The organism is Bradyrhizobium sp. CB3481 (assembly GCF_029714305.1).
GTDB lineage: Bacteria > Pseudomonadota > Alphaproteobacteria > Rhizobiales > Xanthobacteraceae > Bradyrhizobium.
Window position 1 is genome coordinate 5,254,591 of the sequence record NZ_CP121647.1, and the last position, 57,671, is coordinate 5,312,261.

37 protein-coding genes and 12 pseudogenes (1 of these 49 running past the window's edge) are annotated in these 57,671 nt (G+C 57.9%); 17 read left to right on the top strand and 32 right to left on the bottom strand.

What is annotated here, in order from left to right:
- Nucleotides 1–252: 252 nt before the first annotated feature.
- Complete coding sequence (locus tag QA643_RS38745; protein WP_349253225.1) at nt 253–381, bottom strand: hypothetical protein; 129 nt, start codon at nt 379–381, stop codon at nt 253–255.
- Nucleotides 382–422: 41 nt separating this feature from the next.
- Nucleotides 423–1,362, bottom strand: a protein-coding gene (locus tag QA643_RS25665; RefSeq protein WP_283028607.1) for an IS630 family transposase whose coding sequence is annotated in 2 segments (ribosomal slippage) — nt 423–1,017 and nt 1,016–1,362 — 942 coding nt in all. Because the reading frame shifts where the segments join, the coding sequence is not laid out codon by codon here.
- Nucleotides 1,363–1,629: 267 nt separating this feature from the next.
- Here QA643_RS25665 and QA643_RS38750 point away from each other — a divergent pair.
- Nucleotides 1,630–1,938, top strand: a complete 309-nt coding sequence (locus QA643_RS38750) for a hypothetical protein (protein ID WP_349253226.1) — start codon at nt 1,630–1,632, stop codon at nt 1,936–1,938.
- A gap of 806 nt (nt 1,939–2,744) precedes the next feature.
- On the opposite strand, the pseudogene QA643_RS25675 reads toward QA643_RS38750, so the two are convergent.
- From QA643_RS25675 to QA643_RS25690, 4 genes and pseudogenes are all read right to left on the bottom strand, one after another.
- A pseudogene (locus QA643_RS25675) lies at nt 2,745–3,482 on the bottom strand (IS256 family transposase); the annotation flags it as partial.
- 214 nt (nt 3,483–3,696) lie between these two features.
- On the bottom strand, nt 3,697–3,873 hold the full coding sequence (locus QA643_RS25680; protein ID WP_283035101.1) for a hypothetical protein: 177 nt from the start codon (nt 3,871–3,873) through the stop codon (nt 3,697–3,699).
- Between the two features lie 18 nt (nt 3,874–3,891).
- Nucleotides 3,892–4,079 (bottom strand): annotated as a pseudogene (locus QA643_RS25685) (transposase); the annotation flags it as partial.
- A gap of 323 nt (nt 4,080–4,402) precedes the next feature.
- The gene (locus tag QA643_RS25690; RefSeq protein WP_283028622.1) at nt 4,403–5,299 is read right to left on the bottom strand and encodes a 3-keto-5-aminohexanoate cleavage protein; all 897 of its coding nucleotides are present in this window, start codon (nt 5,297–5,299) and stop codon (nt 4,403–4,405) included.
- Between the two features lie 635 nt (nt 5,300–5,934).
- On the opposite strand from QA643_RS25690, the pseudogene QA643_RS25695 reads away from it, so the two are divergent.
- Nucleotides 5,935–6,292, top strand: a pseudogene (locus tag QA643_RS25695) (transposase); the annotation flags it as partial.
- Between the two features lie 1,132 nt (nt 6,293–7,424).
- Here the strand turns inward: QA643_RS25695 and QA643_RS25700 are convergent.
- Entirely contained in the window at nt 7,425–8,354 is a 930-nt protein-coding gene (locus QA643_RS25700; protein WP_283028623.1) for a TauD/TfdA family dioxygenase, read from the bottom strand.
- Nucleotides 8,355–10,044: 1,690 nt separating this feature from the next.
- Here QA643_RS25700 and QA643_RS25705 point away from each other — a divergent pair.
- A complete protein-coding gene (locus QA643_RS25705) occupies nt 10,045–10,926 on the top strand; it encodes a nitronate monooxygenase (RefSeq protein ID WP_283034930.1) in 882 nt (293 codons plus the stop codon).
- Between the two features lie 1,502 nt (nt 10,927–12,428).
- On the opposite strand, the gene QA643_RS38755 is transcribed toward QA643_RS25705, so the two are convergent.
- A complete protein-coding gene (locus tag QA643_RS38755) occupies nt 12,429–12,899 on the bottom strand; it encodes a hypothetical protein (protein WP_349253227.1) in 471 nt (156 codons plus the stop codon).
- A 283-nt stretch (nt 12,900–13,182) separates the two neighbouring features.
- Here QA643_RS38755 and istA point away from each other — a divergent pair.
- A pseudogene (gene istA / locus QA643_RS25715) lies at nt 13,183–13,940 on the top strand (IS21 family transposase); the annotation flags it as partial.
- A gap of 88 nt (nt 13,941–14,028) precedes the next feature.
- Here istA and QA643_RS25720 read toward each other — a convergent pair.
- The 5 genes and pseudogenes from QA643_RS25720 to QA643_RS25740 all read right to left on the bottom strand — a co-directional run.
- Nucleotides 14,029–14,169 (bottom strand): annotated as a pseudogene (locus QA643_RS25720) (IS21 family transposase); the annotation flags it as partial.
- A gap of 1,031 nt (nt 14,170–15,200) precedes the next feature.
- On the bottom strand, nt 15,201–15,941 hold the full coding sequence (locus QA643_RS25725) for a hypothetical protein (RefSeq protein ID WP_283028624.1): 741 nt from the start codon (nt 15,939–15,941) through the stop codon (nt 15,201–15,203).
- Between the two features lie 509 nt (nt 15,942–16,450).
- A complete protein-coding gene (locus tag QA643_RS25730) occupies nt 16,451–17,341 on the bottom strand; it encodes a crotonase/enoyl-CoA hydratase family protein (RefSeq protein WP_283028625.1) in 891 nt (296 codons plus the stop codon).
- A 20-nt stretch (nt 17,342–17,361) separates the two neighbouring features.
- Complete coding sequence (gene ectB, locus QA643_RS25735) at nt 17,362–18,645, bottom strand: diaminobutyrate--2-oxoglutarate transaminase (protein WP_283034932.1); 1,284 nt, start codon at nt 18,643–18,645, stop codon at nt 17,362–17,364.
- A 793-nt stretch (nt 18,646–19,438) separates the two neighbouring features.
- Nucleotides 19,439–19,570 carry a hypothetical protein gene (locus tag QA643_RS25740; protein WP_283028626.1) on the bottom strand — a complete coding sequence of 44 codons (132 nt, stop codon included), beginning with the start codon at nt 19,568–19,570 and terminating at the stop codon, nt 19,439–19,441.
- Nucleotides 19,571–19,718: 148 nt separating this feature from the next.
- Here QA643_RS25740 and QA643_RS25745 point away from each other — a divergent pair, with 148 nt between their 5' ends.
- On the top strand, nt 19,719–20,189 hold the full coding sequence (locus tag QA643_RS25745; RefSeq protein ID WP_283028627.1) for a DDE-type integrase/transposase/recombinase: 471 nt from the start codon (nt 19,719–19,721) through the stop codon (nt 20,187–20,189).
- Here QA643_RS25745 and QA643_RS25750 read toward each other — a convergent pair.
- The 4 genes from QA643_RS25750 to QA643_RS25765 all read right to left on the bottom strand — a co-directional run bounded on the left by QA643_RS25750 (nt 20,104) and on the right by QA643_RS25765 (nt 22,760).
- Nucleotides 20,104–20,958 carry a hypothetical protein gene (locus QA643_RS25750; RefSeq protein WP_283028628.1) on the bottom strand — a complete coding sequence of 285 codons (855 nt, stop codon included), beginning with the start codon at nt 20,956–20,958 and terminating at the stop codon, nt 20,104–20,106. The two genes, QA643_RS25745 and QA643_RS25750, sit on opposite strands and share 86 nt — an antisense overlap.
- A 94-nt stretch (nt 20,959–21,052) precedes the next feature.
- Nucleotides 21,053–22,153, bottom strand: a complete 1,101-nt coding sequence (locus QA643_RS25755; RefSeq protein ID WP_283028629.1) for a recombinase family protein — start codon at nt 22,151–22,153, stop codon at nt 21,053–21,055.
- Nucleotides 22,143–22,313 carry a hypothetical protein gene (locus QA643_RS25760; protein WP_283028630.1) on the bottom strand — a complete coding sequence of 57 codons (171 nt, stop codon included), beginning with the start codon at nt 22,311–22,313 and terminating at the stop codon, nt 22,143–22,145. The genes QA643_RS25755 and QA643_RS25760 overlap by 11 nt, the downstream gene beginning before the upstream one ends.
- Nucleotides 22,314–22,523: 210 nt before the next feature.
- Nucleotides 22,524–22,760 carry a hypothetical protein gene (locus QA643_RS25765; protein ID WP_283028631.1) on the bottom strand — a complete coding sequence of 79 codons (237 nt, stop codon included), beginning with the start codon at nt 22,758–22,760 and terminating at the stop codon, nt 22,524–22,526.
- Nucleotides 22,761–23,349: 589 nt separating this feature from the next.
- Between QA643_RS25765 and QA643_RS25770 the strand changes: the two are divergent.
- A pseudogene (locus QA643_RS25770) lies at nt 23,350–24,698 on the top strand (IS701 family transposase).
- A gap of 462 nt (nt 24,699–25,160) precedes the next feature.
- Here the strand turns inward: QA643_RS25770 and QA643_RS25775 are convergent.
- The 3 genes from QA643_RS25775 to QA643_RS25785 all read right to left on the bottom strand — a co-directional run bounded on the left by QA643_RS25775 (nt 25,161) and on the right by QA643_RS25785 (nt 31,098).
- On the bottom strand, nt 25,161–27,599 hold the full coding sequence (locus QA643_RS25775) for a CoA transferase (protein ID WP_283028632.1): 2,439 nt from the start codon (nt 27,597–27,599) through the stop codon (nt 25,161–25,163).
- Nucleotides 27,600–28,010: 411 nt separating this feature from the next.
- Nucleotides 28,011–28,508, bottom strand: coding sequence for a hypothetical protein (locus tag QA643_RS25780; RefSeq protein ID WP_283028633.1), 498 nt, complete (start codon nt 28,506–28,508; stop codon nt 28,011–28,013).
- Nucleotides 28,509–29,865: 1,357 nt separating this feature from the next.
- Nucleotides 29,866–31,098, bottom strand: coding sequence for an acyl-CoA dehydrogenase family protein (locus QA643_RS25785; protein ID WP_283028634.1), 1,233 nt, complete (start codon nt 31,096–31,098; stop codon nt 29,866–29,868).
- A 1,047-nt stretch (nt 31,099–32,145) separates the two neighbouring features.
- Between QA643_RS25785 and QA643_RS25790 the strand changes: the two genes are divergently transcribed.
- Both QA643_RS25790 and QA643_RS25795 read left to right on the top strand, forming a co-directional pair.
- Nucleotides 32,146–33,237: an IS5 family transposase gene (locus QA643_RS25790; RefSeq protein WP_283028635.1), complete on the top strand. Its 1,092-nt coding sequence runs from the start codon at nt 32,146–32,148 to the stop codon at nt 33,235–33,237.
- Nucleotides 33,237–33,581, top strand: a complete 345-nt coding sequence (locus tag QA643_RS25795; protein WP_283028636.1) for a hypothetical protein — start codon at nt 33,237–33,239, stop codon at nt 33,579–33,581. Before QA643_RS25790 ends, QA643_RS25795 begins: the two co-directional genes overlap by 1 nt.
- A gap of 148 nt (nt 33,582–33,729) precedes the next feature.
- Here the strand turns inward: QA643_RS25795 and QA643_RS25800 are convergent, their stop codons facing one another.
- Nucleotides 33,730–34,899: a Xaa-Pro peptidase family protein gene (locus tag QA643_RS25800; protein ID WP_283028637.1), complete on the bottom strand. Its 1,170-nt coding sequence runs from the start codon at nt 34,897–34,899 to the stop codon at nt 33,730–33,732.
- Nucleotides 34,900–35,576: 677 nt separating this feature from the next.
- Between QA643_RS25800 and QA643_RS25805 the strand changes: the two are divergent.
- The 4 genes and pseudogenes from QA643_RS25805 to QA643_RS25820 all read left to right on the top strand — a co-directional run bounded on the left by QA643_RS25805 (nt 35,577) and on the right by QA643_RS25820 (nt 40,351).
- Nucleotides 35,577–36,044: pseudogene (locus tag QA643_RS25805) on the top strand (Lrp/AsnC family transcriptional regulator).
- A 454-nt stretch (nt 36,045–36,498) separates the two neighbouring features.
- Nucleotides 36,499–38,163, top strand: coding sequence for an MFS transporter (locus tag QA643_RS25810; RefSeq protein ID WP_283028638.1), 1,665 nt, complete (start codon nt 36,499–36,501; stop codon nt 38,161–38,163).
- Between the two features lie 348 nt (nt 38,164–38,511).
- Nucleotides 38,512–38,718: a hypothetical protein gene (locus QA643_RS25815; RefSeq protein WP_283034933.1), complete on the top strand. Its 207-nt coding sequence runs from the start codon at nt 38,512–38,514 to the stop codon at nt 38,716–38,718.
- Between the two features lie 118 nt (nt 38,719–38,836).
- Nucleotides 38,837–40,351, top strand: a pseudogene (locus QA643_RS25820) (ISNCY family transposase).
- Between the two features lie 448 nt (nt 40,352–40,799).
- Here the strand turns inward: QA643_RS25820 and QA643_RS25830 are convergent.
- Nucleotides 40,800–41,022 (bottom strand): annotated as a pseudogene (locus QA643_RS25830) (transposase); the annotation flags it as partial.
- Between QA643_RS25830 and QA643_RS25835 the strand changes: the two are divergent.
- Nucleotides 40,991–41,231, top strand: a pseudogene (locus QA643_RS25835) (transposase); the annotation flags it as partial. The pseudogenes QA643_RS25830 and QA643_RS25835 sit on opposite strands and share 32 nt — an antisense overlap.
- 904 nt (nt 41,232–42,135) lie before the next feature.
- On the opposite strand, the gene QA643_RS25840 reads toward QA643_RS25835, so the two are convergent.
- The 8 genes and pseudogenes from QA643_RS25840 to QA643_RS25875 form a co-directional block, all read right to left on the bottom strand.
- Nucleotides 42,136–43,314 carry an ABC transporter ATP-binding protein gene (locus tag QA643_RS25840; protein WP_283028639.1) on the bottom strand — a complete coding sequence of 393 codons (1,179 nt, stop codon included), beginning with the start codon at nt 43,312–43,314 and terminating at the stop codon, nt 42,136–42,138.
- A gap of 88 nt (nt 43,315–43,402) precedes the next feature.
- Nucleotides 43,403–44,215: an ABC transporter permease gene (locus QA643_RS25845; RefSeq protein WP_283028640.1), complete on the bottom strand. Its 813-nt coding sequence runs from the start codon at nt 44,213–44,215 to the stop codon at nt 43,403–43,405.
- An 8-nt stretch (nt 44,216–44,223) separates the two neighbouring features.
- Nucleotides 44,224–45,039, bottom strand: a complete 816-nt coding sequence (locus tag QA643_RS25850; protein WP_283028641.1) for an ABC transporter permease — start codon at nt 45,037–45,039, stop codon at nt 44,224–44,226.
- Between the two features lie 231 nt (nt 45,040–45,270).
- Nucleotides 45,271–45,459, bottom strand: coding sequence for a hypothetical protein (locus QA643_RS25855; RefSeq protein ID WP_283028642.1), 189 nt, complete (start codon nt 45,457–45,459; stop codon nt 45,271–45,273).
- A gap of 222 nt (nt 45,460–45,681) precedes the next feature.
- Nucleotides 45,682–46,743, bottom strand: coding sequence for an ABC transporter substrate-binding protein (locus tag QA643_RS25860; RefSeq protein WP_283028643.1), 1,062 nt, complete (start codon nt 46,741–46,743; stop codon nt 45,682–45,684).
- A 584-nt stretch (nt 46,744–47,327) separates the two neighbouring features.
- The gene (locus QA643_RS25865) at nt 47,328–47,450 is read right to left on the bottom strand and encodes a hypothetical protein (RefSeq protein WP_283028644.1); all 123 of its coding nucleotides are present in this window, start codon (nt 47,448–47,450) and stop codon (nt 47,328–47,330) included.
- 2,113 nt (nt 47,451–49,563) lie between these two features.
- On the bottom strand, nt 49,564–50,418 hold the full coding sequence (locus QA643_RS25870) for a CmcJ/NvfI family oxidoreductase (RefSeq protein ID WP_283028645.1): 855 nt from the start codon (nt 50,416–50,418) through the stop codon (nt 49,564–49,566).
- A gap of 1,356 nt (nt 50,419–51,774) precedes the next feature.
- Nucleotides 51,775–51,956, bottom strand: a pseudogene (locus QA643_RS25875) (IS3 family transposase); the annotation flags it as partial.
- A 536-nt stretch (nt 51,957–52,492) separates the two neighbouring features.
- Between QA643_RS25875 and QA643_RS25880 the strand changes: the two are divergent.
- Together QA643_RS25880 and QA643_RS25885 are read left to right on the top strand one after the other, a co-directional pair.
- Entirely contained in the window at nt 52,493–52,762 is a 270-nt protein-coding gene (locus tag QA643_RS25880; RefSeq protein ID WP_283028646.1) for a hypothetical protein, read from the top strand.
- Between the two features lie 146 nt (nt 52,763–52,908).
- A complete protein-coding gene (locus QA643_RS25885) occupies nt 52,909–53,247 on the top strand; it encodes a hypothetical protein (protein WP_283028647.1) in 339 nt (112 codons plus the stop codon).
- 167 nt (nt 53,248–53,414) lie between these two features.
- On the opposite strand, the pseudogene QA643_RS25890 reads toward QA643_RS25885, so the two are convergent.
- Nucleotides 53,415–53,594, bottom strand: a pseudogene (locus tag QA643_RS25890) (transposase); the annotation flags it as partial.
- A gap of 395 nt (nt 53,595–53,989) precedes the next feature.
- Nucleotides 53,990–55,153: a M20 aminoacylase family protein gene (locus QA643_RS25895; RefSeq protein ID WP_283028648.1), complete on the bottom strand. Its 1,164-nt coding sequence runs from the start codon at nt 55,151–55,153 to the stop codon at nt 53,990–53,992.
- Nucleotides 55,154–56,352: 1,199 nt separating this feature from the next.
- Here QA643_RS25895 and eutB point away from each other — a divergent pair.
- Nucleotides 56,353–57,336: a hydroxyectoine utilization dehydratase EutB gene (gene eutB / locus QA643_RS25900; protein ID WP_283028649.1), complete on the top strand. Its 984-nt coding sequence runs from the start codon at nt 56,353–56,355 to the stop codon at nt 57,334–57,336.
- Nucleotides 57,336–57,671: the beginning of an ectoine utilization protein EutC gene (gene eutC, locus QA643_RS25905; RefSeq protein ID WP_283028650.1), read on the top strand. 657 nt of this gene lie beyond the right edge of the window; only the first 336 of its 993 coding nucleotides appear in the window; the start codon lies at nt 57,336–57,338; its stop codon lies beyond the right edge, outside the window. The genes eutB and eutC overlap by 1 nt, the downstream gene beginning before the upstream one ends.

Below are 57,671 nucleotides of genomic sequence, written 5' to 3' on the forward strand. Positions count from 1 at the left end.
CTCCGCGCCCAGGTCTGCTCGAGCAGCAACCGGCGTGTCGATTGCCCTCTCTTTCGGCTACTGATATCCAAGGAGGCTTCACGGAGCCAGCTCGTCGCTGTAGTTGAGCGGGTCGCGGACTCGACGGTACCGCCTTTACTTCTTGACTGGTGACAGCGGTTTCGGGGATTTCAACAGAGCGCCTCCTGGAACGCAAGCTCTTCGTGGAGCTGCCGGTGTCGCGCTTGAGGACAGCTGTTTTCCAAAGTTAGCTCATTCGTTGGCGAGCTGCATCCCCTCGCCGATATCGACGAGTTCTCCGGCCGGCCGCGCACCGTGAAAGATACCGTCGCAGACGACGTGGCCCTCGTGGCGCGGATCGAACCGCTGATCGCCGGCCATGGAATGGACGAAGCACTCCTACGTGCTAGAGCGTGATGGCATTAGGTTCGATAGCCTGAATTTTTGAGGTAGTTGGCACATTCTTCTGAAGTGAAGGCGTCGAGTGCGTGGCCGACTGCGGTACAGACGGCCTCGACGGTTCGCGCGGCAGCTTTACGAACCAAGTGCTTTAGCTTGGCAAAGACCTGCTCGATCGGGTTCAGGTCGGGCGAGTATTTTGGCAGGAAGAAGAGTTTGGCGCCGACCGAACGGATGAGCTGGCGAACCGCCTTGCTCCTGTGGCTGCCGAGGTTATCCAGGACGACGATGTCGCCGGGCTGAAGGGTCGGCAGGAGAACCTTCTCGATATAGGTGCGGAAGCTCACGCCATCGATCGGCCCCTCGATGAACCATGGCGCATCGATCCGGTCATGGCGCAGGGCCGCCAGGAAGGTCATGGTCTTCCAGCGGCCGTGAGGAACTTTGGCGTGAAGTCGGTGTCCGCGCGGCGCCCATCCCCGCAAGGGGGCCATATCGGTCCTGGTCCAGGTCTCGTCGATGAAGACCAGCCGCTCAGCTTCGACGCGACCTTGATACTTTGCCCACTGGGCTCGCCGCCGCGCCACCTCGGGACGATCGCGTTCGCCAGCCGCCACGCTTTTTTTTGAAGCTGAGCTTCGCGGCATGCACGAAGTCCCACACCGAGTGGTAGTCGACCTTCAGGCCACGACCGGCCAGCTCGGCAACGAGCCCCCGTATAGTGAAATCGCCGTCCTTGATCCGTTGTGACAGCCAGACCGCGTGCTCGCCCGAAATTGCCTTCGGCTTGTAGCCGCCGATCTGGCCAGGCTCAACGCTGCCGGTCTCATCGACCCGCTTCATCCAACCGATGGCTGTGCTGATCGCCACCCCAAACTGCTTGGCGGCCTGATTGCGGGACATCCCGCTCTCAATGGCCGCCACCACGCGCTTGCGAAGATCCAGAGAGTACGGCTTGCCCATCCATGCTGGCCTCCAATCCAGTCAGCATGGTGAATCAGAAACACACTGATTTGGGAATCCCAAATCGATTCAGACTAACCCCATCCCGCTTTTAGCGCTTATGCCGGTACGGGAGCTGACGCGATCCTCATTCACCCGCGTAAGATCACCGCCGACGAGATCCTCTCGTTCGCGAGTTCCTTGCAGAACTGACGGCCCGTCGTAATCATTTCAACGAAATACTATCGAACACCAGGTCTCAACGTACCCTGTGACGGAATCTTCACAGTGATCTGGGCCAACCACTCGATGCGAGCTGCAATGGCGGCAATGCAGCATGTCTGCGGCCGTATTATCGCTGAGGAACGCGTTGCTGGAATTGAGCCACACATCGCGACGCTCGACGATGACTTCGATTTGTTGAGGGGTACGTCGAACTCGCCCGACCGGAAGCGCGATCTCTCCATTCCCCTGATCTACGGCAATAGCTTTCTTATCCACACAGCAACATATTCGTTCTCCACTGGCTTCTGTCATGCACCGTCTTCCCTGCCCTCTCACAGCACATTTATTTGGCGACGAACAGCCACGAGCTGATTCATCTTTTGCTGACCGACCGATGAGGACCATAATTTGGCTCTTTTGATCCGTGGGGTCGCAATTATGAACTCGGTGGCATCACGCGGCCGCAACAACCATCGTCGATTCCGTCCTGCGCGATCTCGCGGTCAGACGGGCGACCATGGATGCAGGCTACGCCTATGCTAAGGTTTTCCGGGCATTGGAGGACCGCCAGATCGATGCCGTTGTACCGGCCAAGGCCTACCGGCAACCTGGCAAGGTCATACCGACGCGGCGCTTTATGCTCGATGCCAAGCACAACCTGGTGCGCTGTCCAACTGGCAAGATCCTGCGGCCCAAGGAAAAGGGTGCAACGGGGCTCTTTGCAACACTTCCATGCGAGCCGCAAAGATTGTTGGGCCTGTTCCCTGCGACCGCATTGCGTGAGCCCCTGCCGCCATGCGCGTGTGGTCATGTTCAACATGGACCACCCGTCGTTACTGAGAGTACGGCGCAAGACGCTCAGATGGAGGAGCATGAACACCATCTCTATCGGCATCATCGTTGGCGAGTCGAGGGCGTACATGGCGAAGCCAAGACTTGGCACGGTCTCGGTCGCACCCTACGCCGTGGCAGAGACAACATGCGTATCCAGGCTTTCCTGACTGCCGCTACTGTCAATCTGAAGAGGTTGGCCGCAGCCGGCTTAACCATCCTGCTCGTGTTCGCTTCCCACCTTAACGATCGGATTCAAGGATCGCCCCAACCTGATGCCCGCCAGCGGCGCGTCCGGAATTTGGAAGGAAGCGAGTCAATCGAAAATACGGGCTTCTTCAACAACCCACGATGCCGGTCTGCACCACAGTCTGCGGATAGACGAGGCGATCGCCTCGGGAAAGCCCTTTAGCCCATCGACCACCGCGATCAGGATATCGTTGACGCCACGCGTCTTCAAATCGTTGATGACCTTGAGCCAGAATTTGGCGCCTTCGGTTTGCTCGATCCACAGGCCGAGAACCTCCTTCTCGCCGTCAGGATTGAGCGCCAGCGCGACATAGACCGCCTTGTTCTTGACCATGCCTTCATCGCGAATCTTGACCCGTAGCGCGTCGAAAAACACCACCGGATAGACCGGGTCGAGCGGACGGCTTTGCCATTCGCGGACCTCATCGAGAACTGCGTCAGTCACCCGGCTGATCAAATCCGGCGAGACTTCGGCCCCATAAAGTTCCGATAAATGCCCCTGGATCTCGCGTACCGTCATGCCGCGCGCGTAGAGGCTCAGGATTTTGTCGTCGAAGCCGTCGAAACGGGTCTGGCCCTTGGCGATCAAGAACGGCTCAAAGCTGCCGGCCCGGTCGCGTGGCACCGCGATCTCGATCTCGCGTCCTCGGTCAGGATCGTCTCCGCGCTCGTCCCGTTGCGGCTATTGCCGCTGCCGCGGCCGGCCGGGTGTTCTCGTACCTGAGATGATTGCTCAGCTCCGCACCAAGCGCCCGCTCAATCAGGGCCTTCTTCAGCTGTTTCAAAAATCAGTCCTCTCTTGTCAGGTGTTCAGGCTTCTCATACTTAGCAAGCAGTTGATCCAGCAGTTCAGGTGTAATCGTCGTGTCGGCGTCATGTGAATCCTTGGTAAGGTAAAACTCACACAAACCTGCCTACACATTCTTCTGACACCCTCCGCCCCATATCAAAAGGAGCCCGTCTCAACCTAACAGCCCTAAAGCAGCCGAGAGACGCGTCATTCCCGTACCGAAACCGCGTGCATGAATCGAACTAGCGAGATGAGGTTTATCAAGGCCGCGACCGAAAGACATGGAAAGACTTCGCCTCGTAACCCGTGAGATAACAGATATTTGATGGTTCGCTCATCGGCAGCGTATCCATCTCGCGCCATTCCATCTCCTGGATCAAGACAATGCGACGGGCGATTCCTAGATCGGACGGCATTCCGTCTCCGGTCAGGTTCATAACATCATTCCCTTTTTTCGGCGAACCGTTGCTGCCAAACGGCTGTCGTCCCCCCGCGTAAGCCCATAGCCACGCCGTTTGCATCTTGCCGAATCAAAGGTCCTCTCATCGGCGAAGATCCGCTCACCCTGTTTGATCTTATCCAGCACGTAGTCGGCGAGCCGCTGCAACTCGAAGCCGACATTTCCCGTCCGTTGCGCCATCAACGATCGCGAGCGCAAATCACATCCTGCTGGTAGAAGGGTTATCGGTAGGTTCCAAGCGCTCGGGCAACGCCGGGCTCCTGGATTACCGGCATTTCACCGCATCCAGGCCCCCCTCCAACACCGCCAGCGCTCATCACCAGCAGCATGACCATCGTCACTCGCGGTGCGCGCTAGCCAGCATCTTCCGCACGCGCTCGGCCGCACCAAGCGACTATATACAGCCCCACTCCGTTGAGGCGAAATCACCCGCCTACCCGCCGCTGATCACGGGTCCCACCCGCACCCCGACCACTGCGCCCGCTCAGGCATAAATTTTCACGCTTTTAGCCCTGGATTTTCAACGCGAGTTTCTGGCGCACCTCATCTGGGCTCATTACCCGCACGCCCATCCGCTCGAGAATCTCTACCGACCTCTGCACGAGCTCGGCGTTGGTCGCGAGCCGCCCGCGAGAGAGGTAGAGATTGTCCTCCAAGCCTACCCGTACGTTCGCGCCGACCAACGGGGCCAGCGCCGCATACGGAAGCTGCATCCGCCCAATTGAAAAAACAGAGTAGACGGCCCGCGGCGGAAGCTGGTGCACCAGCGTCATCAGCGTGATCGGATCATCCGGTGCGCCGTAGCGAATCCCCATGCACAGCTGGATCAACACCGGATCCTCGATCAACTCCTCCTCGATTAAATCGCGCACCAGCACCATGTGACCGGTATCGAACACCTCAAGCTCAGGACGCACACCTAGCTCCTTGACGCGTGCGGCCATCGCGCGCAGCGTCCCGGCGGTGTTGACCATGATGTACTGGCCGCGGGCGCCCCAGTTCATTGTCCCGCAATCCAGAGTGCAAATCTCGGGGCGCAACTCTTCCACATGGACGAGCCGCTCAAGCGCGCCCGCCATGTCCGTCCCCACTGGGTTCGGCGGCAGAGGAGAGTGCGCTTCACCTAGCACGAGGTCGCCGCCCATGCCGGTGGTCAGGTTGATCACCGGATTCACATTCGACTTCCGAATCCTCTGCACCACTGCCCGATACAGCGCCGGATCCCGCGCGCCCCGCCGGGTTTCGGGATCACGCACGTGGATGTGAACCACTGCCGCCCCTGCGCGCGCGGCCTCAATGGCCGAATCCGCGATCTGCTCCGGGGTCACCGGCACATGCGGGCTGTGTTCCACCGAGCTCCCGGACCCTGTGACCGCACAGGTGACAAACACCTCAGAGATCATTCTCACTTCTCCTTTACTGAAAGGACCATCACCAAGCCAGAGCACACTCAGGATAAGCTTCACCTCGTGATGTTCACCCGTTTTAGATACGGAACGTAAGTAGCCTTACCACATAATAACGTTAGCCGCGGGTCTCATCGGGCACTCGTGGCGACGGCGCCGCTGCGAACTCCGTCACAGCCGCGCTCATCATCCAAGCAATCGACGTGCCGTTCGCGGAATTTCGTGCGCTGCTTGCCTGACCAGAGAAAACACGTGTGGCAAGCACCCTGATCTTGCAAGGAGCGGCGGATCGTCGCATTCCTGACATCGGCGCTGGCTACCTAACACAGCTGGCAGAACGAAATGTAGGCTAACGTGATCCCTGTCGCCCTCTCGCGCCGAGGCCGAGCAAGTAAGTGATTGTGACGCGTCGTAGGACCTCAGGGGCGAGGCCCTCTACATCAGTGCATCGGCCGGACATCATGTGTTTTTCCGCCGGTGGTGCGGTGATGCACGCGCTCGAAGCTGTCGAAGCCGTGCTGCTGTGTCCGAGCGCGCGGCGATCGGCAAAAATTGCTAGCAGGCTGGCCGGTCGTTTTGTGGAGCTATGCATTGCAATTCGGAGCGCCGCCTCGTGCGGCAGCAGAAACGTGCGGCCGCTCGCCGATGCTTTCGAGACCTGGCTGTGCGCCAAGCAGACTCTGATCAGCCAAAACATCAAGCTCGCCGAAGCCATGCGCTACGCCCCGTCGCGCTGGCAGGGCTGACGCGCTTCATCGATGACGGCCGCATCGAACTCGACAACAACACGTCGGACGATCAATCCGTGGCATCAAGATCAAGCGGAAGAACGCGCTGTTTGCCGGATCCGACGGCGGTGGCGAGCACTGAGCTGTCGTCGCGTCCTTGAGACCTGCAGCGCAACGACGTCGACCCGATTGCCTATCTCACCCACGTCCTTACGAGAATCGTCAGGGACGTCCAAATCGCGGCGTCGACCAGCTGCTACCTGGGCCTACCGCACTCAATCCCTCAAAGCGGTGGGTTGAAAACGCTTACAGTTCTCCGCAGAACGCAAAACCTAAGATCTCGTCGTCGCTGCTTGTTGCGTTGATGACCTAATAGCCGTTTGTGTGTGCTGCGCCGCAGGCGCGGACTGGGAGCTTACCAGTGGACAACGCATGAATCCGACGCACTTTTGCGTCAGAGAGCTTCTTCAGACATGGCGCGAAGCTCAGTGCCCGTAATGATTGCAGCCGCTATCGAGTTTTACGCTGATGTTATTGATAGACGCCACCTTTGCTGTCTGTCGCTCACGACGCCGGGATGAACTGGACAATCTCAATGGCTCTCCTCAGAATTGGGCAAGCGCCTTTCAAGCGTGCTTTATCGGAATCAGGCGGAGGTTGTTCGTGCCAGTCGTAATGCCAAAGATCTCGCCGGGCTCCGGATGACGCCCAATCGAACGCGCTCCTGCATGGTCAGTTGCGCTTCTTTGACTCAAGCACAACCCGCGTCGCGCCTTGGCAACAGGGGGCATGGAAGACGCTGCTGGGCAGCCTTAGATGACCCGAGTTTCGAGTAAAATACCGGCCCGGCCGGCGCTCTGCAGGTTGCGTTCTGAGATGAGGACCCGTCATGCGGAGCGACTGCGAGATCCACGCTTTCCACCCACAGGTCCGACGGCCTCGCCTGCGACAGTGCCTTAGAACGGCTGGAACGCGCTGCGCGATTGCCGGGCTGGTACTCGTCCAACCCGCTTTCCTGCACGGCGATCTGAATGAGCTCTTCGTCCAGGCGAGCCAGGCGCGAAAGGTCGTTCCGTCCCTCGTGCACTGCTGGCGCCTGAGGTCTTGCAGGAGTAGGCCGTGGGTTTGGCGCTGCCCCTCGACGGCATCCGCGCTTGGAGCGGCTCCTGGGTCTCGCTGAGGCGCCGAGGTGTGGGGAAGCTGTCGGGCATCGGCCGCGTCCCAGATGGTCGGGTGAGTTCGAAGAGGCCAAGCTATAGCTCGATGCACGAGAGTGGCCGCAAGACGAAGCTCTATGCTCGGCCGTGCTGGCCTCTCTGACCTGCAGATGCTGCAACAGCCAACGAGGTTAAGAGCAGAGTCCATTGTTCGAACCTTCGTAAGCTCGTGAATTCCTAGACCACATTCGCTGGCGGCTGCTCTGTGATTTTGCTACGCACTACACTGCGCCGACCGTCCACGCTGACGGGTACCTCACCATCGATGGCAGCGCGACGAACGATCCGACGATGATCGCCGTAATCCCTGGCCGCATAATGCATCGTGGCGCGATTGTCCCAGATAGCGACGTCGCCCTGCTTCCAATTCCAGCGCACAGTGTTTTCGGGCGCGATGATATGGGACTGGAATAGATCGAGCAATCGTTGGCCGTCGTATTTTGGGATATCAACAAAACGTGTCACATAAGAGCCGAGCACCAGCGTGCGCTCACCGGTCTCGGGGTGGACCCGTACTACGGGATGGTCAGTCTCGAATCTTGTTCTGGTGAGGAATTTGTCATAAAGCTTCTTATCGGCTTCGCTGGGCCGGACAGTTACAGCGAAGTCGAACGCGCTGCTGTGAACCGCCCAGAGCTCGTCGGCGAGCCGTTGCAGCGGCGGCGGCAGGTCGAGATAAGCAGCCGCGGTGTTTGACCACACCGTGTCGCCGCCGAGTAGTGGGATCACAACGCCCCGCAGTACCAAAATCTTGGGATACGCTTCCACGCAGGACACATCAATGTGCCAATTATCAGCCCGGACACCTCCGCGTGTGGAATCAATTTCGAGGATCGACATCGTTCCCTCTGCAGCACCTAGCGGCGGCGGCACGAGTTTTCCCAGACGACGGGCAAAGCGCTCCTGCTCGGTGTCGTCGAGGTGACCCTGGTCGCGGAGGAAGATGACTTTGTGCTCAAGTAACAAGCCGTTGATCACAGCGATTGTCTGGTCCGGCAAGTCACCCGACAGCTTGATATTCCTGATTTCAGCGCCGATGCGAGCCGCGCGTTTGACGACTTCGATACGCGGAACGATGTTATCATCAATAAAGGCCGCTTCACTCATGTTACATTCTCCAGGTTTTAGATTGCTTTCCCAGACAAGCCATTCAGCCGCGATGTAAGTAAGAGCTGGATTTCATGGGAAATCGGCGGTGATCGGCGCGTTGGTGCGATGGAGATCGACCAAGCGCCCGTGGTTGATTAGCACCATTTCCTGATTCGGTGAGCTTCTCACGATCGCGAATACTGTCTCGTTCGGTCGAAGTGAGTGTTAAGCGCCTAGGTGCGGGTGAATGGTAGCTGGCGTTCATTGGTAGACCTCGCGTCGCTGGACTATCTCAGCAAGGGCCATGCCACTCGGAAGACCGCGCCTTGAGCCAGCCGTTTACAGGAAAATGGCTCATAAGGCCAATGATAGCGCGGACTCGCGCTTTAACGCATCATACTGTATTGTCGGGTACGTTGTGAGGTACACGACAAGTGCAGGTCGACGTCGGGTACACGACAAGTACAGGTCGAGCACAATGCAGAGGGCTGGGCTTTCTGCATAGGAGCGCGCAACGCTCATAATCTACGCATCCCTATCAGGTCCTGGCTTCAATGGGCTGGTTATGACTCTGGCAACGTGCTCATATCCGGAACACTATGACTACTGCGTCCACAACACCGTCCGAAATCTCGCAGCAGTTCAACGGAAGCGGATTCGGAAGACTCCGCGGCGCCTGCCCTCCAATAAAGGCCTAATATTTCAAGCATCGTCCGAGAACGCTCAAGCCATTCGCGCATCCCGCCTAGGTGTTAGGCCATCAATTGTAGGTGCTTCTCGACATCTCTGCCAATTTGACTGACATCGATGGTATCGATCTCATGGTTGAGTCGCGCATGCAGCCAAGCCGCTCGAACTTTCTCCATCAATCGCGGCAGCGTGCTTTCGGACAATGAGATGCCGAGCACGATTAACGCCTGTGCTGTGGTATAACTTAACTTGAAGATGGAGCGCTCGCCCAGGCCGAGCCGCGATGGGCAGGCGGCTTCTTTAATACGTAGCTGCCTTTATTTGCCTTTAAGTTGTCCTCGGACCATGGCACTCAACGCGATTTCGGTGAGGCCTGACGGCCCGCCTCACATAAGCGTGTTGCCGGCCGGCTTATCGCTGCCGGGACTAGATAAGTCCCGAGCCCGCGATCTTGTTCAGATATTGCGGGACGTTTTCTGTCCTGCCTTTTTGCCGTTGACAGGAGAACAGTTGCGCTCCGGTCAACTGCCAAACATTAGCAATTGATCTAAACCACCGAAGCATGTCACTCATTGGCTGTGAACGTCGGAGACTGGTCAAAGGTCAATCAGGTGGTCGGGATGCAACATCTACACTCTCTTCTCGCCAACCATCTCAATCCACGCGCTGCCTCGTCGTCTGCATAAATGCCGCGCTCTCAGGCCTGCTCCAACCGCGATCTCTGCTTGGTCAAGGAGACGCAAGATAGACCCGACGGCTATCGCCATCTAGTTTTCAAACCTATGTGGGGCGAACCCGCCAACGGCCTACTCTCTCGGCCTACCCCGGTGCTAATGATGCTTTGCCGCAGATCCCATCGCGCATTGAAGTCGGAAGACCGGCACGACGCCTGTGGCATTTTGCCGGAAAGGCGGGAGCCATCCTGTAAGGACAGATAATTGTGGACGTATTGATACGCAAAAGCAGGTTGCCAACTGCTATCGCATCTCGCCTGACCATACCTCTGATCGTCGCACCTATGTCCCATGTCTCCGGCATAGGTCTTGTGACTACTGTCTGCCGGTCGGGGGCCATCGGCTCGTTTCCTACAACCAACGCCCGATCGGTTGAGGAGCTTGACCGTTGGCTAATTCGTATTAAGCATGATCTCGCTCGGCTGGACCGGCCGGCCGCACCGCACTGCCCAAACCTCATCGTCCGGCAGGAGCGGTTCAAAGATGATCTTGCCTGTCTCGTTCGCCACAAAGTCGAGATTGTGATCACCAGCGTAGGATCGCCGGCCGCGGCGATCGAACCGCTGCACGAAATTGGTTGTCTCGTGTTCGCCGATATTGCTTCATTGCGCCATGCGGAAAAGGCCATAGACGCCGGTGCGGATGGCTTGATTCTTCTTACTGCGGGGGCTGGAGGCCATACCGGCTGGGCCAATCCGTTTGCTTTTGTTCGCGCGGTTCGCGCCATGTTCGATGGTCCAATCGTACTTGCGGGAGGTATCACCGATGGCGTTTCACTCGCGGCGGCACGTTTGCTCGGGTGCGACCTCGCCTGCATGGGTACCCGTTTCATTGCCACGAGGGAGAGCATGGCAAGCAATGCCTATCGTCAAATGTTGGTCGATAGCACGCTTGACGACGTAGTTATGACCAAGGCTTTCTCTGGACTCGATGCCAACATGCTACGCCCCTCTATCGTAGCCGCCGGTTTTGATCCATCAAAACTCGACGAAGCCGTGTCCGTGGCACGCGCCAAGCAAAAATTTGGAGGCAAGAATCCCGAAGGGCCGCGGCGCTGGACGCAAATTTGGAGTGCTGGTCACTCCGTTTCAGGCGTATGCTCGATCACGGGTGCCGCCGAGTTGGTGAATGAACTCGCCCGAGAATACGAATCGGTCTTCAAATAATCGCCGTGTAAGAAACGATTTTGTTTGACAGACCCTGCTCTGGGCCGACTCTGCGCTAAGTGCAGATAGCTCCCATCGGCGGTAATTCGCGCAAGCATGCCAGCCTTTTCGAGCGCATCCTGCTCGGCCTGGTGGAACGTCGACTCGTGGTTGCAATCCGATACTGCCATGATGGCGATGAACTCAGGTTGGCAGCTCAGCAGCGTGGTCGAGCTGAAGAAACGACTTCGCGAGCCGCGGGGCACCGGGATAGACCGCTGAAAGCTCGGCATTCTATCCCCTCGAGACCCAGGTCGCCATCATAGCGGTTCAAGGCCTACCAACTCCGATCCCGAATCTGCCACGAGCTCGCCGGTTCGAGGAAGGCAAGTCCGCCATGCGCAAGCAGACTCTTCGATTGTCCGAGTTTCGAAGTGAATAGGCTTCTGGCGCGCTTCCAGCTGGGCTAACTCCGAGCTATGGCTCCGTCACACTTACCTCATCTCCCTCGGTGCGACCACCTCGGGGGCGGAGTCAGGATCCTCGGGAACTGCGCTGCGATGATTACTATCTGCGGCCAGGCCGAGCTAGTTCAAGTGGAAAAAAGAGATATCGCGTATTGGTCCCATGGAGCGCGGCGTTGCGCGCTTGCTTTTATAGAGAGTCTCCGGCGTGGGATCTTTTGCTCGAGGCTCCTATCCAGAGACGCTGCCATGGCCAGCGAGGTTCACATTTGATCTGCTCGGAGTTGTGGAACTAAGCAAACCCATTTCCCGGAAGACCTTCCTCTCTGGGGGCTTCGGTGGTTGTATCGGTCGCTTTCGCGAGAATGTCGCAGCCATTCGTTCGTGAGCTGCCGTGCTCAATGCCTGGAGAGGACGTCAGCTGCGGTTTCCTAGCCAAATGTCAGCAGCTTAGCCCATGGCTGAGCTGGGCAATGCGATTACTTAGTCCGAGGTGACAGACCTTTCAGCATGAAAGATATGGCATCATCCGTCCGTTGTACCATGCAACGGCCGACAGAGAGTCAAATCGAGAATCCCCGAGCAAATACGTAAATTGAGAGCGATCTTGCGATTTCCTCCAGAGTTGGTAGGAGTGCCTTCTTCCCATTTACTGTATTCTTCATCATCGCTGACGGACCACAGGCTGGCGACCAAACCGCTACATTCATTTAATAGTGGACCGTGCAAGAAATGCCGGCCGTGACAACTAGAAACTGGAGGCTAGCACCTAAACGAGAGCTGCATATTCTATGCATTGCATCGATGTCGGGGTTATACATACATGGCACGTGGGGGTAAACAATTCACGCCTCCCGGCAGCATTCCTAGATGCCGCGATTGCACGCCGGATATTGGGGTGAGAAGAAAGTGCCAACGTAGCAATGGGATCGCTGACGATGACGTCAAGTTCAAGATGCGGCCCTATGCTGCTTTTTGAGATCGGCATGCCCTTTGCTTGCCATATTCGATCGACTGGAATTCTGGCACGGTAAGTCGCACTTGTCAGGCTAACGCCTTTCAAGCAGCTGCAGCATGGATTTGAGAAGGGTTGGCTGAGGGAGCATACTCTCCGAAAGTCATGGAAGAATCGTGATTATGAAGGTTAGATCTCCTTCGTGTAGCACCACATCGTCGACCGTCTTTCTCGGCAGGAATCGTTGCGGCAACTGGGTTGCCCGCGAACAGAATGGCATTTTTGGCGGCATATTTGTTAACCGCGCTCAAGCGTTCAAATACGCGCTGATCAAGAATGGCTTTCATCCGGACGCTATCATCGAAGTGTCGCGCGAGATCGAAATCGATATTCGGACCGATCGGGAGATTGGCAGCACGAAGTGTGTGTCGTAATGCATCGGCGCAAAGGCTGATCGATCGGTCGAGCTTTGCTGCGCAATCACCAGTTTGGATTCTGATCGCCAGGGCCCCGATAATATCGACGTTGATCTCTCGCGAAGATGCGGATTGGCTGAGGCGCTGCGCTCGTGACATGCCCGAGCCGAGCGAAGCTCGTACCGCCGAGTGCTAAATATGAAAGAGTGGCAGTGACCATTCAAAAGACGACATGCAAAAATCCTCGCCCGGTATTTGTCGGGTCCATGGCCGAAGAAAACAACCAGCCAGCCGCACTCGTTATTGATGCCTCGTTGCACACGCGTTCACGGCCTTCGGTGAGACTCAACAGCTCTGTCATAGAAGCGGGACGGAGGGTGCAGAATTTCTCATTCAGCTCGTATCGGGTGACATTTCCCAGCTGTCCGGCCGGCTGTCGAGTGACCGCGTCGAGGATGCGGTTCTGGAGGAGCGGCTGTTTGCAGCCGCCGGAGCCAGGCCGGAGGCGGCGCGCGGAGCCGGACTGGGCGGCCATTCACCGCGAGTTCAAGAAGAATGTAATGTTGTCGATCCTCTGGGAGGAATACATCGCCAGCGAGCCGCATGGCTATCCGTATAGCCGTTTTTGTGAACTTTATAAGGTCGTCTGTCGACAACGATGCGCCAATCGCATGCAGCCGGCGACAAGCTGTTCGTAAACTATGGGGGGCGACGGGGTGCCGGTGGTCGACCGCCTGACCGGCGAGATTCGTAACGCGCAGATCTTTGTCGCAGTGCTGAGCGCCTCGGTCTTCACCTACGCGCAGGCGACCGGGACGCAAGGGCTGTCCGAGTGGATCAGCGGTCATCTCGTCGCGTTCGAGGCGATCAGCGGCGTGCCGGCTCTGGTCGTACCGATAATGCCAAGACCGCCGTGATCAAGGCGTGCTTCTACGACTCGCAGATCAACCGCAGCTACGCCGAGATGGCGGCGCATTACGGCACGGCCATTCTGCCGGCGCGACCGCGCCATCCGCGCAAGGCCAAGGTCGAGCAGGCGCTGCGTGGTAATCGAGCGTTGGCTGATCGGTGGCTTGCGCCACCGCGTCTTCCACAGCCTCGCCGAGCGCAATGCAGTGATCGGCTGCGATGTTACACAGGTTCAATGACGAGCGCCCGATCCGCCGGCTCGGCGTGACGCGCCGGCAATTGTTCGACGACGAATTGGGCAAAGTCGATCTGCGCCTGTCGTCGAGCGGCGTCTCAAAACGGACCACAAAACTAGTCCGCGGCGGTCGAAGCTCACGATGATCGCCGTGCATCCACCCTGATATCCGCGCTCCTTGAGTTCTCGCGATAGGCGGCGGCCGGTCAGGGCCGGGAATGCGGCGAGCCGTTCGCGCAGATATGGTACGAACGGCTCAATCCGACGCACGCGCGGCAGCCGCGGCTGTAAGCCGGCGCAGTCAGGCGCTTGCCGATGTGCGTGCGCACCATTGCGTCGCGGGGTTCGGTGCAATTAGGCTCGGCTTGGCATCGAGGGTCCAACACGACGGCGGCAAGCTTGTTCGCATGTAATGATAGTAACCGGCGTACAGCTTCGAGATCATTGAAGCCGAGCACAACCACCTCTTCGAGCACGCTCGCTGACATTCCCCGATAAGAGACTGTCGATTTGGGTGCGAGGAAATCACCCCAATTTCCGGCTCACCTCAGCCCAGTCGTAGGCAACATCATAAGCGCCCTCGAGCTTAGCGATCTTCGATCGTCCGGTGAAGGCTGGGTAGCCTGAGTCGCAAACAGCACAGCCTCGGTCCCCTTGTTGACGAAGCGCACACGATCAACCTAGGGAATGCGCTCGCAAACCAGTTCGGCAAGTTCGACTGTCGGATTTCCGAAGCAGCTGCCGCGCTGGAACGATCTTCCCGCTTCCGGCGGCTGGGCTCCTTGTGAGCGTCGGTATCGCAGGGGGCGTGGACCGCGAGGCTATGGCTTCAGCGGCAGTTGGCGCGTTACGGCTTCCCCGACCGACCAGGGATCAACGTCCGAAATTACAATTGAGATCCAGAAAAAGCGGGCGTCAATGTCGAACAGATGGCTGCCCATTCCGCGTTGCCATTCGGCTGTCGAGTATACGTGAGCTACTATCGTCAGTGCAGGTAAGCGTCGCAGTACTCAGGTTGGCCTTATCTCGGTCCACAGAAATGCCTGTTTTCCTGAGGCAACTCGCCGATCGCAAGGGTGGTCCTCCGAGTCTTAAAGCCTGGATGGATTCTCCGTCATTTGCTGAATGCATGAAGGACCTCCCCATGCTCTGGCTTGACCTTCGCTGGAATGAATAACTCGGTGCCGTGTGGCGTTTGGACTTTTTTGGAAAGACTCTGCCCTTGTCGAGTACGCGGCCTGCCAGCCCGGCAAGGCCTATTGATCGTCAATCGGCGCCGAATACTTGCGGACAATCTATGCGACTGTGCACCAAACTTAAGGTCCGCCCGCTCCCACTCGCGAAGATGGCACAGCTAGCATCAGATTGCTTCTGTCGTGGCGTTCAACTTGGCTTCTCAGCTCCTCCCCGGTCAGCCAAATAAGCCAGTCGTCGTCCACAATATTCTCTTCCACCAGCTGCAATATCGATCCGCCTGGCTCATGATGTAGCATTTCGTATTGGGCAACGAGCCCCTTATCCAACGAAAAGCGACCCACAAGCGAACATAAGAAGTCAGGGGCCCACATGGCAAAGGACACACCATGTGCTATTCCGGCCGTGATCTTGGCCAGTCCCTGTCCTCTAAGGTCTCTGCGGATCCAAAGATCCCCGTGGTACGCAACTTTCCCGGTGATCTTCTTCGCACTTGGTGCCGTGCAAGTACAACGATCCTCGGGATGCGCATGCATGGCCGGATTACAGTAAAACGCCTTCAGCGATTGAAGATGTTCTGCAAAGTTGCTGCAGGACAGGTCATACAACCGAGCAGCGTCTGTGACTGCGACTTCGCCATTCTTGTCGACGCCTATGATCCAATATCCCTCGCCTAGTTCAATTGGGGAGCGATCTGGCCGGAAATTTGGATATGTTCGCCCTTTCGTCGGAGTGGCCTCCGTCATCGAGACATACTCACGAAAATCGAATCCTATCGAAAACTTGATGCCTTTTTGACACGCCGCGTCGTCATACACTTGAAGAAAGCGGGAGACCTGCAATGGATTGGTCGGGCTTGTCATTGCTGTCACCTCTTCACACCGCGAATAAGCTGATGCTAGAACATCTGTATTGGATCGAAACACTACCTACTCTGGTGGGAGTTTTTGCAATCCACAAATTTGGATTACGCATCAATATTCAACAAAGGAAGACGTGCCGAGCGGTTGCGCCGCTCGGCGCAAATGATGTCTTCAGGCCAGTTCGACGAGCTGGTTACTGTTATCGAGCATCTCTCCCTGATCAATCTAATACTCCGCTCTTTTTTGCGGCACAAGCCGCCGCCCGCCACGGCGGCCGATAGTGAAGATCAAGCTCGGATGGTAATCACGCACGTCTCGTCGATTCGATGAAGATCGGCCCCCATGGCTCCTCGCCGTCATCGGATCGCGGCCGGCATGTAAATATCTCAGAGATGGCATAAGCTCGCGCCATATATTTGGCCCAACCTCGCATAATCCGACTCCCGTCTTCCGATCCATTATAGACGCACGATTTCGTGCATCGATTCAGTTGGTCGGGCCCTAAATGACTAATCATACTGCCGCTCGGTCCACCATGGAAAGTAATCCGGCATGTCTGTCGACACTTTGTCAACAAACACCGCAGGCCGCTTCTCTAGAAAAGCCGCTATGCCTTCCTTTGCGTCGAGGGAACGGCCGCGCGCATAAATGCCGCGGCTGTCGATCTTGTGGGCTTCCATAGGATCATCGGCACCGAGCATCCGCCACAACATCTGTCGCGTCAGCGCCACTGACACGGGTGCGCTTCTGTCGATGACGTCGTGGGCGAGCGCACGCGCCATCGGCAGGAGTTGATCGGGCGGCACTACCTTGCTGACCAGCCCGCTGGCGAGCGCCTCCTGGGCCCCGAATACCCGGCCGCTGCAGCACCACTCGATTGCTCGGGCGATGCCGACAATACGCGGCAGGAACCAACTCGAGGCTGCCTCCGGCACCAGACCACGCTGGGAGAACACAAAGCCGAAGCGCGCGGTCTTAGACGCGATACGCATGTCCATCGCCAGTTGCATCGTCGCGCCCATCCCCACGGCCGCCCCGTTCACCGCCGCGATCACGGGTTTGAGGCATTTGAATAACCGCAACGTCAGCTGGCCGCCGCCGTCGCTGATCTTCCGGTCGCTGTAATCTATCGTGCCATCGGACAGCCGTTTAATCTGCCAGCCTCGCGCATGGAGATCAAATGTGTTGGCGCCCGAGGAAAGGTCGGCTCCGGCGCAGAAAGCGCGCCCTTCTCCAGTCACAATAATGGCGCGGACGTCGTCATCTTTATCGGCGCGGTCGACGGCATCTATCAATTCCTGCTCCATAGTGGCGGTACAGGCGTTGAGCTTTTCCGGCCGATTCAAGGTAATCGTGAGGATCTGCTCGGAGAGGTGGTATTTGATAGTCTCGTAGGGCATGCTGTTTCCTTCCTGTTGTCTCAGCGAACAGTGGGTGCCAGATCACGGCGACCCAACTCTTTCAGCGTTTCCGCCAACGATTTCTCAAATATCTCAAGCCCCCGATTTAGTGTCTCAACGTCTATCGTAAGCGCGGGCAGGAATTTCACGACTTGGTCAACGGGGCCGCATCGTTCAACAACTAATCCGTGTTCAAATGCATTGCGCGTCGTCGCCTCTGCGATTTCCTTCGTTTGGCAGTCAAACCCCAACGCCATGCCCCGGCCACGAACAAGAAAATCGTTCCCATGCCTCGATGCAATAGCCTCAAGTCGGTGCCGCATCAGTTCTCCCATGTGGTGAACTCCTTGCGAGAACGTCCTGCAGCGCCAATAACAATTTATCGCTGCGGTTGCGCATATAAGTGCAAGGTTGTTTCCTCGGAACGTGCCTGTGTGTTCTCCTGGCTGCCACGCATCGAACCCCTCTTTGATCAACAACATGGATAACGGAAGACCGTAGCCACTTAATGACTTCGATAGTACGACAATGTCGGGGGACAAATCTGCGAACTCGAAGCTGAAGAATTCGCCAGTACGACCACACCCCATCTGGATATCATCTACTATAAGAAGGGCCCCTACATTCTTTGCTATCGCCTGGATTGACTGCAACCACTCCTTACTAGCAACGTTTATCCCTCCCTCTCCCTGAACGGTTTCGACGAGAATGGCAGCCGGATGATCAATGCCACTGCTCTCGTCCATCAAGACTTTCTTCAGGTAGTCAGCGGTATCAACAGCCGACCCAAGATAGCCATCATAGGGCATGAAAGTTGCGCCCGATAAGAAAATGCTGCTGGCAGTGCGATAAAACCGATTTCCACTCGCGGCAATCGCTCCCAAGCTCATGCCATGATATCCACGCGTAAATGAGATGATATTTTGGCGACCTGTGACTCTACGTGAGAGCTTTAACGCTGCTTCAATAGCATTGGCTCCCGTTGGTCCCGTGAATTGGAACCGATATTGTAGATTCCGCTCCCGAAGTATGACGGAGTTGAACGTCTCCATGAATTCGAGCTTTGCAGGAGTGGCCATGTCAAGACCGTGGACTAAGGCATCCGATGCTAGATACTCAGTAATGGCAGCTTTGATTCGGTGATTGTTGTGGCCGTAGTTCAGCGCTCCAGCACCGGAGAGGAAGTCAATTACATTTCGACCATCTTCCGTTAGCATGATTGAGCCGCGTGCTCGACTGAAAATAGCCGGGAACGAACGTGAGTACAAACGAACGTTTGATTCCAGGGTTTCGAAGACCTTCATGTTACGTTGATTGCCAATCGCTCCACCCATGGTCGTTTCCTCTGCAAGCACGTGATTCAATGAACAAGCCAGTCTCTGATTGCGCGAGCCATAGAAGTAGGGACTGGACGTACCGCGCGTATGAGCGAGCCATATAGCGCACGAAGCGTGTCTCGCATGATGACTGCGCTGACATACCTGAGAATTGGGAAAGGCGGACCTGCTAGACCTAGTAGGATCAGTTGGTCAACTTCTGCCCCTACTTCCAAACGGCAATCAACCGCTAGGCCGGAGAACTGGCCCTCTTGAACCTCCTCCGAATGAGTGGACACCTGTAGTAGGGCTCGAGGAGCCCGGAGGTGTCGAATGCCAGAACGTCAGCGTCGATCGTTCACAGAGGATTACAAAGCGCCAGGCCGTTGAACTGGTAGTATCGAGCGGTCGATCGATCGGGTCGGTCGCCAAGGAGCTCGGTCTGCGCGACTCGGTGCTGCGATCCTGGATGGATAGGTTTCGGCAGGAGCCGGCATCGGCGGCGTGGCGCCCCACCACGCAGACGACGCCGATGTCGGCGGACCAAGCTTCGGAGATCGCCCGGCCGCCCCAGGAGAACGAACGGCTTCGCATGGAGCGCGAATTTTGAAAAATCGATCGCGATCTTTGCCGGAAACCGGACATGAGATTCCGCTTCACCGAGGACGATCGCGCCACTTGTCCGGTACGGCTGATGTGTGCCGTGCTCGAGGTCTCGCCGGCCGGCTATTGCGCTTGGGCGCAAGCGCCCGGTGAGCGCCCGTGCAAGCAACAACCCGTGCTACTGGCCGAGATCCGGCAGGTCCATCGCGAGAGCAGCCAGCATTGTGGCAGTCCCTGGGTCCATGCTGTCCTGCGGACGCAGAGACGTGACGTCAGCCGTGGCCGGATCGAGCGCTTGATGCGATGGCATGGCATTCAGGCTATCATGGCGCCGCCCGTCAGGTCCGCACCACCGACAGTTGCCATAATCTGCCGATCGCGCGCACGACTTCACCGCCGCAGCCCCAAATCTGGTCTGGCTTGCCGATATCACCTAGATCCCGACAGCCGAGGGCTGGTTGTATCTGGCTGCCGTCATGGACCTCTTCAGCCGCAAGATCATCGGTTGGGCGATGCGGGACCATCTGCGGGTCGAACTTGTCTCCTCCGCGCTATCGATGGCGCTCCGCCAGCAGCGGCCCGCTGCCGGATTGATCCATCATTCCGATCACGGCGCCCAACATGCCTCACACCACTACCGCGCCGCTCTTGCAGCCGCCGACCTGACCGCATCGATGAGCCGCAAGGCCGACTGCTACGACAATGCTCCGATGGAGAGCTTCTTCCACCTCTCAAGACGGACCTCGTTCATCATCGTCAGTACCAAACCCGTGCCGAGGCCCAGTGCGATATCTTCGCCTTCATCGAGGGCTTCTACAACTGCGCATCAGAACACCCATCTGTCTATGTTGTTGAAGAGAAGAGATTTTGCTGATTGGGATGCGATTTTGTGGGGTATCTTGGGTTCTGTCGCGCTCGTTCGGCGATAGATTGAGCAGCAGTTGTTATCAGCTCGGTGCGGGCGAAGATCCATGGGCCGTCCGAGAGCGGATGGATGGCTGCGATCTCGCCGGCTCCAGCGGCGAGCCGGAGCGTCTTGGGCGCAATCTTTAGGAGCTTTGCCGCGTTGCTCAGGTTTAGCCAGGGCTCGATCCCGTCCTCGGCGGGCTTGAACACCGGGATGTGATAGTTCGAGCGCATCGAGGTGACACGCTCGCGCGTCCAGCGATGACCGTTACCGGTCTTGAGGCCGTTGCGGTTGAGGAGGCCGGCGATCAGATCGTCATTGGCGATCAGCACCAGTTGGCGCACAGCTTCGATGATGCTGGCGGAGGTGCTGTTACGCTGCCCGCGCCGGCGCTTGGGCAGGCGTATCTCGCTGTGAACGCCGCCGACCCAGTGGATGATGAGGACAATCTCGGAGGCCGCATCGTCGATATCGGCCACGACCTCATGGATGAGGGTGCGCACAATCCGCTTCTTGAGGCGCGCATCCGTCGTCGGCGCATCCCAGACCGTTTTGAGGTTCGAGGCCAGAACGCCGAGCGACGCTGGATCAGCAATGGGGGTGGGCGTCGCCGCCTCATGCATGGCGATCCTGCCCTCGACCTCCGCCGCGTGAGCAAGCGCCCTGTTCCAGCGCGCTTCAAGCTCGCCCGCCACCAGCCGGTTCGCGGGATCAGCGGCATCGTATTGCCGGAAGGCCCGGTCGACGGCATAGCGCGCCGCTTCGAGGTCGCGACTGAGAGCCTCGCGCACCTGATCCCGCCGTTCGCTGGCCTCGTTGGCGGCAGCGGTCGCAGCGGCGATAGCGCCCGGACCGACGATCCCAAGCAGTGCTTCCTCGATTGCATCATCGACGCGCAGTCTGCCGAAGCCGATGCAGTGAGGGCCTGCCATTGTCCATCCAGGCGCGGCTGCAGCTGTAGCGCGGGATATGGTGCTTCATGCCGGAGTACCGGAGTGTGAGCTTGCGACCGCAGCGCTTGCAGCGGATCAGACCGGCCAGCAGCGCGTCACCGTGCTTGGGCGCGCCGTGATGCCGACCGGTGGGAACGTTGCTGCTAACCATGGTGCGGATCGCCTCGAACCTCTCCCAGCTCACGTACCCATCGTGGGTGTTGGGCTTTAGCGCCAACCATTCGTTCCGCGCCTTGCGGCGGATCTTCACGCTCACGCCCTCGGCGCCGTATCCCGCCGCATAGGCGCCGCCGTAGGCCGGGTTCTCAATGATCCGGTGGATGGCGGAGTAGCTCGGTCGCCGCCAGGCCGTGTCGCCGTTGGTCTGCTTCACCGGCAGATCGAGATTGTACTCGTGGAGCCAGCAGAGCGCCTGTCGCGCGCTGCCCAGCTCCTCGACCTTGTCGAACACCAGCTTGATCGCTTCCTGGACACGCCGATCCGGATCCTTCTCATAACGGTCGCCGGACTTCACGAAGCCCACCGGCGCTGCCACAACCAACTCGCCCCGGCGCGCCTTCTCGTAGCGGGCTGAGAGCGAGCGCTGGCGCAACAGATCCAGCTCGTACTCGTTGAGGCTGCCCTTGAGCCCGAGCAACAGGCGGTCGTTGCCGTGCCTTGGCGCATAGATGGTCTCCTGATCGACCAGAACGGTATCGACCACACGGCACATCTCGATGAGTTGCTGCCAATCCCGGCTGTTGCGAGCGAAGCGCGAGACCTCGCGGGCGCAAACCGCGCCAACCTTACCGAGACAGACCTCCGCCACCATTCGCTCGAAGCCTGCGCGTTGTACCCCGCCGGCGGCTGACCGACCGAGATCATCATCGATCACTTCGATCTCTGACCACCCGAACGCCGTCAGCCGGTCTCGCATGGCGTATTGCAACGCGCTGCTCTCGCGATTGTGCAACACCTGATGCGCTGAGGATTGACGCACGTAAAGAATTGCCTTGCGCGCGAGATGATGAGGCCTGACTTTGTCAGAGATCATGACCGACCTCCTTCGCGCGCGGCGTTCTCGTCGCCGCAGCGTAGTCGAGGATCAATTGCGTCATCAGGCTCGTGAGGGCCGCCCGCGCTTCTGCCGGCAGCTCCGACCATGCCGGCGCGCCGATGGCGCTGTTCAACAGGCCGCTCCCGAACAGATCCATCTGCTGCTGCGACCGCGGTTTTTGATTGTGTCGGTATCCGCTCCCTGGCATTGCCGTCTGGCGTGACATGAGTCGCTCCCCGATTCTGGTCGTGAGAGCCTTTGGATGCGCCAGAAACCAGGGCAGCTGATGGCGTTCGAGCCTTCAACGCCAGATCGAGAAGCGCAGAAAGCGCGGCAATTGCATCGATGCTAACAAACGGCTGAGCTGTCAAAAGCTCAGCGTCAGGGCACGCCGTACGGTCGAACATCCATGCTGGAACTTCCAGCCAACGATCTGCTTGCGACCCGTCCAGAGTGCAGCGAAAAACGACATCATCAGCCTTGGAGACGGTCCCATGAACGCAAACTCGGCGACCAAACCAAGGATGATGCCGATATAGTACTTCGCGAAGAACGGTCCTGTGGGCGTTCTCAAAAGTTGTTGTACAATCGAACCCGGCTCCATTCCGCCATCGGATATCTCTCGCCGGTCAAAATGGAGCTAAAAGCCGCTTAACCCGTCCACTTTTTCGGGAGAAGATCACTCTGAATGATTCGAGAATGCTTTTTCTTCGGGCGGAATAGAAGTCGATTAGCTCTGCAGCGTGCAGGTACCTGGCAGTCGTGGGGAGAGTGGGGAGGCAATTAGAGACTATGACGCTTGGCCGATCTCACTTAGTTCGAATATTTTTCTGATACGGTCGCGGCAAACCAATGACCATCCAAGCGTCGGCGCCGCGTACTGAACGGAGGAGCGCCACGTGATCGCGTGCTGCTGCCGAGCGCAAAACGGCTACTGGCTCATCGGGCAGTTGTTTGTTCGATTAAACCTTTAGCCTGTGGCCACTCCTACGCTCGACAGGAGGAAGCAGCCCTACACTGTAGCTCGATGCTTGGACTTCCTCCGCGGGACCTGATCTTCCCCTGAGAAATGGACAGAGTTGAGCTACCTTTTGCTGGATAGGGCTAATGAACCGACATAGGCAAAAGCTATCACTACTTTGGCAGAATATCGCTTTTGGCGCGTTTTTCGAGATTCCCGAATCAATTTTTCAATGATTCATGGGTGGTCGGCTCTCGGAGGGCTGACCATGGCGAAGTGGGAAGACGAACTCGAACGCTGGTTGAGCCGTTCCTGGACCGACTGGGTCATAAGACCCGGCAGCGGATGTGCCCCTTGTACGTTGCGGGATTGATCGGCCCTGGCGATCGCAAAAGCGTTCAGCCGATGGCAGAACGCCTTGCAACCGGCAACTACGATCAGCTGCACCATTTCATCGCCGATGGGGTCTGGGACGCGACACCGCTGGAATCCGAACTGCTCAACCAGGCGGACCGGCTTGTCGGCGGCAAGGATGCGGTGCTTGTTATTGACGACACGGCAATGCCGAAGAAGGGCGACCGCTCGGTTGGTGTCGCGCCTCAATATGCGTCCTCTCTTGGCAAAACGGCAAATTGCCAAACGCTGGTGTCGCTGACACTTGCGCGCGGCGAAGTGCCCGTGATGGTCGCCTTGCGTCTCTTTCTGCCCGAGAGTTGGACAGCCAATGTGTCTCGATTGAAGCGTGCTCGCGTGCCGATCGAACACCGAACGGCACGATCCAAGCCGGAAATTGCTTTGGCTGAGGTTGATCGAGCGATGGCAGCCAATGTTCGCTTTGGATGTGTGCTGGCGGATGCAGGATACGGGCTCAGCGCACCGTTTCGACAAGGGCTAACCGAACGCGGGCTGGCCTGGGCCGTCGGCATTCCTCGGCACCTCAAGGTGTATCCGGTTGATGTACAGCTCGTTTGGCCGATTACTAAAGTCCGCGGGAAACCACGAAAGCACCACGTACCAGATATCTTATCGATTGCGGCAGAACAGATGCTGGCCAGGTGCCAAGTGGGAAACGTGAGTTGGCGCAGCGGGACGAAGGGCCGGCTGAAAGCCCGATTTGCGGCTGTTCGGGTTCGCACCGCCGATGGCCCTCCGCAGCGGATATGGGATAAAGGTCAGCAGCATCTCCCGGGCGACGAAGCTTGGCTCATTGGGGAACAACGTGCTTCAGGAGAGAAGAAATATTATCTCGCCAACCTCCCTGCGGCGACGGATCTGCGCACACTGGCCGCTACTATCAAGGCACGATGGATCTGTGAGCAGGCGCATCAGCAATTGAAGGAGGAGCTTGGACTTGATCACTTCGAAGGGCGATCATGGCAGGGTCTCCATCGCCACGCCTTGATGACAATGATTGCCTACGCCTTCCTGCAGCATCGTCGCCTCGCATACGCGGGGCGGAAAAAAAAGAATCAACGGGCCTCCGCCTCAGCCAACCATGCCCGCCGTACGTCACGCCATCGTCGACCTCATCCTTCGGCCGCCGCCTCAACAGTGCCCGTATTGCCGAAAACAAATCCTTGAAAAACAGTGGCGCAAACACATTCTGCCAAAGTAGTGCTATCCCGTGTAGCCATTAGATACCATGGGCTTTCGCGACCGGCGAGATCTCTCGCCAACAAGCTGGCGCACGACAAGGAGGGTCAGTTCGTTACACACATGTGAAGGCGTACCTGGCGATCTTCTGTGAGGGCTATGCTTCAGGAAAGGAGGCGCTAATCGGCAAGTCATCGAGCACCTCGCGATCGACAAAGTCATCGTGGCCACAATAAGACGCCGACTACATTTTTAGGTTGCTCAGGGGAGCCGCGCAGCGGTTGAACCGGTTGTTGGCACCTCAAATCCGGACACGGATGGTTCGCAACTATATTTGGCGCCCCAGCCCGGTGCTCTGCCGTACGCTTTCTCAGAAGGACTGGAGCGAGCCTGGAGCCACATTTATCGACGCAAGGCTCAGGAGCGTGATCTAATTGTAGCGCGGATTTGTCAGTCCGACGGCACCCTCTTTACTTTTGCCAGCTCCCCTTCGGAAAGCATCTTCGTACCAATGATGCCTTCCCTCGCCAATTGCGCTATCTCTGCCTCGAGAAGCCCCAAAATGCCTGATAAAATCTCTCTATTATGTTCTCCGAGCGTCGGCGCCGCAGCGCGGATCGCATAGGGTGCTGCACCTTCGCGAATTGGCATCGAGGGCTGTGGATGCAAGCCTATGAACGCGCGTTCGATTTCCTGCAGAAACCCACGCGACCTGAGATGCCGATCCCAGAGCAAGTCAATTGGCAGCCGGGCCACACCGGCCGCGATCCTTGCCGATTGCAGCTGAACCATGACATGATCCGCATCGCGGGCGAGTGTCCAGGCCTCGATGCCTCTCTCGATCACATCCTCGATGCCGCGGCGACCTTCCACCGATTTCAACGACGCATCCGTGGCCCAGTCTGGCCGGCCAATAAGGATAGCAAGCCTTTGCCACATATCCTCGTCCGTTGCAGCAACTACGATCCAGTTGTCCTCACCCGCACACCGGAAGCAGCCATGCGGCACGAACTGGGGATGTCGATTGCCATACCGCCTCGGCGGCAGACCATCGATCGAGTGGAGGGTAATCCATGGCGCCGAAAACGGCATCATGCATTCGACCTGCGCCAGATCAATGAACTGTCCCTGCCCGGTTCTGCGAGCGTGAATCAGAGCCACCAGAACTGCAGCGCAGCCGTTTAGTCCGCCGACGGCATCTCCGAAGGCGACGTGGCTCATCACGGGTGGCCCGTCGGGATTTCCGGTCACGCTCGGTAACCCAGAACCCTGCTCAAGTGTCGAACCGTAGGCCCGGCAATCACGATGGATGCTGTCTGCACCAAACGCTGACATGGACATCATGACCAACCGCGGGTTGAGTTTTCTGAGAACGTCGTAGCCAAGTCCGAGCTTCGACATCACATCGACCGAGTAATTGTCAACGACAATGTCGGCTTCAGCCAACAAACGTCTGGCAAGATTGAGTCCCTGCGGCCGCTTTAGGTCGAGTGTAATGCCTCGCTTGTTGCGGTTCATAATGCAGAAGCACAGCGTCTTTTCGTATATCTGGGCGTCGACGTAAGCAGGTCGTCGGTCAACGCCGCGCCACCAGTCCGGATATTGGATGGCCTCGACCTTGATGACGTCGGCGCCGAGATCAGCCAGTGTGCGCGTGCACAATGGACCCGCCCAGCCCATCGACAAGTCGATGACGCGAATTCCATGCAATGGCGATCGGGCGCCATCGATACAGCCAGACGACGCCGATGCTGTGCCGGTCCGTGCATTTGCGAAAGTCTGCTGCTCACCGGGCTTCGGAACCTTCCCTGCCCGGCGAGGCGGGGTCAATGTCAGCCGTTGCACCGAACCAGCGGTCAGGCCCACTTCTTCACCAAATTGGACAGGCACGATTGCACCCCGCACCGTCTTCTCCGTTTCGTGGAGCAGATCGGATATTTCGGGCACCGGTACGATGGGGATTTTGCGCTTCAGTCCCTCCGCAAACCACTCCTGCGCTGTGCGTGTCATCAGCTTCGACATGAACTGCCGCTCGATCTGATCCGCGCGTTCCAGCCTATCGGCACCCAGCACCAGAGCCGGATCATCACGCAATTCAGACAGGCTGAGCATGTCGCAGAACTCGCGCCACTGTGCCGGCGTGACTGTCGTAACCCCGAGCCACCCTTTTCTGGTTTCGTAAATGCCGGACGGAAAGGTCCGCCAGAAACGGTTAATGCCAATCCGGTGCATCACGTCGCCGCGCGCAGACGCCTCGGACATGAGATATTCGCTCAGAGCTAGGTTCGATTCAAAGATGCTGAGCGACCACGACCGCCCTGCTCCTCCCTGCATTCGCGCTATCGTCGAAGTAGCCGCCGCGACGAAACCCCACAGGCCGGCAAGAATACCCGTCTGAAAGTCCGGGGCGTGTAACGGTGGGCCTTCCACAGGTCCAACGAGCTTGATTAGGCCGGCAAGCGCCCGGACTGTCGAATCCGTTGCGACGAATTCAGTATACGGCCCACCACTCCCGAACCAGCTCGCTTCGAGGTACACCAATTGTGGGCATCGCTGCTGGATCGCGGCGATATCAACAGTCGGGCATTCCGCGGAATCGACGGCGCGTCCATCAATCAAAATGTCGCAAGACTCGATCAGCGTCGTGAGGCGTGCGAGCGTACCCGGCTCCGTGGCATCGATAATGACGCTTGACTTGTTGAAGTTCAGAAATGCGAACCATGCGCTCTGGCCACCGGGCGTGAGTGGATCGCTGCGGCGAAGCGGGTCGCCGGCTTGCGGCTCGACCTTCTGCACGTCGGCGCCGAAATCTGCAAACAATCGCGCGCAATAGCTTGTTGCCGCCGAGCTACCGATCTCGACGATTCGCAGATGCGATAACACTCCCATCAAAGGCTCCATTGCTTTTGGCCACGCTATTCGGGAAATCACTTTGCGCGTCGAGATATCACCTTGCGTCGCGCCATGCCCTCGACACTGCAAACGTACTTCCCTCCAGACGATACACAGGTGTTTGCGATTGGTGCGCGGTCGCGGGTATTTGGACTGAGAGTGCCGATCTCGATCACGACGTAGCGATTGAGAGGGAAACGATGCTCCTTTGCGCGCAGATGAGTCGACATCTCAATTTCAAGGCCGCAGCTACTTCCTGGTCGGGATCAAGCATTTTGCTATTCCCCTTTATAGCAAGCGTGGATCTAGGGCCAAGCGGCGCCTGAGAGCGTGCAGCCGGGCGTTCCCTAGTTCTAGAACGCCGAGCGACACTGCCATCCATTCGGCATTCTCTTCATGGTTTGCGCCTCAGGCCAACACTGCTACCTTCTTCAAGCTATTTGTACTTGACGGGACAAAGCCGCAAGCTACGAATGCCGGTAGGCTCGTTTCCACAGCAAACATCCGATAGAAGCTTGGGCGGAACATGTGTGGAGGGTACGGCAAGACCGCGCCCACTGTAGCGTTAGGTCGACCGCCGTGCACATTGAGAAACGGCGTCTTGTGCCGTGGCGCGCCGGTTCTTTGAGCGATGGGCCGCGCGTCGCGCGGTGTTGTGGCGGTATCAGTCAAGAGCATCGGTCCTTTTTGACCATTACTATGGATCGCACGTGCGCCGACGCCGAAAGCCACGGCGTGTCTGTCGAGGTTGATCAGCTCGGGTAGCCGCAGGCTGATCTGCCCCGCAAGCAGCAGCAGGGTATAGTCGGGTCGCCAAGTCAAATCGGCCGATCGGAAAGGTCGAGGATCGTTTCGATTCAGAAGGCCGGCACGGATTTGCTCAGAGCCTGCCAGCTGTTCACCCACGCCGGTAGGCTTCCCAGGCCTCCTTGGGCGAGGCGGTGCCAGCTCTCGGTCTTGTCGCCACCACCTCTGCCCCAGCTCCGGCGTCGATCAGCATGCAGCGATCGGCGTCTTTCCCTGCTGCGCAGCGTCCACGCCTAGCATGATCGACATCGAGCTTGGCGGCTGCCGCAAAGTCTGGATCGCGCGTACAAACCTGGCTCTTACCGTTTAGGAGAGCCTGAAGCGCGATCCCCATACTGGCGATCTGTTCATCTTCCGGGGCTGCCGCGATGGCCTGACGTCCAAGCAGAATTCCACCGGCAGGGACCGGCCGCATAGCGGAACAGGGTGATTGCAACCTCAGCCACTTGCTTGTCATCGAACCACGGAGCGTCGTTCGGTATTCAAGGGTCCGCTCAGGGGAAGCGGAATTCTATCGGCCTAAGCTCGAGCTTGGGCTACAGCATATCACAGGAACATCGTGTAGACCCTTGGACTGCTTTCGATCAGCCCTTTTTTGACAGATCCGCCGCTTGGTACGCGTAACAGCCTCGCCAACCACTGAGCTCGATCGCAGTAAGCTGGCTTCATTGATGAAACTGCCGCATCCACAAACACGAGCGTCGCGATGATCGTACACGCCGGTAAAAGGAAGTATTTCGGAATTGGTGGCCATAACCACCTATACTGGTCTCGTCGACCTCGGAATCCGACTTGCGCTCGTGTTGCATGCATGGCTTTCAGTCGCAAGCCAATCGATTAGGCGGAGCTCATATCTGTACCACGGCCGTCAGGCTCACCGTGCTTAGCTGGCGGTGACGCGTTCCGAAAACAACAATATCAACTATCTATCCCTGCAGTTTCACAGTTCGAAACTGGAAGGAGCCCCTTTCACTGCCGTTAACCCAGCACCAAAGCGGCAGGTGCATTGGGCCACCGCCTTTCTGAGTGCATGACGTAGTCACAGCAGGGCCAATTGGCTTCAATGCCCGGCGTTTGCTCGGTGCATTGGCTTCGTACGCCATTCTTGACCTACGAAATCCCTGCTAGCCTAGCGATCGTTCCGCAGCAGCAGACGCCATGCACCAACGGCAAGAGTCTTGCCGGAAGAGCGTGCGGCACACCACGTTAGTGTGGATGCGTTCGCATGTGCACTTGTTGAACCGATCGCCGAAAGCTGCTCGTTGTCCTTTGCCGCCATCACGGGACCTCGCGTGCGCGGCTTGGCGCGGAGCGCAGCGCCGGAACCGGCGCGCAGTTCGTGGACGCGAACGCAAATACCTCGGCGGCAACGAACAGAGGCGCTGGGAAAGCCGGGTACCGACCGATAGGTAGTGCTCTCTGTGTTCACGTCCGGAGCGACGCAGAAACTTCCTTACTAATTCACCAGAACGTCTGAATACCTCCGGAGTTCAAGCTTGGTAATGGTACGGCAATGCACTTCATCGGGGCCATCCGCAAGACGCATGGTGCGCATTGACGCGTAGTCGCGCGCAAGGCCCGCTTCGTCGGAGACGCCGGCGCCACCAAAAGCCTGGATCGCCTGATCGATGACCTTGAGGGCCATGCGGGGTGCCCCCACCTTGATCATGGCAATCTCGAGCTTAGCGGCCTTGTTGCCGAGCTTGTCCATCATGTCAGCGGCTTTTAGGCACAAGAGCCGGTTCATTTCGATGTCGATACGAGCCTCCGCGATGCGCTGCTCCCACACGGAGTGATCGATGATCTTCTTGCCAAAAGCGACGCGCGAATTTAGGCGCTTGACCATCTTCTCCAGCGCCTCTTCCGCTTTGCCGATGGTACGCATGCAGTGATGGATGCGACCTGGCCCGAGTCGGCCTTGTGCGATCTCGAAGCCACGGCCTTCGCCCAACAATAGATTGCTCATGGGAACGCGCACATTCTCAAGGAGTACCTGGCCGTGGCCCTGCGGCGCATCATCGTAGCCAAACACGGGCAGCATTTTCTCGATTTTGATGCCGGGCGCATCTAAGGGCACCAGGATCTGGGACTGTTGCTGGTGGCGCGGCGCCTTCAAATCGGTCTTGCCCATGACGATTGCAATCTTACAGCGGGCATCGCCCATGCCCGACGACCACCACTTGTGGCCGTTGATTATGTAATGATCACCGTCGCGCTCAATCCGCGTCTCGATGTTCGTGGCGTCAGATGACGCGACGTCCGGCTCTGTCATCAGGAAGGCGGAACGGATCTCGCCGTTCAACAGCGGCTTCAACCACTGCTGCTTCTGCTCCTTGCTACCATAGCGGATCAACACCTCCATGTTCCCGGTGTCAGGCGCGGAGCAGTTGAAGACCTCGGAAGCCCAGCCGATGCGGCCCATCTCCTCGGCGAGCGGCGCATATTCCAAATTGCTCAATCCCGGTCCGCGAAATTCTTCGTCCTCATGCGAAGATGGTGGCAGAAACATATTCCACAAACCATCTGTACGCGCCTTCTCCTTTAGGTCTTCGACCACGGGAATTAACTTCCAGCGCCCGCCCGCCTCCTGTTTCCTGTAGACAGGCACCGCGGGCCGAATATGCTTAGCCATGAATGACTGCAGCCGATTCAGCCATTCCTTCTGCTTCGTCGACATCGTGAAATCCATAGGGACTCCTTCTTTTCTAGACGTGTGCCGCAGCCGTTCACGCAAACGACCACATCGCGATAACTTGTTGGCGCTTTTCGCGATGATTTGATCTGGTTCGCCGAGTGTACCAGCGCGCGGAGCGGATGAGGCTCATTGAGAGTCCGCACCCAACCAAGTAAACGTTGGAAGCGCAACTCCCAAGATTGGGAGGTAATCCATGGCCAACGACCAGAGCCGATCCGCCATTCTCGCTGCAGCCGAGGCAGCATTACGCGTATGGTGGCTTCGGCAAGCTGAGGCCGCGCGAGCTCTTGGCGAAGGCGAATGTCAATCTTATTGGATGACCAAGGTCCCGACAGTTACAGCACACTACGCCGCGGTTCACAATTCCCATCCAGCGTGAAGGGCAGGAACAGATACGGACTGCCGATCATCGATCGAGCGGCCCGGCGATTGTAGTTTTTGGCGGCCGCGGCGTCAGGGCTGCTCGAGAGCGGGGCCATTCGGTCAATTGCCCTTAGTGCCCCGGACAGTAACCTCGCCAGCTCGCCAATCTATGTCCTGGACTGGAAGAGCGCCCAGCTGCTAACGCCTGCCGCGAGTAGCAGCAGGACGGCACGAAGGTCTCGGCGTCGCATCGATGGTGCCGAACATCATCTCCACGGAAGCCGGTGCGGCAAATGGGGCAGACGCCAATCGTTGTTCTTGGAGCGACGGGCCAGATCCTGCTCATGTGGCCAACCCAACTGCAGAAAGCGGAAAACGTTCGGATGTGAGAGGTCGCTAGGTGACGAGCGTCGGAGGTCGCCGAGAGCGACGGCGATACGCGACCGCAGCAAGGACATGCTCCTCCGTGCAACTGAAGGGGCTCGGGCGGGTTCGCAACGGCGGACCCGATCCAGAAAGCGCAGCGTGTCGAAGAGAGCGCATGACTAGCCGCATCGGCAAGGCGATCGCTGTCCTCGTAGACCGCCCGAACTACTGCCTAGCAGGCTGTTGAAAAAGGCGCTCGCCGCCGACCGGCGACCGTGATTCATTGGCTCCGACGAGATTCGGAGATGGTGCGTGCGCGGCGGCGACAATCGAACGGGCGAGCTGTTCAGCTACGTTGACCTGGAGGCGCGGGTGCGGCGTGATCATCCGCTACGAGCGATCCGGACGATTGTGAACGAGGCACTGTCGTCGCTGGAGCTCGAGTTTGCCGCGCTCTATTCGCCGATTGGGCGGCCGTCGATCCCGCCGGAGAAGCTGCTGCGGGCGATGCTGTTGCAAGCGTTTTATTCGATCCGCTCGGAGCGGCTTTTGATGGAGCGGCTGGAATACGACCTGCTTTTCCGCTGGTTCGTCGGAATCGGCCTTGACGACGCCGCCTGGAACCATTCGGTGTTCTCGAAGAACCGCGACCGACTGCTGGAAGGCGACATCGCGGCGAAGTTCCTGGCGGCGGTGCTGGCGCAGCCCAAGGTGAAGAAGCTTCTGTCGAGCGATCACTTCTCGGTCGATGGCACGCTGATCGAAGCCTGGGCCTCGATGAAGAGCGTCAAGCCGAAGGACGGCTCTGGCGAGCCGCCGGCTCAGGGCGGCGGGCGCAATGCGGAAGCGAACTTCCATGGCCAGAAACGCTCGAACGACACCCATGCTTCGACCACTGATCCGGATGCCAGGCTCTACCGCAAGGGCAAAGGCAAGGAGACGAAGCTGTGCTTCATCGGGCACGGGCTGATGGAGAACCGCCACGGCCTACTGGTCGACGCCTGCCTGACACTGGCTGACGGGCATGCCGAACGGGTGGCGGCGCTGCACATGATCGAGCCTCGTGCCGACCGGCCGACAGCGATCACGCTTGGTGCCGACAAAGCCTACGACGCAGAAGACTTCGTCAACGAGCTCCGCTTGATGAACGTGACGCCGCATGTTGCACAGAACACTAGCGGCCGTAGTTCTGCGATTGACGCGCGAACGACCCGACACGGCGGCTATGCCGTCAGCCAGCGCATCCGCAAGCGGATCGAGGAGGCATTCGGCTGGATCAAGACGGTCGCCGGGCAAGAGAAGACCAGCTTCCGTGGCCGTGATCGCGTCGCATGGACCTTTACCTTCGCTGCCACCGCCTACAATCTGGTGCGGCTGCCCAAGCTGATCGCGGAGACCGGCTGATGGCCAAGGTGCCCGGCTTCGCCAAGGCCTTTGCCGGCCGCTGGCGCATCGTCGAGATGGACGTCTGGGACAGCGACTTCCTCGATCTCGTCGAAGAGGCGCATCTCACCTTCCAGGGTAAATCCGATGGCGAAATCGCCTTTGGGGCTCTCAAGGGCTTCCTGGACGTGCGCTACGACACCCGCGACGGATCGGCCTGCGCCGAGTTCTCATGGGAAGGGCACGACGAGAATGATCCGTCCTGCGGTCGCGGATGGGCTATGATCGGCACTGCGGGCAGGCTCGTCGGCCACTTCTACATACACGATGGCGACGATTCAGCCTTCGTTTGCGAACGCGACTGAGTTCTTCAACAGCCTGCTAGGAATGACCAGCCGATTGTCCGCGCAACCTTCACAGCGCATGGTTCAAATGCATTCTTTCATTATACCAGCGCAGTGCAGGTCACCCTCGACTCGCGGGCCCTCGTCGGGAGATCCCGATAGCCTTCCGCTACAGCTCGAAAAGCTTGCGTGGCGCACTGGTTAGAACTTCAACGCCGGACTCGGTAACGCGGAACGTCTCGCTAATGACATACCCGAAATCTTCATCGATCCAGTTGCCCAGCATAAGATGGAAGGTCATGTTCGTCTTCAGTTCTGTCATGTCTCCATCCTTAAGGCTTGCAGTCGGCTCCGTCCAATCAATGCCAATGGCGTACCCACAGCGCGAATCCTTCTTGAAACCACACTTTTCAATCGTGCGATAGAAGGCGTTTGCGACGTCGCTGCATGTGGCGCCAGGCTGGACGGCATTCAGCGCGACTTCTAGTCCGGCGAGTTCTGCCTCATGTAGGCGACGCAGACGGTCGGAGGGCGCGCCAACAGAGAAGGTGCGCATAATCGCGGCAACGTAGCCATGCCGGACGCCGCCAAGTTCAAGATTGACCTGCGATCCATCGCGAATGATATCGTCGCTCCACCGAATGTGGCACGTACCCGTGCGTGGCGAGGAGCAGAAGAACATGGACGCAAAGTCCGTCCCGGGCTTGCCATTGGCACCGCGCGCTAGTGTCGCCGCAATTTCGGCCATCACGTCAGCTTCTCGCACACCTGGGCGTATCACTTCTGCCGCACGCATGATTGCCGCATCAGCGATGGCGGCAGCTTCCCGCATGATGACTATCTCGAGATCCGACTTAATAGATCGAATTTCGGCGACAGCTTTGCTGCAGTCTACGATCCTCGCGTTGGGCATCCGCGCTTTAAACTTCTCGGCACTTTGCGCCGAAAGGTAACCCAATTCGAGTCCCAAGCCGCGGCTTGCAAGACCAAGTTCATGGAGGCAATCGATCACCGCGTCGAAGCCATCCTTGTCCGGGTTGCCAATGAGAGTTTCCGGATAGCCGATCACCTTACCGCGATTGAGAAAGGTCTGATGGATCGCTGCCGGCGCATCCTGGCGACGCAGGATGAACGTCGGTTCCTCTTCATGTCTCGAAACCAGAAGTCCCTGGGGCACATAGCCAGACCGGGCAGTATAGCCCGTAAGATACGTAATATTGGACGAATTGTTGACAATCAGCGCGTCGATTTCGCGCTTTGCCATTTCAGACTTCACTGCCGAAAGCCTGCGCAAGAACTCTGTTCGAGGGAATGCCTGCGGACCTTTGCTGATTGCCATTGTCTTAGCTCCATCTGTTTGTAAGTCTAAGATAGACTCCAACCTACGCAGTTGTTCGGCTCTCAAATGCCACATTAGGTCTATCGGCGTCTGTACTGAAGCCAAGCGCTTCCAAGCTTTCCCTCAGTGCAACAGTGTCGCGCCAACATTAGTGGCCGATAAAGTTGAATTTCTCCGATGTAGGCTTCATTTCGCTGAAATTCTGTGCCTTATCACAGTAATGCGAAGTTTTGATGATCAAGCGTCAGCAACGACCGAATGTTCGAGAGGCGCACGAGGCGGAGAGGACTGGCGGCATGCCGAAATACATGAAGCGGATGATTGATAGACGGCGGTGCTATCCCGTATAGCTGCCAAACTGCCGGCCTGTACCATCCGCCTTGTACTTGTTGCTACTTACGAGGATATCCGAAATTCGGGGTGCCTGCCTTCTTGTAGCTGCTTGGGATATCGGAAGCTTCTGCTGGGCTTGGTCTGAATGCTTCGTTCCGGCTGCTCGCCGCTCCAGCCGCGACGGGACCCGCTGACGGACGACTGACCATCATTGGTAGCTAGCCGAGTGGCCGCTGGTGCGGCATAGCGCGGCGAACCGATGTCAAACGTTGCTTTCTTTTGTCGCATTTCGCTGTCGTTTAGGATTTTCTGGCGCCACAGCAGCAATTTACGACGGAATTCACCTGGAGCCCCGATTATGCAATGCGACCGAATCCTGGAAGATCGTGCAAAGGAACAACCATCTGACATCCGAGGTAATTGGCGAACTAGCTGGACTCTCTGCTACCGTGTGTCAGGGACGCCTGAAGAGGCTTCGTTCGGAAGACATCATCGAGGCTCTTTCGGCGAAGGCGGTAGGAAGGCCTATTCGAATGCTGGTGCTAGTAACTCTCGAGCGCGAGCGTTCAGACATAACTCGATAAATTCAAGAAGGCGATCAAATCATCAGGAGGTCTTAATGGATTCTACGTCTCGGTGACGCTGACCTTGTCCTGTACATCACCGCGCGAGACACGGAAAAGTATGAGCAATTCACTCGCCGCTTCTTCTATGAGAACGCGGACATCAAGGTTAAGGCAATGGCAAGGGACTTAAGCCAATGTTCAGGCGCGGACTTTGCAGTTCCGGTAGAGATACCGAGCGAAGATTGACGAGACAAGCAACGCCTCGCGCCTCTGATCCCTGCGTTTGCGCATTTTTTCGGCGCTTGCTCGTATAGAACGCGAAAAATCCGCACCGTCATTCCTCTATCCTTTTTGCACTATGCAAATGCCCTGTACAACTTTGAGAAAAGATAACATCAAGGACAATCGCGTCCTGGCCCATTCCCAGTTTTGTTCGCAAGCCAGTTGCTAGCTCAGTGTCGCGGACTGCGGGCCTTGTTGCTGCTAGCAAGTGGACAAGCGCTCTTGTAACCTCGTGCGCTTCGCGCGTTTCTCTTTGCGCGGCGGTCACGAGGTGCCATGTCCCCGAGTTGACGCAGCCTGGGACCTCTATCCTGCATTTCGCGACATCAGCGCTTTGCCGTGTGCAGCCGTCAACTCTCGCGGACCATCATTGCCTCGGTTTCGTTATCCAACCCTTGCCGGCAACGCAGCAGCCAACATGATCGATCCGCCTAAGCCTAAGATACTCAGCGCTGATGGCATCGTTGCGCCGCTGCGCTATGTCACCTTTCGGCGCATCTGGCTGGCGAGCCTGCTCTCCAACCTAGGCATCCTGATTCAAGGCGTCGGCGCGGCCTGGGCAATGACGCAGATGACCACGTCGGCCGGCGAGGTCGCGCTGGTGCAGACGGCTCTGATGCTCCCTGTTATGCTGATCTCAATGCCGGCCGGTGCCATCGCCGACATGCATGATCGGCGCCTCGTGGCTCTGGTTTCACTCACCGTCTCGCTCGCTGGAGCTAGCGCGCTGACAACGATAGCCTGTCTCGATCTGATCACGCCGGACTTGCTGCTCGCGGTGTGTCTTGTGATCGGCAGCGGTATGGCCCTGATGGCACCGGCCTGGCAATCCTCGGTCAGCGAGCAGGTGCCCGCGGAGGCGCTGCCGTCCGCGATCGCGCTCAACGGGATCAGCCGCAATATTGCGCAAAGTGTGGGACCGGCAATCGGAGGTGTCGTTGTGGCGGCGGCAGGTGCAGTTGCCGCGTTCGCGCTCAACGCGTTGCTGTATCTTCCGCTGATGGTCGCGCTGTTCCAGTGGCAGCGCATCTCCGAACCCACGCGACTGCCGCCAGAAAAGCTCAGCCGCGCCATCATCTCCGGTGTCCGCTACATCAGCAATTCGCCATCGATCAAGATCGTGCTGATCCGGACCATCGTGACGGAAGTGATTGGCGGCGCCATCTTGGCGCTGATGCCGCTCGTAGTGCGCGACCTCCTGCATGCTGGTGTCCAGACCTATGGCATCATGCTCAGCGCCTTTGGTCTGGGCGCGGTGATCGGTGCGCTTAGTATCACCGAGGTACGCAAACGCATGAGCGGCGAGGCGGCGATCCGCGCCTGCGCGCTGTCGCTGGGTGGCGCAATTGCCGCGGTCGCGCTGAGCCGCGAGCCGATGTTGACAGCGGCCGCGCTGGTCTTAGCCGGAGCGGTGTGGATAATAACGCGTGTGTTGTTCAATATCGGCGTACAGTTGTCCGCGCCACGGTGGGTGGCGGGTCGCTCGCTCGCTGCTTACCAGGCGGCGGGATCAGGCGGGTTTGCCGTCGGCAGCTGGGGTTGGGGCCTTCTAACCGACTCCGCCGGCGTCAAAATGGCGTTGCTAATCTCAGCCGCCGTGATGCTGGTCTCGCCCCTGTTGGGACTCTGGTTGCGAATGCCGCGCATCAGGGCGCGCTGCGAAGACACCGAGGTGCTAGCCAATCCCGAGGTGCGGCTCCCGCTAACCGACCGAAGCGGACCGCTCGTGGTTGAACTCGAGTATCGCGTCGCACAGGAAACGGCGCGGGGCTTTCACAACATCATGCAGGAAGTGCAACTCTCACGTCAACGAAATGGCGCCTATGGTTGGTCTATCGCTCGCGACATCGCCGATCCCGAACTGTGGACAGAGCGTTATCACTACCCAACCTGGCTCGACTATTTGCGCCAACGGAGCCGCAGGACGAGCTCGGAGCGCGCGCTGGATCACCAAGCGGAGGCCTTTCACATCGGTCCCGGCCCGGTGCGCATCCGCCGCATGCTGGAGCGCCCATTTGGATCGGTACGCTGGAAGGAAAACGTGCCCGATTACCCCGCGAGTGAAGTCCTACCTGATGACTGAAAACGAAGCGGGAGCACATGATACCCATCCGACAGCGTCGATCACCGGCAGCCTAGTGCGACGGAGCCCTTCCCACGACTTATCCAGCTCGCAAAGTCTGAGTATCGAGTCGCGGTTAGACCAGCCGCCAACGTTGCTGTGATCCAATTGGAAGGATGTCTAAATCCCAACTCACGCCAGGGATTGCTGGTGTTCAGAGAGATAATGGCGAGGAAATCGGCCGCGACGCGCGTCGTGCGGCATGGAGACGCTAGCCAAGCCGCTACGAATCCTGGACGCGTTTCGTGACATACCTTCTGGTGCAAGTTTGATGTCATCATCGACAACTACGACTCCTTCGTCTTCAACATTGCGTGCGATTTCCGCAAGCTTGGTGAAGCAACGCAGGTGATCCGGAAGGACGTGGTCAGCGTCAGCGATCTCGTTGTCCTCGAGCCGCGAGCAGTGGTGATCTCCCCCGGTCCCTACACTCCAAATCAGGCCCGAATATCTACCGCGATCGTCAGCGAACGTTCAGGTCGCATCCCAATTCTCGGCATCTGCCTGGGGACATGAGTGTATAGCGCGACAATCTGGGTGGGAAGCCGCATTGCGCCGCCTGAAATGTTCCTGAATGCTGAGCCATTGCCTCACGTAATTTGCTCCCCAGTGGGATGGGACTGCGGGGGCGACAATGAGGCAACTGAGCATGGCGACTCCAAGAGAGCTGACGGCCGCTGTGGAGCAGCGCTACAGAGAGGCGAGCCGCGCGGAGAAGGCGCGAATTCTCGACGAGTGTGTGGTTGTGACCGGCTTCCATCGAAAGCATGCGATGCGCCTGCTCCGAGGCGATATCGGGCAATCCTCGGTTCGGCGCACCCGTCGCCGGATTTACGAGGAAGCTGAACGAAATGCGCTGGTTGTTCTTTGGGAGGCATCGGACCGGATTTGCGGCAAGAGACTGAAAGCGCTGCTGCCGCTCCTGATCGAGTCGATGGAACGGAACGGCCACATGAGCCTGGCGCCAGAAATCCGCGCGAAGCTGCTAGCGGTGAGCGCGTCGACGATCGATCGGGCGCTGGGCAAGATCCGACAGGAGGGTGGACGCCAGCGGCGCCGTCCGGTGGCGAGCGCATTGCGACGGAGCATCCCGGTACGGACGTCCGCCGACTGGAAGGATCCGGCGCCGGGCTTTGTCGAAGCCGATCTGGTCGCCCACAGCGGGCCCTCGGCGCGCGGCAGTTTTATCCAGACGCTGGTGCTCACGGATATTGCGACCGGTTGGACGGAGTGTGCGCCGTTGCTGGTGCGCGAGCAAACGCTCCTGAGCACCGTGTTGACAGAACTTCGCCGACAGCTGCCGTTCTCGCTGCAGGGCATCGATACCGACAATGATACCGTGTTCATAAACGAAACGCTGAAAGCGTATTGCGAGCAGGCGAACATTGTCTTCACGCGGTGCCGACCCTACCGCAAGAACGACTAGGCGTTTGTCGAACAGAAGAACGGAGCCGTGGTCCGACGGATGGTTGGTTATCGGCGGTTTGAAGGGCTCGAGGCGGCTGCGTTGCTCGCAGAACTCTATCGCTCAGTGCGCCTGTTCGTGAACTTCTTCCAGCCGTCGTTCAAGCTGATCGCAAAACAGCGCGATGGCGCACGCGTCCGGAAATCTTATAGTGCGCCGACGACGCCGCATCAGCGGCTGGCAGCCGACCCACATACCTCCGATGCGGTTCGGGCCCGACTGCAGGAAATCTGCGTCAGCTTGGACGCGGTCGCGTTGCTGGGTGACATTCGGTCTGCGCAGCAACGTCTGGCCGACCTTGCCGACGTGAGGTCGGCGGGCGATTCGACTACTGCGGCCCCGCCAATCGAATTGTTCCTCGCCAGCTTGCGAACGGCTTGGAAAGAGGGCGCATCTCGACCGACGGACCGGCCGATCCTCAAAGCGAAGCGAGGTCGTCGTCGCCCTGATCCGCTCGTTCAGGCGACCCCACAGCTGCAGGAGTGGTTCAAGGTCGAGCCGTGGCGAACCGGCGCCGAGCTCCTGACAAGGCTACAAGCGGAATATCCGGGCGCGTACCCGGATAAGCTGCTGCGAACGCTTCAGCGCCGCCTCAAATCCTGGCGCAGCGAGCAGGCAAGCGCGCTGCTGTTTGGATCGGCAGATCATGCGGAGCGGTTCGACGAGACACCGGTTGCGCGGTAACAGCGCCCGCTTCCGGTACGGGGAGGCCGGTCGTTGCGCAACCCCGGCCAGCTCCACGACCGGCCTCCCCCGTACCGACCGTCCGTCTTCTTGGGAGCAAAATAAATGAGGCAACGATCGCGTCTTCGGGAACATTCCTCCATGAGGCAATACGCACTGTCATCCTGATTGCCGCGCGGCAATGAGTGCATTGGAAGCTTTTCGGCGGGCGCGTGGCGACGGCCGGGGGCTGTTCAGGGGCCTTCCGTCCCCCACGTTGCGTTGGACGTTACCACTCTCTTATCATCGAACTCGATCAGTTATGTGCGCAGCATCTGAGGGTGACGGCGCGTTCGGGGGAGATCAGCCGTCGCACATCGTAATCAACCAGCCTACAGGGTCCAGTTCCATCCGCAGTCGATACTTACTTAATAAGGGCACGTGCTGCTTTGGACTTTCGACGCGCAGAGCCGCGGGCCTTTAGCCCTTCCAAAAACTCCTTCCAGCTCGATCGGCTCTCCCGGTTGGCGAGCAGCGAGCTCGACCGCGAGCACCTGGCGCCGGCCTTCCCAGTCCACGCCGATCGCGATCAGCACCGCGTGGCTGGCAGTGATCCCATCCTCCTGGATCCGCTCGTAACGGGCGTCCAGGATCAGATAGGCGCTGGGCGCGGAGAAAAGGGAGCCCTCGGAAGGCCGACTTGGCTATCGCTCTGGCTACTACACACGCTCGCTGATCACCCGGGTCGGCACGATCGAGTTGAAGGTGCCGCAGGATCGGCCAGGGGCGGTTCTCGACCGAACTGTTTGAGCCATATCAGAGGTCCGAGAAGGCGCTGGTTGCGGCGTTGGCCGAGATGTACGTGCAGGGCGTCTCGACCCGCCAGGTGAAGCAGGTCACCGTAGTTCTGTTCGTCAAGTTCAGCAAAATCTATCATGGGGTCCGGTTGAGCCATCCTCTCGGAGCCGTCATCGCTATAAGGACCCTCCAAGGTCCCGAAGGGATACTCTCGGCTAACATTCAAACCGCCGACACGATCGCTCCAGGTTCATCCACGATATCGTTGGTCTGATCTGTTAGAGCGGCCTTGGAATCCCGATATAGCGTTCGATACCTTAGCGATGCAACAGATTCATCAGGGAGAAGGTGGACTCATCGCTATGCTTGGATAGCGCGATCTAACTCTGCCATCGATCGCACTGCCCTAAGTGAGCCGTCGAAAAGCAATTGCCAAACGTTTGCGCTTGTAGCGATTGCCGCCAGCCGTAGCGGCTTCCAATTCATGGTACTAACATTGAGTATGCTGACCAACGCAGGACCGAACACCAATTTGGTTAGGACACGATGTGTGTCACGTGCGAGATTGTTGGTTTGCAGAAGCGCTAACGTACTGCCTTCATCGTCAAGAACCGGACTTCTTCATATCGTCACGGCCGAGATCTGCCCCTTGCCCGCCATATCCGCGACAGGTCCGGCGGACGCTTGTCGTCGCAAACGATCAGTCGCGATTGTCGAAGACCTTCTTCGTGACTTCATTGCGCGCGCACGCCCTATCGCTTCTCACGGATAACGCGCAACGACGTCGATACTCACACAACTAATGATGAGGCTTGCAGCCACGGCGCTTGGGCCCAGGTATCGTTCGAGGTTGTATCCGACGAGCGCGATGCGACGAAATAATGCGAACACGATCGCCCCAATTGTTACGTTAATTTCCTCTCATGTCCTGCGAAGACAGCATTGCTCAACATGCGAAGTCAGAAACGACCCTGCTGGATGAGCTCGGAGCAGGCTGCGAGGGAGCATTATTTCTCCAGAACCACTACGTCGGAGGAAGACCAGCAAACTCGTACTCGTGCTCCCGGCTCGGGCCTCGACTCGGCACGGTCGGACACTAGCTTAGCCATAACGTTCAGGCCGTTCTCTGTGTTGACGGCCACGCGGGTCATACCACCGATAAACGAGCTGCCTGCAACTTCGCCGAACAGGACATTGCTATCTTCCTTGAAGGGCTCATCCGTGCCGCTGATCTGCACTTTCTCAGGTCGGATCATAATTAGCAGATCCGATCCTTCGACACATCCGCTGCAAGGAACGGCAATGGATCGATTTCCGGCAATCATCATCTGACCATCACCGATTATTCGTCCACTGATCAAATTCGATTCGCCGATGAACTCTGCAACGAATCGGTTGCGCGGTTGGAAATACAATTCATCTGGCGTCCCGAGCTGAGCGATTTGACCCATGCTCATTAGACAGATGCGGTCAGACATATAGAGCGCTTCTTCCTGGTCGTGAGTGACGTAAATGATGGTCGTTCCCAAGTCCTTGTGGAGGCGCTTAATCTCCCCCATCATCTGCTCGCGTAGATTTTTGTCCAACGCTCCTAGCGGCTCGTCCATCATAATAATGGCCGGCGAATATACGATGCAGCGCGCAATTCCGACGCGCTGTTGCTGACCGCCGGACAACTGGCGCGGCTTCCGATCCTCAAAGCCGTGCAGACCGACGCGATCGAGCGCCTCCATGACTTTAGCGCGGATCGTCACGGCGGGGTGATGCCGCGCGCGCAGCGGATAAGCCACGTTGTCAAACACAGTCATGTGCGGCATTAGGGCATAGTTCTGAAACACCATCCCAATCCCCCTCTCACGCGGAGGCACGCTGGTAATGTCGCGCCCATCCAGGAAAATAACGCCCGTCGTCGGCCCGATTGCACCTGCGATCAGATTGAGCAACGTAGTCTTGCCGGAGCCTGACGGGCCAAGCAGGGTAAGGAATTCGCCCTTCCGCACGCTGAGATCAGTCTGATGCAGCGCCGTCACCGAACCAAAGCTCTTCGATATGCTCTTCAGTGCAATCGCGTGGGTAGCGAGGTGCTCGTCAAGAACAGTGGCGTCGTGCATCCGGTTCACTCTGTTAGGGGAAGCGGCTGAGCTAGGCACAGAAATCGTCTCGGTGTACACCGTCTGGCTGATCATGTGGCTCTGTCTCCGCTTCCCTGACCTGAGGCATCATACCGGATGTTTTCCTCATTGACGTTCCGACCGGATTGTCGAACTAAACCGATCAAGTATCAATCGGTGTCGATTTCTTGAATGCGACCGCGACAATGCAGACCAACAGAGAAAGTGCCGTCATTAGGGTGGAAACGGCGGCGATGACCGGGGACACTTCCCATACGAGAGCGCTGAACATCCTTACCGGTAGGGTGATCGTATTGCTGGTAGCCAAGAACCAAGAAATGATAAGCTCATCGAAAGACATCAGAAACGCAAAGAATACAGCACTCACGAGCGACGGAACGAGCTGCGGTACAACGACGGTAAAGAACATCCGCATTGGCCCGGCTCCCATCAATTCCGCACCGAATTCGAGATTCCGATCCAGTTTTTGGACCCCCGCTACAATCATGAGCACGACGTAAGGCAAGATGTACATCACATGACCAAGCACAATGGCAAACGTCGTTGCGTAAATCTTGAGGTAGGAGAAGTAAAAATAGAGCCCGAGCCCCGAAACGACAGTCGGAACGACAAGCGGACTCATGATTATCGCGGTAAATAGTTCTTTGCCAACAAATTCATGGCGGGCGATCCAGTAACCTGCAGGTACTCCGGCCAGCATCGCGATTGCCGTGGACCCGAATGCTACCTTGATGCTCTCCAAAAGCGACTGTTGCCAAGCAGGCGAATTGAAGAAGATCCTGAAAAGGTCGAATGAATAACTCGTTGGCGGGAAGCTCAGCGCATTGGTGGCGCCGAATGCCATAGGGATCGTCACCACTATTGGCGCCCAGAGAAAGATATAGATAGCCACCGCGAGGCCGGTGCCTAACGCACGGTAGCGACGCGCATGCGGATCACGAATGATGTCTGGCACGAGTAAGCTTACATCCTGTATCGGCGCCAAAGCGCAAGAGGAGCGGCAAAGATCACGACCATCCCAAGCAAGGTCACACTGATGGCTGAGGCTTTTGGCCAGTCCAATACCTGTCGGTTGTAGAAATCGACCAAGTTCGAAAGCATTTGATCTTGCGCTCCACCGAGCAGCGCCGGGATTACAAAGGCCCCCAGCGATATGACAAAGACACTCAAGAGGCCGACGAATATACCCGGCAGAGTCATAGGAACGGTGATTGTCCAGAAGATGCGGGCGGGCTTCGCTCCCATGATAGAGGCCGCCCGGTAGATTGTGCGATCAATAGCGAGCAGACTGGCGAGAACGGGCAGCACGACTAGCGGAACAAGAAAGTTTGTCATCCCAATAAGAAGGCCGATCCGATTGAGTATGAGCGGCAGCTGAATCTTCGAATCAAAGATCCAGCTAAGGACACCATTGACGATCCCGTCACGGCCCAAAATAATTGTAAACGCGAAACATTTTACCAAAGTACTAGTCCAGAACGGTAGAAGAACGAGCACCATCAGAATTGCTCTGCGTCGTGCAGGCTGACGAGCAAGGTGTAACGCAACAATGAAACCTAAAACCAAGCTTAGCAGCGACGACAAGCCTGCAATAACAAGTGTGCTGGCCAAGGTTTGGGTGAATAGCTTGCTCGTCAAAAGTTCGGCGTAAGAGGCTAGTGATAGAGCCGCGCTGGTATAAAACACATACAAAAGGGGCGGCAGCACAATCAGGACCGCGACCAATGCGGCCGGCGTCATGAAGATACCCTGCGCGCTGATGCTGCCAGTTTTTGTCATAAGCCGCTAGTCGCTCGCCCCATAGTGCCGGACAAATGCTATTCTCAAATAAGGCTAGCTGAATATCCGGCGGCGCTTCACCATTCTTTCTTCATTCACGCGGAATACCTGCGCATGTGGCCATTTTTTCGCAGCTTCTCGTCGTCGCGTAGCTCTTCATGGGTCATCTTCCCCAGATCAAACACGGCAACACACGTCGCCGTCGCTTAAGGAGAACCTTCGACGCACCTCTCAACCCCGCCGTCGGATCAGCGTGTCGCGCATTTCATTTCTCATCCACCAGTCAGTTCGTGAAAAGTCAAATCGGGATATCGGCAACGACTGATCGATCGTTCGATCAGCAACGAAGCTATTCAAAGCGAATTCGAGGAAGCGTTGCTGCTGTCTGCCTGGATGAAGCAGGTAGTCGCGCGCGGCCATCGAGCCTGCGCGAGGTCCGCGCATCCGCAGCGTAGTTATCACTCCGCAGGAGATGGTTGCCCTGTTCAGACCAACGTGATTCCGGGGGCGGCACATGTCGACTGAGGTGAAGATTGGAAAGCAGCATTCGCTTTTACTATCGATTCTTCGTCAGATTACCATCGGTACGAAGTCGCGTGTTTGGGACGGGCCTGCCGGACCCATCCCGAAAAGAGAGAGCACTCAGCCAAGTATCCACTCTTTGAAACGACGCGATGCAACCTCGAAGTTATCTGCCCAGTACGCGTTGTTGACTATGAGATTTTTGGGATTTTCGAAATTTGGCTGCCATTTGCGAGTCTGCTCCGTTAACAGCGGCACGGCCTTCCTGGATACCGGAATGAGGCCAGTCTGATTCATTACTCGCGCCTGAACTTCTGGGCGGACAAAATAGGAGATAAGCTTCTTCGCGTTTTCTTTGTTGGGTGCGCCCTTGAGCAAGGCCATGTCCTCAGAATAGATGAGGTTCTGCTCGAAGGAGAAAGCCAAGGGCTTTCCGCCGCCCGTCTCAGTCGTCGCCTTGACGCGAGTCGCATAAGTGAAGGTGAAATCGGCCTCGCCGGTCTGCACAAGGCTGATCGATTGAGGGGTCGACTCCACCCATGTGGCGATACTCGGCCTGATCCGATCGAGCACCTTGAGCGCACGATTCAGATCGAGCGGATAAATGTCCTTCGACGGCACGCCATCAGCGAGAAGCGCCACCTCGAGTGGCGAACCACGAAGAGTCCTAAAGAGGAGACGACGTCCAGGGAATTTGTTCAGGTCGAAATATTCGGCAAAGTTGGTTGGGTGCTTTCCAGGACCGTATTTCTGCGGATCCCATGCTATACCAGACGTATAAATATTCCACGAGAGTCTATCGCTTTCCGGTCGAACGACCAAATCCTCAAGGTCAAACAAGGAAGGATCAAGCTTCTCCCAAAAGCCCTGCTTGGAACCGGCAGCGGCCTCAGCGCCTGCGCCGCTATAGATGTCCCATTCGACATTGCCCGTGAGCAGCTGCGCTTTAATTCTTGCGAGCTCGGGTGCAGGGACGATGTTGACCTTGATTCCCGTTTCTTCAGTGAAGCCCTTCATTACGTGCTTTTCCAAGGCTTCCTGAAAGCTTCCGCCATAACTGGTGAACGTTACCGAATTAGACTGGGCGCGCGAGGGCTTGATCAGCATCGGCGCCGCAAGTACGCTCGCCGTGCCGGCAAGGACGGTGCGACGTGACAGGATTGAGCCGGACCTGTTCTTCATGGACATTCCCTTCCTGTTTACGGCGTCCGCGCCTAGGGTAGCGGATGATCAAGCAGCCATTGTTATTTAATGATGGTAACTGATTATTAAGGTAGGATTTCGCCATATTTGTAAGAATTGCGCGGAATTTCTTCGCGAGTCCCTTTGAGCGGCGTCCTTCGTCGTAATCCTCGAAAGCCACTTCTTACATCGACCCACTGATGCGCTGTCTTTGTCCTCTACGACACCAGCCTCAAATAGCCGCACGCCGGACGCCACCGAGCTGACGACCGACGATCGTAATTCCCTTGTGAAAGAACCTTCAGGGCTCCGCCATGGATGACAGAGATTCAGCGATGAGCGCTGCTCTGGAATTTGGTGAGCATGAGCGAGCGCGGCGAGCCACGAGACGGGCGATTCATTGGCGCTTACGAACTCGCTTGCCACGAACGCCAGTGACTCGGGCTTGCTTCAGCGAAAAGGAACGCTTAGCACAGGATCCATTCCTTGAAACGGCAAGATACAGCCCCGTAGTTGTCTCCCCAGTACTCCTTGCTGATAATGAGGCTTTTGGGGCTGCTCAAATCTGGTTGCCACTTTCGCGTTCAGGGAACAACATCGGCCGAGGCGCGGGCCTCCTCTCGAAGAGAAGCACGAGCATCGTCAAAATGGCCGAAAAGGGACGGATCGGCCGCCGTTCCCACACTCAACGTGAATACAGCCTTCATGCAAGCGATCTCCACGTCGGACTTCACGATAGGCAAATTAAGTAAGATCCAGCGCTTGTTCTGTTTACTCCATGAGTGGTTCGGAAATCCACGTTCAAGCTCGACGGATATTACCGCATCATATCGCGCCCGGAGGCCTCTATCTTGATGATCTCCGCTCCCATATCCCTTGGCAAAGCGCCCAAATGGCCTGCAATGTAGCTTGTGAGATGGCGCACGACTATTCTCATGAAACGCGTCGGGCGTTTTTGCCTCTAATATTCAAGTTCGAACAAACACTTCGACCGGTCGCGCGCTGGCCTGGCGCGAGATCGGTTTGACCTAGTGAATCGGTGATCAACAGGCAGGAACATCGAGATCCGGAACGCTGCGAACATCAAGACCATCCGAGCTCTCTTGATTACGTTCATCGGTCGCGAACATGCGCAGACTATCGATGATTTATACCGAAGCGCTCGCGCATAATTGCTCGTCCATCGCGGACACAATGTGGCGCGCCTCCTCGACCCCATCCTGAGACGACGGGAAGATCTCATTGATGATGGGGATATGCCTGAGCTGGATCGCTGACGCCTACGACGCGCCCATGCGCCTGGATCTCTCGCTGATTCGCCGGACCAGCTCGAGGTAATCCAACCTTGAGGTCATGGCGCCTTTGACGTGAACAATTCCGGTGACGCAGACCTGCAGCACTGAATAGCCCAGATGCAAATCCCTCAGCGGGTTCATCGTCGAGACGGCCAAGGAAAGGCCAAGGAAGCGAGCGCCATCTCCACCCGGGAGCGGGCAGGCAGCGCCAACTCGCTTGACCGGCGGGGATACCATGCAAATAGTCGTACATTCCGCACATCGCCACTGCGGCTTCCGAATGCGGCCAAATCTCGACTTGGCGACTGGCAGATCGCGACCTCTCCAACTGTCAACAACCAAGTCGAGAGCGGCGACATCCTCCGGATCTTCAGTCTTATACTTATGATAGCATCATCCAGATCGGCTGCCATGCCACGACACCTTGCGGCTCTCTCACGTAGGAACTCAATTCGCTGCTCGGTCTGGCAGTGATCTGCGTTCTCACCTGTTCAGTAAGAACACGTAATTGTTCGGCGCTCTCGCGATACTGGTCGTCCGTTTCGACATCACTGGTCAAGCTGCGAATCATCTGACAATCACGGCTACAGCCGTGAACGGTCTACCAAGATGCGATGAGAGACATCGGGCCGCGCGAGGAGTTCGAGGCGCATCACGAAGCGCACGGCATGATCGGCGACGTCTCTGGCGGCACCTGAACCCGAACGGCAGCGAGATCGATGTGCTGTCGTTCGGGCCGCCGCGTGGTGTTTCAGCGAGCGGGAGGCGTTCCTGGTGCGCTGGTGGGTGTGACGGAGACTCTATCGCACGCCATTCGATCCGATCCGGTCATGGATGAGATGTCAGCACTGAGCGTCGGCAGCGCGGCATGCACGTCTTCCACCAATGCCCAAAGCCTAGCCGGTCGGCAGCGTTGAGGCACTGATATCAGGCCCGACGAAGCACTACGGCAAAGTCGACGCGCCACGGGCACGGCCGCAAAGCGCCTCTCGTGGCGTGTTTGCGAGACAAGAGCTCCACGCTCCATCGCATGAAGAGCGTGCATTACCCTCAAGCTGGCGCAGAATTTCGCATGCAGGGCGTTACATTAGCGAATTACGACTGGGATGGTTCAGTAAAACTTGCGCAAGGAATGGGGAGGAGCCGAGCATTGAAACCGACTATATTGCCAATACCCGATGCGTAACCTCTGTACGAGCGACTGAAGCATCTGGCGGATCCTGAGCGTATGACGAGGATGCGCCCCAAGGAGCGATGGGATGAACTGGGATACTATCGGATTCCGTACCAGCCGGTGATGGTGTCATACGCCCGATCAATCGTGCGCCTTGCGTTGAGTCGATTTGGTAGCCCCAAATCAGCGAATTTTGTTGATTCACCTGCTGCCTGGGATGGATGAATGAGCAAAGGCAAACTTTATTCGCTTGAACTCCAGGAAGACGCGCCATACACCCCGAGCGACGACCGCATTTTGCGTCTGGCGCATCAGGACGCTGATCGAGACAGGTTCCACTGGGGCCAACGATCACTCGAAATACGCTAGGTGGCGGGTCTCAACGCTCAGCCGCGGCTTCGCGTCAGGGTGCGCAAGACGGTTGTCGAAGGCAGTATGAAATACCTTTGAGTTGAATCTTGTTTCTGTATCAAAGCCCTTGAACAAGATAAATTCATCCTTGCTCATATCGGGGAAGTAATACCACCGCTGGAGCGGGTTATAATGCGCCAGCCAGACCTTGGCGGCGATATCATCTCTGGCGAACGCCGCAGTGACGACGTCTGCATCTGCCACAGATGATCCATCACAAAGTGTCAGGGGATAATCTTGTGGACCCGGGGACAAAGCGCGCCAAGTTTGGATAAGCAACATGCGCGAGTATGGCCGGAACTTGAATCCCTGTTCGTAGTCGGAAATTGCAGCAACCGCAGGCGTGGAAACTGCCGCGTAATCAATGTGGCTGAGGCGAGATGTCGGCTGATTTCCGTTGGCAGCATCTGGTGACCGGACCTGGGCGGGGGGCGCAGCGGTGCCGTGCCGTAAATTTGTAACCCACGACGCGTTGAAATAGCCCTTCACAAACGCATTCATTTCCTCGACATATTCGTCGGCTGCAAGCTTCGGGTCTCGCTCGTTTACGGTAGCAGATTTGTGCTGGATAAGGGTGAAGCCTTCGCGATCCAGGCTTAGCGTGTTGACGATCGGGCGAGCATTGCGGATGTCGACGTCGTGATCGATTACGGTCGGAGAACCAAATCGTTCGGGACCACGGTACCCCGGCCCTTCTTCAGCCGTACGCCGCACGAAGGCGACTTTCGCGCACACCCCATCAAATGGTTCGGTCGCCGCCGGCATCGCTGACAAAGCTGCAGCTGCTGTTCCCATTGCGGTTCCTCTCTTTCCGCTCGCATCCGTTACCATCCAAGAATAGCGCCAGCCATGCGCAAGAATCCTGCAAAAACGAGCCGTTCACGACGCAGATCCTCCATGCGATGCCGCTTCCCGCTCTATTTCAGCTCAGAGCGAATCGACGTCCAATCAGTTCGCAGTATGGCCGCGCTCGGAGTCAAACCACGCCACCCTTCATTGCCACGGATTCCATTGCAGCGTCATTCCTCTTTTAGCCGCATGATGTTGACGACGAAATCAGCTTACACACGCGAGTTTCATCCGACGAACTCGACGCCTCTCCGCTTGAGGTCTTTGTTGATCTCTCCTTCACAATTGTCAGGCAACGATTCAAAAGAGAAGGCCCAACTTCTCGCGTCATCATGGCCGAAGCGAATGTGCAAGGAGCGATCACAGCAAGCGGCACCGAGCGGCTGCATCCAGGTTTGAAGGGGCTTCCTAGCATGCGGCTCGCCATCATCTCGCCTTTTGCGCGCTCGCCGTTGATGATTCCGAGTGGTTGCCGGCAATGATCTCGCAAAGCAGGAGGAAATCGCTTAGCTTCACTAAGCGTCCGAGTTACATCCGTAGTACGAGCAACATCCGCGATCTCCTTTCCGTCACGATATCAGCCTCCACGAACGTTCGCGGATCCCGCGAGTGCGAGTGCGCCGCGCCGCAACGAAACCACGACGACGAAAGGTTAGCGGACGCGCGCTAGGCTAGGCGAGCCTATCTCTTGGCTCGAATGGTTTTGGGGAGGCATTGAAACGCTCATGCGGCGCCTGTACGTTTTTGCGTTGCACCTCCTGTTAATTTGACGATTTCCTGTTAGCCTGTCATTTTCCGACGAATTACAAAATGGACAGCTCGCATTCGAGGTCGTGCAAACAGAACGAGTTAACTTCCGAGGTGATCGGCCAACTCGCTGGATCGTCTCTCTCAGGCACCGTGTGTCAAAAGACGACTGAAAACCAACGTTCGACGGTATTATCGAGGCTGATGTCTCCATCACCAAGGGCAATTGGAAGGCCAATTCAAATGCTAAGACGCCGCCGAGGATTGACGAGCGCTAATGCAGTTTGCCCCGACCGCAGGTCCACGCATTTCGTTGTAGCGGTTAACGCGCTTTCCGGCCGGTGCTGATAGCTTATAGTGACCGTGACTCTTCTCGGGCGTCCCAAATGGGCTTGGGGAGTAGAAGCATTATGTCAGCGTGGTTTACTGAGCTCGAGCCGATCCGTGATGCTCGATTGCCAATCGCCTGTTTGGCATCACGATAAGGTTCAAGGCCGATAGGTCGGATCCTGCGCGACCGGCTCGAAGTAGATGCTGTGACCTTGCCGTCAAGCTTTATCCAATCCTGAGTTCGCTCGGGCTGTTGGGTTTGCCCGAATAGGCGGTGGTGCTAGCGACGGGAGCTGGCCCGGAGCCCTCAGGATAGCGCAGCGCCAGATCCCGGCGTGAGTGGCAGGTCAAGGCGAACTCGGAGGGGTTTTCCATCCGAGCTGCGAGTGTGGTCGCGTGTCGTTGTACAAAAACGTTTGGGAACGCCCACAGAACCGTTCTTTGCCAGGTTCTTTGTCGACATGGTCCTTTGCTTGCTCGCCGAGTTTGTGTTCATGGGACCGTCGACAAGCTCGATGATGTCGCTTTTCGCCGCACCCTGGACGGGTCGCAAGCAGATCGTTGGCCAGAATTGCCAGCATCGGTGTTCGACCGATCGGTATGCCCTGTCGCCGAGCCTTTGACAACTCAGCCGTTTGTTAGCATCGATGCACTCGCCGCGCTTTCTGCACTTATCGCTCTAGCGTTGAAGAATCGAATGCCATCAGCTGCCCTGCTTTCTGGTGCATCCAGAGGCTCTTACGACCAGAGTCGGGGAGCGACTCATGTCGCGCCAGACGGCAACGTCAGGGAGCGGATACCGACACAATCAACACCCGCGGTCGCCGCAGCAGATGGATCTGTTCGGGAGCATCCGGTTGAACGGCGCCCTCGGCGCGTGCATGGTCGGACCTGCCGGCGGAAGCACTGGCGGTCCTGATGCGTCTGATGAAGCAGTTACTTCGTGAAGCCGGCGATCGATCGGTATGAGAAAGATCCGGATCGGCGGGCGATCAAGCTGGTGTTCGACAAGATCGAGGAACTGGGCAGCGCGCGACAGGCGCTCTGCTGGCTCCACGAGTACAATCTCGACCTCGAGGACGCACTGCTTCACGTTGTCGGTCCGGGCGCTACCGCCGCTGCAACCGCTGCCGCCAAGGTGGCCAGGGAAAGGCGGGGATCAGGTGCGCGAGGCTTTCAGTCGCGACCTCGAGGCGGCGCGCTATGCCGCTGACCGGGCCTTCCGGCAATACGATGCCGCTGCCCCCATCAACCGGCTCGTGGCGGGCGAGCTTGAAGCGCGCTGGAACAGGGCTCTCGTTCACGTGGCGGAGGTCGAGGGCAAGATCGCCATGCATGATACGGCGAGGCCCGCCTTCATTGCCGATCCAGCTTTGCTGGCGTTCTGGCCTCAAATTCAAAACGGTCTGGGATGCGCCAACGACGGATGCTCGCCTCAAGAAGCGCGTTGTGCGCACCCTCATCTATGAGATCGTCGCCAATATCGACGATGCCACCTCCGAGATCGTCCTCATCGTCCACTGGGTCGGCGGTGTTCACAGCGAGATACGGCTGCCCAAGCGCCGGCGTGGACAGCGCAACAGCACCTCTGCCGATATCATCCATGCCGTGCGTCAGCTGGTGCTGATCGCGAGCGACGATCTGATTGCCGGCCTCCTCAACCGCAACGGCCTCAAGACTGGCAACGGCAATCGCTGACCCGCGAGCGCGTCAGCTCAAGTGCGCTCGAACTACCACATACCGGTGTTCAAGCCGCCGAGGACGGGATTGCCCCCTGGCTCAACCTCGGCAACGCCGCACAGATCCTAAAGATCGGCCCAAGACGCTCTCGGCTCGCCACCGAAGCCGGCGAGATCGAAGCCATCCAGCCGCTTGGCCTCCGAGACCTCCATCCCGCCGAATTCGGCCTTCCATTTGTAAATGCTGGCGTCGCTGACGCCATGCTTGCGGCACAGATCGGCGACCGAAACGCCGGCCTCGTGCTGCTTCAAAAGCGCTTCATGCTCTGGTCCTTGTCGTGGGCCAGAGCGAACTTCAAGCTGGATTAAGCCCGTGGGCAAGATCAGCTGAGCTGGACCTTCTTCACGATGGCCGCTCACAAGCCTGCCCGCTAGCGCGCCCCGCATCGACCGACTCAAGCTTGCGCCTGGACCGAGTTGGCCTCTCCATCATGGTCGCCGAATCGAGCTCCGGTTCGCCGAGCGGTGCTTTGATTTAGATCTGGCAATTTCGGCTCGCGGCGACTCATGTCGCTTGCTTGTGCCTCGTGAGGAGTTCAATTGAAGGCGGGCGGCGCACGCTCGACATTGGCCGAACGCGCGGGACCCGGCTTCGGCACGATGGAGCCTGTCGGGGAGTTAAACCTTTGGCGCAACTGTCATCAGCGCTGCTTCATGAAGATGCGATCGGCCGCACCTCCATCCGTTCCGAGGACGGAGCTTTAACGAGCCAGGGCCGTCTCGACCAGGCTTACCCAGTATCCAATTCCATAAGGTAGGGCTTCGTCGTTGAAATCATACGTGGGGTGGTGCAACCCAGCAGTCGCTCCATTGCCAAGAAAAATGAAGGCGCCTGGCCGCGACTCAAGCATATAGGCGAAGTCCTCCGATCCCATCCGCGGTGTTATCTTATCGTCCACGCAGGCAGGACCCACGAGGTTGCTTGCCGCCTCGATTGCCAGATTAGTCCCGCCGGTGTGATTGAAGGTGACGGGGTCATGTCGACGGTATTTGAACTCGATATCCGCGCCAAATCCGCGCGCAATGCCTTGAGCGGCTGCCAAAATATGTCGTTCGGCGAAGTCCCGGAGGTCGGGTACGAGGGTCCTGACGGTACCGGCCAGTTCAACCTGATCGGGAATGATGTTGTAGGCCTGAGCGGCGTTAAATTTGGTGACGGATATGACGAGCGCTTCGAGGGGATTTGTATTGCGCGAGACCAAAGTTTGGAGACCCATAATGATCTGTGCTGCAATGACAACTGGATCGATGGTATCATGCGGTTTGGCCGCATGGCCTCCCCTACCCTTCACCACGAGGTCGAAGTCATCGAGCGCTGCCATGATCGGGCCGTCGCAAATGCCGAACTTGCCGATCTCCATGCCGGGCGCGTTGTGCATCCCAAAAACTTGCGAGATTCCGAAACGGTCCATAATTCCCTCCTGAACCATCCTTTGGCCGCCCAGCGCCCCTTCTTCAGCAGGCTGGAAGATCAAAGCAACGGAGCCCTTGAAGTTGCGTGTATTCGCAAGGTATTTCGCAGCCCCCAGCAGCATGGCCGTGTGACCGTCATGGCCGCATCCATGCATCTTGCCTGGTGTTTTCGATGACCAAGGTTTGTTTGAGGCCTCAAGGATCGGCAAAGCGTCCATGTCGGCCCTCAACCCAATCGTGGGCCCCTGCCCGCCTGCGCCCTCAATTAGCGCGACGATACCGGTTTCAGCTATCCCTATTTCGATGTGATTTATGCCGAATGAGGCGAGCTTGTCCGCCACGAACTTGGCTGTATTGTGCAGCCTGTAGTCGAGCTCGGGATTTTCGTGGAGGTAGCGCCGCCAGGTCGTCACCTCGCTCTGCAGACCTCGGAAAGTTTCAACGCTGTGCATGTCAGCCCTCTAGTTATGAACTCAATAGCCGGTGTGTGATCGGTGCTTGGCCTTTTGTATTGCGCTCCGTCACCACACCTGCTTGCGGGTTCCAAATAAGCTCCGTTTCGTTGAACAAGGTCATCGGCATTGCACGGTCGTACCGGTCCGAATCCGGCGCACCCGGCTGAGCTCACCGCGCTCGAACCAATGAATGCTAATTGATACCCGGTCCGGAAGGACCTGCGGGCATTCTCAATTTAGACCCGCGGCCGCGTCCTTCTTGAGCTTTTTTTTGCCGGGTTTGCAGCGATGCTGCGCTTGGGTCCACATCGCGCAGGAAAGCGGCAAGACCTGTCGTCGGTCTTTAATTTTCGCATCTCGCCAGGCGAGCGGCTGCTGATTGCTCCGATCGAGCGCAACGCGCGCACCGATGAACGGACGGTCATCATGTGTATGCTGATGAGGGCTGTCGACCTAAAACTCCGAAGCACGCTAGGATGCAGAAGGGCAAACGCTTACGTCTGCTCGTAGCTCCGGCACACGCGCGGCATCACGATCAATCGCGGAAAGCCTTTGAATTCTCGCAATCGCGTGCAGAATTTCACCCCTATTCGGGCCTGGTTAGGGGAGTTCCGTATTAGATCTGGTATATCCTCAGTCCATGACGCCTGAAAGTCTAATGCTCAGTCGTAGTGCTGGTCATCTATGGCAGAACTCCGCCCGATGCCATCCCGTCGACGCGTTGCTCGATGCCGATGGCCTTACTCGATTTCTTGACCCTTGTCGCGTAGGCTTGGTCAGATGACGTGGCCCGCACGGAATCGGGACTCGAGCCGGCTAGCATTGCAGCACTTAACGCCCCGTCGAGCGAGGGCCGCGACAAGCCCGAACGTCGTATTTTCTATCCGCGTCAGCTGGCACTGGTCGGGCCAGTGGGTGTGCCCGTGGCGATGTCGAGCTCCTCGGGTCGAGCTTGCTCCTCGGTATGGCTGCGCGAGCTGCCGTCCTCGCCAGATTGCTTTCCTAACCTACAACATAAACCCTCGCAGCGGACCTTTTTCCGCGTCTCCACGCCTGGAATCGAGAGATCGCGCGGATGCTGCTCGAAACAGCGGGATTCACAATTGTCACGTTGAGAATCCGTATTTATCGTAAAAATTGGCCGCCTAGTGTGATCAAAGGCGGCGTCTATCGCGTGAAAGAGTTGAGGAGTATCTATGATCGATCTCGATATTATTCAGGGTGCGCGACGACGCATCAGCGGCCACGTACTCTCCACGCCGCTCGTACACTCGCCGGCTCTTTCTGCTCTTTGCGGCGTTACCGTGGGCTTGAAGCTTGAACATCATCAAACTACCGGAAGTTTCAAGTTGCGCGGTGCTATCAATGCGATCCTCCAGCTCACTGAAGCCGATCGGAGGCGCGGAGTGGTCGCAGTCTCGACCGGCAACCATGGTCGAGCGCTGTCTTATGCAGCTCGGTCGGTCGGTTCGCGCGCGACGATCTGCATGTCGCGGCTGGTGCCGGAGAACAAGATCTCGGAAATCCGCCTTCTCGGCGCGGACGTGCGAATCGTTGGCGGCTCGCAGGACGAAGCGCAGCAGGAGGTCGACCGCCTGGTGGCTGATGGGCTCGTATTGCTGCCCCCCTTCGATCATCCGGACATCGTTGCCGGACAGGGGACCATCGGCCTTGAAATCGCTGAAGGGATGCCGGATGTCGCTACGGTGCTCATAGGTCTTTCCGGCGGCGGGTTGGCCGCGGGCGTCGCAGCAGCGGTCAAGGGCTTGCGGCCAAGTGTGAAGGTTATCGGGGTTTCCATGGAGCGGGGCGCGGCGATGAAGGCGAGCCTCGATGCCGGCAGGCCAGTGCAAGTGGAGGAATTTCTAAGCCTGGCCGACGCGCTCGGCGGTGGCATCGGCCTGGATAACAAGCTGACATTCCCCATGTGTCGAGCCCTGCTCGACGACGTCGTGCTTCTAAGCGAGAGTGAGATCGCGGCCGGCATTCGTCATGCTTACGAGCAAGAACGTGAAGTCATCGAGGGTGCGGGCGCGGTCGGTATCGCTGCGCTGCTCGCCCACAAGGTCGCTGGTTTGCGAGGGCCGGTAGCGGTCGTGCTCTCAGGCCGCAATATCGACATGGATCTACATCGCCGGGTCGTAAACGGCATAAGCAATCCTTTTGGCCAGGAGGTGTGATGCCAAGAATTAAGATTCTGACCGAGCGCGAGCTCAGGCAAATCGTGCCGCTCGACCTCGTGGCCGTGCAATGCATCGAGGATGCGTTCTATTCGCTCGCCACCAAGGCGGTGGAGATGCCCCCGATCCTGCGGCTCGAGATTCCCGAACATCGGGGCGAGGTGGATGTCAAGGCGGCCTACGTGCCGGGCCTGGACGGTTTTGCCGTCAAGATCAGCCCTGGCTTTTTTGACAATCCGAAACTCGGTTTGCCGAGCACCAACGGCCTGATGGTGCTGCTTTCCAGCAAAACCGGGTTGGTGCAAGCGCTCTTGCTGGATAACGGCTACTTGACC

Bases quoted from the DNA above. Each gene is read 5' to 3' on its own strand.
- QA643_RS38745 (WP_349253225.1), bottom strand. From the start codon at position 381: ATGGCCGGCGATCAGCGGTTCGATCCGCGCCACGAGGGCCACGTCGTC.
- QA643_RS25680 (WP_283035101.1), bottom strand. From the start codon at position 3,873: ATGAACCTGACCGGAGACGGAATGCCGTCCGATCTAGGAATCGCCCGT.
- QA643_RS25690 (WP_283028622.1), bottom strand. From the start codon at position 5,299: ATGATCTCTGAGGTGTTTGTCACCTGTGCGGTCACAGGGTCCGGGAGC.
- QA643_RS25700 (WP_283028623.1), bottom strand. From the start codon at position 8,354: ATGAGTGAAGCGGCCTTTATTGATGATAACATCGTTCCGCGTATCGAA.
- QA643_RS25705 (WP_283034930.1), top strand. From the start codon at position 10,045: ATGTCCCATGTCTCCGGCATAGGTCTTGTGACTACTGTCTGCCGGTCG.
- QA643_RS38755 (WP_349253227.1), bottom strand. From the start codon at position 12,899: ATGTCACGAGCGCAGCGCCTCAGCCAATCCGCATCTTCGCGAGAGATC.
- QA643_RS25725 (WP_283028624.1), bottom strand. From the start codon at position 15,941: ATGACAAGCCCGACCAATCCATTGCAGGTCTCCCGCTTTCTTCAAGTG.
- QA643_RS25730 (WP_283028625.1), bottom strand. From the start codon at position 17,341: ATGCCCTACGAGACTATCAAATACCACCTCTCCGAGCAGATCCTCACG.
- ectB (WP_283034932.1), bottom strand. From the start codon at position 18,645: ATGAAGGTCTTCGAAACCCTGGAATCAAACGTTCGTTTGTACTCACGT.
- QA643_RS25740 (WP_283028626.1), bottom strand. From the start codon at position 19,570: ATGCCATCGCATCAAGCGCTCGATCCGGCCACGGCTGACGTCACGTCT.
- QA643_RS25755 (WP_283028629.1), bottom strand. From the start codon at position 22,153: ATGATCTCTGACAAAGTCAGGCCTCATCATCTCGCGCGCAAGGCAATT.
- QA643_RS25760 (WP_283028630.1), bottom strand. From the start codon at position 22,313: ATGGATCTGTTCGGGAGCGGCCTGTTGAACAGCGCCATCGGCGCGCCG.
- QA643_RS25765 (WP_283028631.1), bottom strand. From the start codon at position 22,760: ATGGAGCCGGGTTCGATTGTACAACAACTTTTGAGAACGCCCACAGGA.
- QA643_RS25775 (WP_283028632.1), bottom strand. From the start codon at position 27,599: ATGGGAGTGTTATCGCATCTGCGAATCGTCGAGATCGGTAGCTCGGCG.
- QA643_RS25785 (WP_283028634.1), bottom strand. From the start codon at position 31,098: ATGGATTTCACGATGTCGACGAAGCAGAAGGAATGGCTGAATCGGCTG.
- QA643_RS25795 (WP_283028636.1), top strand. From the start codon at position 33,237: ATGGCCAAGGTGCCCGGCTTCGCCAAGGCCTTTGCCGGCCGCTGGCGC.
- QA643_RS25800 (WP_283028637.1), bottom strand. From the start codon at position 34,899: ATGGCAATCAGCAAAGGTCCGCAGGCATTCCCTCGAACAGAGTTCTTG.
- QA643_RS25810 (WP_283028638.1), top strand. From the start codon at position 36,499: ATGATCGATCCGCCTAAGCCTAAGATACTCAGCGCTGATGGCATCGTT.
- QA643_RS25840 (WP_283028639.1), bottom strand. From the start codon at position 43,314: ATGATCAGCCAGACGGTGTACACCGAGACGATTTCTGTGCCTAGCTCA.
- QA643_RS25850 (WP_283028641.1), bottom strand. From the start codon at position 45,039: ATGACAAAAACTGGCAGCATCAGCGCGCAGGGTATCTTCATGACGCCG.
- QA643_RS25855 (WP_283028642.1), bottom strand. From the start codon at position 45,459: ATGGCCGCGCGCGACTACCTGCTTCATCCAGGCAGACAGCAGCAACGC.
- QA643_RS25860 (WP_283028643.1), bottom strand. From the start codon at position 46,743: ATGAAGAACAGGTCCGGCTCAATCCTGTCACGTCGCACCGTCCTTGCC.
- QA643_RS25865 (WP_283028644.1), bottom strand. From the start codon at position 47,450: ATGAAGGCTGTATTCACGTTGAGTGTGGGAACGGCGGCCGATCCGTCC.
- QA643_RS25870 (WP_283028645.1), bottom strand. From the start codon at position 50,418: ATGGGAACAGCAGCTGCAGCTTTGTCAGCGATGCCGGCGGCGACCGAA.
- QA643_RS25895 (WP_283028648.1), bottom strand. From the start codon at position 55,153: ATGCACAGCGTTGAAACTTTCCGAGGTCTGCAGAGCGAGGTGACGACC.
- eutB (WP_283028649.1), top strand. From the start codon at position 56,353: ATGATCGATCTCGATATTATTCAGGGTGCGCGACGACGCATCAGCGGC.